Source organism: Actinomadura bangladeshensis, from assembly GCF_004348335.1.
Lineage (GTDB): Bacteria > Actinomycetota > Actinomycetes > Streptosporangiales > Streptosporangiaceae > Spirillospora > Spirillospora bangladeshensis.
The window spans coordinates 1-54,468 of record NZ_SMJW01000001.1 but is presented as its reverse complement, the minus strand read 5'-3'; the positions used below and the strand labels follow the sequence as shown (position 1 = coordinate 54,468).

The window sequence follows — 54,468 nt, the reverse complement described above, 5'->3', positions numbered from 1 at the left end:
CTCCGGGGGCGACCCGACGGCCGCCGAGCAGGTGGTCGAGGAGATCCGGGCGCTCGGGGGCGAAGCCGTGGTGAACGGCGACGACGTCGCCGACTGGGCGGGCGCCGAGCGGATGATCGCCCAGGCCGTCGAGGCGTTCGGGCGTGTCGACGTCCTGGTGAACAACGCCGGCATCCTGCGCGACAAGGTCCTCGCCCAGATGACGGAGGACGACTGGGACTCGGTCCTCCGGGTGCACCTCAAGGGACATTTCGCGCCGTTGCACTTCGCCGCCGGCCACTGGCGGGCGCGCAGCAAGGCCGGGGAGCAGGTGCGGGCCTCGGTGATCAACACCAGTTCGACGTCGGGCCTGCACTCCAACCCCGGCCAGGCGAACTACGGCGCCGCGAAGTCCGGCATCGCCACCCTCACCGAGATCGCCGCCAAGGAGCTGAGCCGGTACGGGGTACGGGTGAACGCCATCGCCCCCGCCGCCCGGACCCGGCTGATCGCCCAGACCCCCAAGGTCGACGCGCTGATGCCGGCGGCCGCGGAGGGCGAGTTCGACCCGTGGGATCCCGCGAACATCTCGCCGCTGGTCGTGGCGCTCGCTGCTCCGGAGTCGACCGTCACCGGCCGGGTGTTCTGGGTCGCCGGTGGGACGGTCAAGCTGTACAAGTCGTGGTCGGTCGAGTCGCGGGTCGAGTCGGACTCGCGGTGGGAGCCCTCCGCCCTGGCGAAGGAGATCGAGCGCCTGGCCGGCACCTCCGCCGGACAGCCGGGCTGACGGGGCGGCACATGGGAGTCAACCGCGACGCCGCCGGATTCACGTCGTCGACCGCCACGCGCACCTGGAGCAGTACCGACTCCGTCGTCTACGCGCTGGGCATCGGCTGCGGCGTCGATGAGCTGGCCTTCTCCACCGACGATATGCGGGGGGTCGAGCCCAGGGCCGTGCCGACGATGGGCGTCGTCCTCGCCGTGCCGGGCCCCGAGATCGCCGCGGCGATGGGGGACTACGACCGGCGCAAGCTCGTCCACGGCTCGCAGACCACCATCGTCCACTCGGCGATCCCGGCGGCGGGCACGATCGAGTACAGCTCCACGATCCTCGGGGTCTACGACAAGGGGTCCGGGGCGGCCGTCGAGACCGAGATCAGGGCGACCGACCCGGCCACGGGTGCGCCCGTCTTCACGAACCGGTCGGTGGCCTTCATCCGCGGCGACGGCGGCTGGGGAGGCGACCGGGGGCCGTCCCAGCCGCCGGCCACGCCGCCCGAGCGCAAGCCGGACCACGTCGTGACGCGGCACGTGGCCGACAACCAGGCGCTGATCTACCGCTTGTCGGGTGACCGCAACCCTCTGCACTCCAACCCGGAGTTCGCCCGGGCCGCCGGGTTCGAACGGCCGATCCTGCACGGCCTGTGCACCTACGGAATGGTCGGCCGGGCACTGCTGCAGCAGGTGTGCGGGGGAGACGCCGACGCCTTCGGCGAGCTGACCGCCCGCTTCGTCGCCCCGGTCTTCCCGGGCGACGACCTGGTGATCTCGATCTGGGCGACCGAGCCCGGGGTGGCGGTGTTCGAGGGCCGCCGCGACGAGGAGCAGCTGGTCATCGCGGGGAGGTTCCTGACGGCCGGACCGCGGTGAGGGGCCGGGAGCGGGCACGCGGGTGCTCCCTCCCGGGCGCCTGCCGGTCCTCGCCCGACCGCAGGTGCTCCTCCAGGAGCCCCCGATCGTCCGGAAATATGATAAGATTCACGATGCCATGTTCCGGCTGCTGAGCGGGGACGAGCGTTCAGCAGCGGCGGGGCGCGCGGCCAGGGTCGCTCGCACGCCGGCGCCCGGTACGTGACGGGGGAGACCATCGCCGTCACCCGGGGCAGAGCGCCCGCAAGGCCGGGGGATGCGGCGGGCCGGTCCCGCGGCACGGAGGTGATGATGAGGTTCTGGACATCAATGGTCTACGCGCCGGTCGAGCACTACCTCCCCGTCGCGGAGGCCCTCGATGAGCTGGGCTACGAGGGGCTGCTCCTGGCGGACCACCTCTTCTCCGTCCGGGAGACCGCCTCGCGCTACCCGTACTCCGAGGACGGCACCCCGCCATGGCCCGGTGCCGTCCCGTTCCCCGACATCTGGGTGACCGCCGCCGCCCTCGCCGCGCGCACCCGCAGGCTGCGTTTCGGGTCCTCGGTGTGCGTCGCGCCGGCCCGGGATGTGTTCTCCCTGGCCAAGCAGGTCGGCACGCTGGCCGCGCTGGCGCCCGACCGGGTCGCGCTGGGGGTGGGGGTCGGCTGGATGCGCGAGGAGTACGACCTGACCGGCCAGGCGTTCGGCAACCGAGGCCGGCGCCTCGACGAGATGATCGACGTGATGCGGGCGCTCTGGTCCGGCGACTGGACCGAGTACCACGGGCACCACTACGACTTCGCCGGCGTCCGGATGCTGCCCGCGCCGGCCTCGCCCGTGCCGCTGTGGTGCGGGGGGTACTCCGAACCGGCGCTGCGCCGCGCGGCCGCCCTGTGCGACGGCTGGATCGGGGTGTTCCCCGACGCCGACCGGGGGCGGCGCATCGCCGCCGCGCTGCGGGAGCGGCTCGAGGAGCACGGCCGCGACCCCGAAGGGTTCCGGATCGTGGCGAGCGTGCCCGCGCTCGGGTCGGTCGAGGACGTCGAGGAGTGGACGGAGCTCGGCGTCACCGACATCATCGTGCAGCCGTGGGCGGTCTCGGCACGGGGGGACTCGACCGAACGCCACGTCGGGGGCGGGGAGGCGCTCGACCTGTCGACGATGGTGTCCGCCGTCGAGTCGTTCGCGGCCCGGCTGGCCCCCGCTTTCCGGGACGCGTGACGAGCGCCGCACCGCCCGGTCCTGTCCGCGACGAAGAGAAGGCGAATGAGCACGTGGTGAAACAATCGGAGATGACGCCACCGCCGGTCGGGCTCCCCCCGGGGGCCGCCGAGCTGCGAGCCGAGGTCCGGACCTTCCTGGCCGAGGAGCAGGCCCACGGCCACTGGCGGCCCCGGGTCGACTCCTGGCTCTCGGGCTGGGACGAGCGCTTCAGCAAGGAGCTCGGCCGCCGCGGCTGGCTCGGGATGACGATCCCGACCGAGTACGGCGGCCACGGCCGGGGGGCCCTCGACCGGTACGTCGTGACCGAGGAGCTGCTGGCCGCCGGCGCGCCCGTCGCCGCCCACTGGATCGCGGACCGGCAGATCGCGCCGTCGCTGCTGCGGTTCGGCACGGAGGAGCAGCGGGAGCGCTATCTCCCCGGCATCGCGTCCGGCGAGATCTACTTCGGGATCGGGATGTCCGAGCCGGACTCCGGCTCCGACCTGGCCTCCGTCCGGTCGCGGGCGGTCCGGGTCGACGGCGGCTGGGAGCTGACGGGGACGAAGGTCTGGACCTCCGGCGCGCACCACGCGCACGCCTTCTTCGCCCTCGTCCGCACGGCTCCGGCCGAGGAGGGCAACCGGCACTCCGGGCTGTCGCAGCTGATAGTCGACCTGCATTCGCCCGGGGTCGCCGTACGCCCGATCCCGCTGCTCACCGGGGCGCACCATTTCAACGAGGTGGTGTTCGACGGCGTGTTCGTGCCGGACTCCATGGTGCTGGGCGAGCTGGGTCAGGGTTGGCACCAGGTCACCTCGGAGCTCGCCTTCGAGCGTTCCGGTCCGGAGCGTTACCTGTCGACCTTCCCCCTGTTCGCGGCGGTCGCCGGGGCACTCGCCGAGAGCGAACCGGACCGGGGCCGTCGTCGTGATCTCGGCCGGCTGGTGGCGCACTACTGGACCCTGCGCCGGATGTCGGTGGCCGTCGCGGGGGCGCTCGACGCCGGCGCCGCGCCGGAGACCGCGGCGGCCGTGGTGAAGGACCTCGGCACCCGCTTCGAGTCCGAGGTGATCGACGTCGCGCGGTCCCTCGTCCCGGTGCTCCCGGATCCCGCTGCGGAGGGCGGGCTGCCCCGGATGATGGCCGACGCCGTGCGGCACAGCCCGGGCTTCACCCTGCGCGGCGGCACGAACGAGATCCTGCGCGGGATCGTGGCACGAGGGCTGGGACTGCGATGAACGAGCTGCTCGAGATGGTGGAAACCGTGTTCGGCGACGCCTGGGACGCCGCCGGCGAGGGGCTGGACGCGGACCTGTGGCGGACCTGCGAGGAGACGGGGCTCGCACGGCTCACGCTGCCCGAGTCCGCGGGCGGGTCGGAGGGGTCCTTCGCCGACGCCGCCGCAGTGCTGCGCTCGGCAGGCCGCTTCGCCGCCCGGGTGCCGCTGGTCGAGACGGACCTGATGGCGGGCTGGCTGGCGCACGCGGCCGGGCTGAAGCTCCCCGGCGGACCGCTGTCGGCCGTCGGTCCGGCCGACGTGTCGCTGGTCGGCGGACGGGCGACCGGCGTGCTGAGCCGGGTTCCGTGGGGGCGGGCGGTGTCGGCGGTCGTGGCCCCGGTCGGCGACCAGGTGGTCCTGGTCACCACCGGTGCGGCCGGGATCCGCGTGGTGGAGGGGGTGAACCTCGCCGAGGAACCCCGGGACGATCTCGAGCTACGGGACGTGCCGGTCCTGGCCGCGCCGCTGCCCGCCGGCGCGCTGGAGGAGTTCCGCCTGCGCGCAGCGCTGGGCCGGTCCCTCCTCCTCGCCGGGGCGGGGTGGTGTGCGCTGGAGATGGCTGCCCGTTACGCCACCGAGCGGGTGCAGTTCGGCCGGCCCATCGCGAAGCTGCAGGCCGTCCAGCAGATGCTGGCGTTGGCCGCGGCCGAGGTCGCCGCGGCCGAGGCGAGCGCGTCGGCCGCCGCGCTGGCAGCCGACCGGGACGGCATCGGAGGGGCCTCGACGGCGATCGCCGCGGCCAAGGCCCGGACCGGTGAGGCCGCGGGGGAGATCGCCCGGATCGCGCACCAGGTCCACGGTGCGCTCGGGTTCACCCGGGAGCACGACCTCCGGCTGGCCACGACCCGGCTGTGGGCCTGGCGGGACGAGGACGGCGCGGAGTCGGTCTGGCACGAGCAGCTCGGTGACCTGGCGCTGGCCGCGGGCCCGGCGGGGATCTGGCCCCTGCTGGTCGGCGGCGAATGACCACCGCGTCCGGCCGGCCGTCAGCCGACGGCCGGCCGGACGCGGTGGTCGCGGCCGAGCTCGTGCCGCCACACCCCGATGAACCCGCCGTCGAGGCGGAGGTCGATCCCGTTGAGGAAGGACGCGTCCGCGGAGCAGAGGAAGTCGACCGCCGCGGCGATGTCGTCCGTGCGGCCCGGGAGGTCGGAACGGCGGCCCGCCGCGTCGCCGCGCAGGGGGGTTACCTCGAGCTGGGTCTTCTTCTGCTCGTTCTCCGCGAGCTCGAGGCGCCCCATCGGCGTGTCGATCAGCCCGGGGGACAGGGACACGATCCGCGCACCGCGCCGTCCCCACGATCCGGCCAGACGCTCGCAGAGCGTGACGACGGCCGACTTGGCCCAGATGTAGGCCGTGCCGGTGCTCGGCTCGGTGCCGGCTGCGGCGGCGATGCGCTCGACGACGGTCTCGTCGAGCGGCCCGGCGAGCTCGGCGGCGACCGGGCCGGGCACGGGCCGGCCCATGTGCGCTGCGATCGAGGCGAAACAGACGGCTACGGATCCGGGGCCGGTATGGGGGAACACGGTGTCCAGCAACCGGATCGTGCCCAGCAGGTCGACGGTCAGCAGCGTTTTCCAGTCCGCCATGGACGGAGACACGGCCGCGGTGTGGACCAGGGCCCGCAACCCTCCGTGCTCCCCGACGAACTCGCCGATCCGGGTGATCGCCGCGGGCTCGGCGAGGTCGCCGCCCACGACGTCGCACCGGGCGCCGAGCTCGCGCACCTGCTGCGCGGCAGTAGCCAGCCGCCCCTCGTCACGGTCGGTCAGCAGGAGGTGGGGGTACCGGGTCGCGAGGCGTCTGCAGCTGGCCTCACCCATGCCGCCCAGCGCGCCGGTGACGAGCACGGTCCCGGTACTCAACGGTCGCCCTCCCAGACGACGGGGAACGCCGGGTGGTCGAACGGAGCGCCCGGGTGGAGCCCGAGATCGTCGGTTGCCGGGTACGTCGCCCCGGTGTAGACCGAGTCGGCGGGGACGTACATGACGATGAACGACCAGCGTGGCCGGTCGGTCAGGTTGGCTCCCGCACCGTGCACGGTGAGCGGATGGTGGAAGGTGGCGTCCCCGGGCTGCAGGGCCAGTGGCGGCGAGACCGGGAACCGCTCGGACAGCCACGGGTACTGCTCGCGGAGGTCGAGGCCCCCGGTCCGGGCGCCGCTGCTGTAGGTCCGGCCCAGCGGGCCGGCCCGCTGGGAGCCGGAGAGGAAGCTCATCGAGCCCTGCTCGGGCACCACGTCATCGAGAGCGATCCAGACCGTCGCGCCGCCCACCCGGTCGATCGGGTGGTTGGGGAAGTCCTGGTGCCACCCGGTCGCCGAGCTGCCGTTCTTCGCGACCGACGGGCGCTTGCAGGTGATCATGTCGTTCCAGTAGCGGATGCCCCCGCCGTGCCCCTCCAGCCGCGAGACGGCGTGGCCGCTCCGCGGGGCGTAGGCGAGGGAGCGGAAGGGTTCAGCGGCGTCGTCGCGGGCCACGAAGCGCCACTCGCGCCACATCGCGAGGTCGCGGTGGGACGTGGTGACATCCCCGGCGGCGTATCGTCGGGCGACCTCGAGCATCCCCCCGGCCGTGTCCGGGTCGACAAAGCCGGGCACCTTGACCCACCCGTTCTCGCGGTAGGCGGCAGCGTGTTCCTCGGTGATCGGCCGGATGCCGGTTGCCGGGCTGTGCATGGTGCGGAACCTCCGTAGACGAGACGGGGGGCTGATCGTCCGAGCGGCCCGGATCTGAATATGATAAGAAACTCTAGTCGCGAATCCCGTGCCGTCAAGCACGTTTCCGGGCAGGGCGCCGCGAGAGAACGGAGCAACAACGTGGTTCTTCGGCATCATGTCAATCGCGTCCTGGAGATCACGGTCAACGTGTCCGATCTGGACAAGTCGACCGACTTCTACGAGTCGCTGACCCCGCTACGGGTGTACGCGCGCACCGACGCTCCGGCGCAGCCCTTCCGGGCGTTCGGTGTGGAGGAGGGCGGCTTCAAAGGCGCTCTGCTCGCGGATGCCTCGTCGACGCAGCCCGGGGTGAGCGTGCACCTCGTCCAGTGGACGTCGCCGGCGCCCTCGGGACAGGCCTATCCGTCGTTCTTCCACCAGGGCCTGTACCGGATGTGCGTGCTGACCAACGACGTCGATGGGCGGTACGAGCAGGCCGTCGAGGCCGGACACAGGTCCTTCCTGCCGCCCCGAGGTCACGGGATCTGCGTGCCCGGGGGCACCGAGGGCCGCAGCTTCGTCTGCCCGGATCCCGACGGGGCCGCGGTGCAGACGACGGCGCGGCCGTCGCCGCGCCGAACCGACCTCCCGGACCAGCTCTACCACGTCAACATCGTCAGCCGGGATGTCGACGGGTCGCGCCGGTTCCTGCAGGAGGTCGTCGGGCTCGACTACGTCAAGCGGCTGACGTCGGAGAGGACGGTCTCCCCGATCGGGTTCGGGCTCGGTGCCGACAGCGGCCGGTTCGACGCCGCCTTCCTCTGGCACCGCGGCGACCGGCGGTTCTCCATCGACATCGTCAACTGGTTCGAGCCGGGGGTGGTGGGGGAGCCGTACACGTCGCCCTTCAACGTCGGGATCCAGCGGCTCGCCTTCGAGGTCGACGACATCGAGGCGGCGGTGGCAGCCCTGCGCGAGCAGGTGCCCGACGACCTGCGGGCACAGGTCCACGACCCCGAGACGTGGGACCTCGGCGACGGGCGGACCCGGACCTGCGCGCAGTTCCGCGGCCCCGACGGCATCGCCTACGAACTGATCGAGCAGGCCCCGCACACCGGGGCCCGCGACACCCCGTGGCCGGACGAGGCGTTCTCCGAGGCCCGTGCCGTCCGGCAGGGCGGGGAAGCGCGGTCGTGAACGCGGCCGACCCGCCGGCGCCCGCGTCCTGACGGGACCTGCGCCGCCCGGCCCCGCCTCAGCCCCGGGGCGGGGCCGTTCCCCGGACGGTGCCCGTGTACCTGAACCGGCGCTCGAGGATGCGCCACTCGCCCTCCCGCCGTTGGTAGCGGTCGGTGTAGGTACCGATCACGACGCGGGGACCCCGGGCGGGCTCGGCGGCGACGAACTGGAACCCCCCGCCGTACAGCCGGCCGGTGGCCTCGTGCGGATCGTCACCGAAGCGGATCACGTGGTTGAGGACGAAGTGCGTGGTGGGACGCACGCTGTCGCGGAAGGCCACGAAGCGGTCCGCGAACTCCCATGCCGGGCCACTGAACATCGGCTCGTGGTCGTCGTGGGCGTCGGGCCAGAACACCGACTTCATCAATTCCGGGTCCTCGTCGTCGAGGGCGAAGCAGTAGGTGACGGCGAGGTCCCTGATCCGCTCGCGGTCGGCGAGCCGGGCGGACGCTCCGGTCGGGTCGGTCATCGTCGAAGGCCTCCGGTCGGCGGCGGGCGGTCAGGTGTAGCTGTTGTTGATCCCCGACTCGATGTCGTCCTGGGTGAGGCTCCACCGGGTCAGGCCGAGCCCACCGTCGACCCGCAGGCGCTGGCCCGTGACGTAGCCTCCGCCCCGGCTCAGGAAGAACACGATGGGCGCGACGATCTCGTGGAGTTCGCCGAAGCGGCCCAGCGCGATCGCCTCCTGCATGCGCGCGGCCACCACGGGGTCGCTCCAGGCCTCCCGGGACTTCTCGACCGGGAAGGCGCCGGGACCGACGGCGTTGATCCGGATGCCGTGGGGTCCCCACTCGCGGGCGAGCGACTGGGTGAGCGACTCGATCCCGGCCTTCCCCGCGGAGGAGTGGGAGACACCCGGCGTCCCGCGGGAGGCGGAGTTACTGGTGATCATGACTGCGGAGCCGTGCTGACCGCCGTCGAGCAGCGGCCGGGCCCAGCGGTGCACGACGTTGAACCCGCCGAACAGGGTGGAGCCCACGACCTGCTGGAACATGTGCGCCGTCATGCTCCGCGCCGGCGACTTCACCATCTGGGCCGCCGCGTTGACCAGTCCGGTCGCCACCCCGTCCTGCTCGACCCGCGCGAAGGCGGCGTCGACCTCGCCGGGCCGGGTCACGTCGCACGGCACCGCCGTGACCTTCCCGGGCGCGGTCGACGCCAGCGCCGCGGTCTCGTCGAGGGCCTCGGCCCGTCGGCCGAGGGCGTACACCGAGACCCCGGCCTCGGCGAGGACACGGGCGACCGCCCTCCCGATCCCGGATCCGGCGCCGGTCACGACGACGCGCTCGTGGGGGATGGAGAAGAGCTCGGCCGGTGTCATGGACGGTTCCGTTCTCGTCGGGGTGCCACCGCCACGAACCGTCGACGGCGATCGCGGTCGGACGAGTCCGGACAGGACGGTGTGCGCAGGGGGAAGGATCGTCTAAACAGTATAAGATATCGGACGCTCGATGCGTCAACGGAGCGACGCCCGTCGGACGACGGGGGAGGGGGTCCTGATGGACAGCAACGAGGCCGTCAGCCGGCTCGAGATCCGCGACGCGCTGCAACGCTACTGCCGTGGTCTGGACCGGCGGGACCGGCCGGTGGCGGTGTCGGCGTTCCACGAGGACTCCCACATCGTGCACGGCCACTTCGCCGGTACCGGTCCCGACTGGGTGGACTGGCTGTTCGCGGACCCGCCGACCGACCGGGTGGGCATCGGCGACGCCGACCCGGCGCTCGACGTGGTGGAGAGCCAGCAGCACCACCTGACCAACCAGTGGATAGACCTCGACGGCGACGTGGCGTACTCCGAGGCGTACTTCCTCGAGTACACATTGACCAGGCGAGGTGGCGATCGCTACCTGACCTCCGTCGGCGGCCGCTACGCCGAGCGCTACGAGCGGCGCGACGTGGGCTGGCGCATCGCGGAGCGGTTCGCGGTGCGCGACTGGGACTCCGTCCGTCTGGTCGAGGCGCGCTTCCCTGGCTGGGAGAGGTCGCCGCAGGGCGCGCGCGACCGGTCCGACCCGTCGTACCGGCCAGGGCTCCACCGGGAGGGCGGCCGGCCCTGACGGGCCGCCCCGCCACGACCGGCGCGGAGGCTACGCCCGCCCGAGCAGCGCGTCCGCCACGACCGCGGGGTGGCTTCGCTGCGGATGGTGCCCGGCTCCCTCGACGGTGAGCAGCCGGCTGTCCGGAAGCACCCGCTGGAGGTAGGCCGCACCCGCGGAGTACCGCCGGTCCTCCGAGCCGAGGATCTGCAGCACGGGGCAGGCGATCTCGCGCACATGGTCCATGACGAAGGAATCGGGCTGGTGGCCGAGCCCGGCCGTCGCGACCGGCATGGCGGCCTTCTCGGCGATCCGGTCCATGTAGCGGTTCCAGTCCGCCCGGGCCCCGGGGTCGCGGAACCCGGGGCCCGAGGACAGGAGCGAGAGCGAGCCGACCAGCTCCGGGTGGCGGATCGTGAGGGTCATGGCGAGATAGCCGCCGAGGGAGTGGCCGACGAGGTGGATCGGACCGCCGACCGCGCGCAGCCGTTCGGCGATCTCGGCCACCGCCTCGTCGCGGTCGAGGCCGTCGGGGTCCGCGGCGCGGGAGCCGTGGCCGGGGAGGTCCCACCGGTGGGCGGTCGCGTCGTTGCCCAGGGCCGTGACGAGCGGGTCCCAGGCGGCGACGGTGTCGGCGAACCCGTGGACGAGCACCAGAGTCGGGGTCGTGGCGCTCCCGGGGTCACTCCCGTCCGGGAGGTGGTTGTCTGACGTCATCCTGTATTCTTATCAGAATTATTCGGCAGTGTGCCATGGAGAGGACGACCATGACGAGCGATGCGGTGACGGTGCAGATCGACGAGGCCGTCGCGGTCGTCCGGATCGACGACGGCAAGGTCAACGCCCTGACCCTCGACATGATCGGCGCGATCCAGGGCGCGCTGGAGTCCGCGTCGGCCGGTGCCGACGCGGTCGTCCTCACGGGGCGCCCCGGCTGCCTCACCGCAGGCCTCGACCGCAGCGTGATGCTGGGCGCGGACCGGAGCGTGGTGTCCGGCAACCTGCGGCGGGTGACCGACCTGTACCGGCAGATGATGGACCTGCCCGTCCCGCTGGTCGTCGCATGTCCCGGGCACGCGGTGGCAGCGGGTGCCCTGTTCCTCCTGGTCGCCGACGCGCGCGTCGGCGCCCGGGTGCCCAGCCGCATCGGCTTCAACGAGGTCCAGATCGGCCTTCCCCTGTTCCCGCTCGCCGTCGCCGCCGCCCGGGCGAGGCTCGCACCGCGGGACTTCGTCCCGGCGACGATCGGGGCCACCCTGTACGACAGTGCGGGAGCGCTCGAGGCCGGCTACCTCGACGAGGTGGTGGAGCCCGACGCACTCCTCGACGTGGCGACCGAGCGTGCGGCCGCGCTGGGCGGCCTGGACCGGCGGTCCTATCTGCGGACCCGGCGGCTCGTCGTCGCCCCGATCCTCGATGAGGTGGAGCGGGCGACGAGCCGCCGGCGCGATCAGGCCCCGACGCCGGGGTAACCCCCGCCGCCGTAGAGATGGTCGAGTTCGTCGCGGTCGACCCTCCCGTCCTTGCGGGGGAGATCGGCCGCGAACACCACGTGGCGCGGCTTCTTGTAGGACGCGATGCGCTCGCGGCAGTGTGCGACGACCTCGTCCTCGGTCAGTGTCGCGCCAGCAGCGAGCACGACGACCGCCTTGACGGACTGCTCCCACACCGGGTCCGGAACACCGAGGACCGCGACATCGGCGATCGCGGGGTGCTCGCGCAGGCAGCGCTCGACCTCGGCGGGGTAGATGTTCTCCTTGCCGGACTTGACCATCCGGGTCTTCGGACCGATGAAGCTCAGCGAGCCGTCGGACTCCCGCCGGCCCAGGTCGCCGGTGTGCCACCATCCGCCGCGGCTGCGCCGGGTGTTGACCTCGTCCCGGTTCCAGTAGCCCGCACCGGCGGTGACGCCGCGGACTATGATCTCGCCCGGTTCGCCCTGCGGGACGTCCTCGTCGTCGGTGTCGACGACCCGGACCAGGGACCACGGCGACGGACGACCCGCGGCCCCCTCGGCCCCGACGGCCAGCGCGGTGTAGGTCACGATGCCGGTGAGCTCCGTCTGTCCGAAGGCGCCGGGATGGAGCGACCAGGGAGCCTGCGACGGGGTCCCCAGCGAGGCCCAGCGGGGGTCCGCGGCGACGTACGCCGCCGGGGTCCGGAAGGACGGGAGGCTGCTCCCGGCCATCTCGACCGCCTCGGCCACCTGTCCGACGATCGGGCCGGTGAGGTACGCCCAGGTGCACTGTTCGCTCGCCAGCAGCCGGCCGATGTCCTCGGCGGAGGCGCGGGGGAGGTAGACCACGGTCCCGCCGAGCAGCAGGGTCGACAGGCACCCCATGAAGGTAGCGATGTGGTAGAGCGGCAGGGCGGCGAGGAAGACGGGCCGGCCGCCGTCGAAGGCGCCGTGCATGACGGCGTGCACGACCCCGGCGGCGATCAGGCCCTGGTGGGTCATCAAGGCGCCGTTGGGCCGGCCCTCGTGCGCCGCGGTGTACATGATCAGTACGGGGGCGGACGGGTCGCGCTGCGCCGGGCCGAGGTCCGGCCCGGCGGCAGCGACCACGGACTCGTAACCCTCGGCGGACCCGTCGACGGCGTACCAGGTGGCAGCGGCGGCGGCCGTCCGTAGCCGGGGGCCTGGTTCCCCGGACCCGCCCTCGGGGAAGTGGACCACGACGGTCGGGGCGAGGTCGGCGAGGACGAACTCGAGCTCCTCGGTCGACTGGCGCCAGTTCAGCGGGCACACCATCGCCCTCAGACGCCCGGCGGCGACCATGAGTTCGACGACGCGGAACGAGTTCGGCCCCAGCCAGGCGATCCGGTCGCCCGGTCCCACGCCGGCGGCCCTCAGCACGGTGGTCAGCCGCAGCACCCGCTGGTGCGCGGTCCGGTGATCGAACCGGACGCCGTCCTCGACGACGGCACAGACGCCCGGGCTCGAGCGGGCCTGCTCCTCCTGGATGTCGTGCAGGCACAGGGTGGTGTCGGGACGGGTCGCCATGGAGCTCCTCGGTGGGTCTGCGTCGGGTTCCGGTCAGGCGCGGGACGCGTCCGCGGGCGCGTCCTCCGGCTCGGACAGCTCCGCCCCAAAGGTGTCGACCAGGGCGTTCTTGCGGATCTTGCCGGATGCGGTCCGGGGCATGTCGGAGGTGAACCGCCAGTACCGCGGGATCTTGAACGGGGCCAGGTGGCCGGCCGCGTGCGCACGGAGGACCTCGGCGTCGAGTGCGGCGCCCGGGCGAGCTCGGACGACCGCCAGCAGCTGCTCGCCCCACCGTGCGTCCGGCACGCCGACGACGGCGACCTCCTCGACCCCGTCGCACAGCGCCAGCGCGCCCTCGACCTCGACCGGGTAGACGTTCTCGCCGCCGCGGATCACGACCTCCCGCAGGCGTCCGCGGAAGGTGAGGAAGCCGCGCTCGTCCATGGAGCCCAGGTCGCCGGTGTGCAGCCAGCCGTTCTCGTCGATGGTGGCGGCGGTGGCCACCGGGTCCTCGAAGTACCCGTCCATGATCAGCGGTCCGCGGGTGCAGATCTCACCCGTCTCGTCGAGATCGGCGTATTCGCCGGTCCCGGGCCGCATGATGCAGAGCTCACGCTGGGGGAGCGGACGTCCGATGGTGTGGAGCCTGTCGTCCAGGCTGTCGTTCGACCGGGTGCCAGTGATGTGCGGGGTCTCGGACTGGCCGTAGCCGTTGACCACGGCGACGCCGACCGCGTCGATGATGCGCTGCACCACGTCCGGGGTCACGGTCGTGCCGCCCAGGGCGACACTGGTCAGGGCGGGGAAGCTGCGGCCCGCGCCCACCGCGTCGAGGAAGTCCAGCGCCAGTTTGCCGATCAGGCCGGCATGGGTGACCCGGGTGCGCTCCAGCAGGTCGACGACCACGGATCCCTTCGGCTCGGTGACGACCACGACGGCGCCCGACAGTGCGAGCGCGCCCAGGACCCGAGAGACTGATCCCCCGACGTGGTGGAAGCCCGCGGGCGAGCACCAGACCTCGGCGTCGCCGGGCTGCATCAGCCGTCCGCGCAGCTGGGCGTTGTTGTAGGCACACGAGTGGGACAGCACGGCACCCTTCGGCTTGCCCGTGGTGCCCGAGGTGTACTGGATGAGCAGGGGGTCGGCGGGGCCGACCTCCGGCAGCGGCTCGGACGACGTGGGGAGGTCGGCCCACCGGCGGAGGTCGTGCGCCCGGACACCCAGTTCCGGCGCGAGCTGCTTCGCCCGACCCAGCAGGTTCCGGTCCCGGAAGTCGGCCGCCGCGAGCACGACGGGAGCACCGCAGTGCTGCAGGGAGTGGACGAACTCGCCGTCGCTCAGCATGGGATTGAGCGGGACGAGGACACGGCCGCTCAGCGCGCACGCGTAGTACACGACGACCCACTCGACCGTGTTCGGTGTCCAGACCGCCACCCGGTCGCCCGCGGACTGCGTGACCGCCATGATGCGGGCGGCGCACTCCAGGGACTGCTCCAGCAGCCGGGCGTAGGTCATCGATCGCAGGTCGTCGCCCTGCAGCCAGAACACGGCCGTCGTGTCCGGCACCGTCGCGGCGCGGTCGCGCAGCACCGCACCGATCGTGGTCCGGTGCAGCTCCATGCTCTCGTCGGTCGGCCAGTACGCGGACGGACCGATGCGCCGGGCTCCGGTCCTGCTCGCCTCGCTCACAGCTTCGCTCCCTCGGAACTTGTCGGGCCCGGTGTCATCCCACGTTCAACGCGTCTGCCCGGCGGAGACGGACACCGTCTCCCCGGTGCCGGGCCTCGCGGCGTCACTCACGAGGAAGAGCATCGTGCGGCTGATGTCCTCGGCCTCGATGCGGCCGGATCCGCTCGGCCATGTTCCTCCCCTCGGTCCGCGCCGCGCCAGGGTGACCACTGAATGTTATACTATTCAGTACTCTCGTGGGCAGGTCCGGACCGGGAGTCGGGTCCCGGGCGAGCCCTGAGCTCCGAGGCGAGAGGCCGCCGATGTCCGACACGCTGTCCAGTCCGCTCGACTACTCCGTCCGCGACGGGGTCGCGTATGTGACGATGAACCGGCCGGAAGCGCTCAATGCCCTGAATCGTGAGCTGCAACGGGCGCTCGCCGAGGCGTTCGTGACCGCCGACCGCGACGACGATGTCCTCGCCGTCGTGCTGCAGGGGGCGGGGGGACGGGCGTTCTCGGTGGGAGGCGACCTGAAGGCGATGGCCTCGCGTCTGGAGTCGGGCGAGCCGCTCGTCGGGGATGCGCCGGGATCGGCCCGCATTCGGGCCCATCAGCCGGTCGCCAAGCCGGGTGCGCTGCCGGGTATGGACGAGATCTACGCCTGCTCCAAGCCGACCATCGCGGCCGTCGACGGCTACACCTTGGGGGGAGGTCTGGAGATCGCCCTGTACTGCGACTTCCGGTTCGCCACCCGGCAGTCCGTCTTCGCCCTCCCGGAGCCGAAGCGCAATCTGCTGGCCGGGCCGGCGCTGGTCCACCTGTCCCGGATGATCCCGCTGGGCGAGGCCCTGTTCATGGAGCTGACCGGGGCCCGGATGTCGGCCGAGCGGGCCTACGCGATCGGGCTGGTGCAGGGCCTGTTCCCCGATCGCGCGCAGATGGACGACGCGGTCGCGGCGGCGCTGTCCGAACTGCGGGAGAACTCTCCGGTCGCCGTGCAGTTCCTCAAACGGGTGGTGCGGGAGGGCCGGGACATGACGGTCGAGCAGCACTGGCGGTTCGCCGAGATGTTCCTCCACACGCTGACCACGATGGACGACGCGCTCGAGGGCCCGAGGGCGTTCGTGGAGAAGCGGCCCCCGGAGTGGAAGGGGCGCTGAGCCGGTGGCTCGGCCGCTCAGGGGCCGCCGAGCGGGAACCGTCGCGTGCCCGCCCGGTAGGCCGGCGTGATGCGCCGGGTCACGCCGCACTTCTTGATCAGGCTGGCCACGTGGAACGCCGCATAAATCTGATAAGATACAGGCGATAGTCCGCGCAGATGCGACGACGTGGAGGACGCTCGTGGACGTCGGTTGCCTGGTTCCCTACGGGGACAGCGCGGACCTCGCCCGGTTCGTCCCGCGCGTCGCCACCGGCGTGGAAGAGCGCGGCTTCGGGTCGCTCTGGCTCGGCGAGCACACCCACCTGCCGGTCGACACCCGGTACCCGGACGCGGGGGACAAGGCCCTCCCCGAGCGCTACCGGCGCTTTCCCGACCCGTGGGCCGTGCTGGCGGCGTCGGCGCCGCTCACCAGCCGAATCCGGCTCGGCACGCTCGTCGCGCTCGTCGCGGAGCACAAACCGCTCGTCCTGGCCAAGACGATCGCCACCGTGGACCGGCTGTCCGCCGGCCGGGTCGAGGTCGGGGTGGGGTACGGGTGGAACCCGCTGGAGATGATGAACAACGGCATCGAGCCGCGGCGCCGGCGGGCGCACTTGCGCGAGAACATCGCCGCAATGAGGAAGCTCTGGACCGGTGAGGCGGTGGCCCACGACGGCGACGTCGTCCGTTTCACGGAGAGCTGGTCCCTCCCCACGCCGGTGCAGCCGGGCGGCCCGAGGATCCACCTGGGATGCTCGGCGAGCGAACGCAACCTCGCGGACCTGGTCACAACGGCCGACGGGTTCTTCCCCCACCGCGGCCTCCTGTCCACGGACTGCGCGGCGGACATCGCCCGGGTGCGCGACGCGGTGGACCGATCGGGACGGGATCCGGCCACCGTCGAGATCGGCATCGCGTACCCGGGGACCTCGTGGGGGCGTGCCGACTTGGAGAAGTTCACCCGCCGACTGCCGTCGGTGGAGGAGCTGCAAACGCTGCGGGAGCTCGGGGTCGCGCGCGTCGTCTGCTCCATCCCGGCCGGTCCCGGGGACCTGTTCGAGCGGTCGCTCGACGCCTGGCGCGAGCGGGCCGACCGCGCCCGCGTCCTGGGCGGCTCCGACCAGGTGAGCGCATGAGCGCGCTCCCGCCGCTCTCCGACGTCGACGAGGTCCGCCGGGCCGTCTACCGCGCGGTCCGCGAGCGTGCGGTCACGGAGGACCCGGAAGGGCTCGAGCTGATCACGAACTCGGAGGTCGAGATCATCGGGGACTCCGCCAGGGTCACCAGCGTCCGCCTCGTCCTGGGGGGCGCCCCGCGGGAGCCGCACATCGTGGCGGGGGAGCGGGTCGTCGACGAGCTGACCCGCGGGGCGGACGGCTGCTGGACCGTCGTCGGACGGACTCGGCCGACGGTGTCGTGAACCGGTTCCCCACGGAGGCCGTCGAGGCCATGCTCGCCCGCTACAGCGCCTGCGCCGACCGGGTTCCGGGCGCCGAGGGATGGGAGAGCTGCTTCCTGCCCGACGTCGAGGTGCGGATCTTCGGGCCCGGGCGGAGCGTGCCGCTCGTGCTGGCCGGTCGGGACGCCGTCGGCGCGGCCTTCGACGGCGTGGCCGATCCCGTACCCCATCTGCACCTCGTCGCGAACACGGTGATCGAGTTCGACGGCGCCGGCGTGCGGCTGGACTCCTGCTTCGCGCGGGTCGACTTGGCGGGGGAGGGCCGGGTCGGCTCCTTCGGCCGGTACCTGGACCGTGCGGTGCCCTGCGCCGACGGGCGGTGGCGCATGAGCCACCGTGACATCCGGGTCTACGCCCGCCTGCCGGGCCGGTAGGGACACTCCGGGGATCAGCAGGCCCCGGTGAGGAGGGCGCCGATCGCCCGGTTCAGCGGTGCCTCCACGCCGAGCCGTTCGGCGCGTCGCGCGACCGCACCGTAGATGGCATCGTGCTCGGTGGGCCGGCCGGCGAGCCGGTCCTGGTACATCGATGTCGTCGCCTCGGCCGATCCCGGGGCCCGGAGCGCGGCGAGGGCCCGGTCGACGTCCTCGGCCGTCAGCTGTGCGCCGTCCGCCCGGGCGAGCGGCAGGATCTCGGTCATCACGGCCCTCGCGAGCTCGCCGACCTCCGCGACCCGCAGTACCCCCATGCGCTTGCGGGTCAGCGCGGTGAGCCCGTTGGCCGCGGCGTTGACCATGAGCTTGCGCCACGCCTCGGTGCGGAAGTCCGGGCTCCGCTCGACGACGACGGCGGCGGTTCCGACGAACAACTCCGCGAGTTCGGTCGCCAGGGCGACGTCCTCGGTGACGAGCCGCGCGCCGCCGCGTTGCCGGACGACCCCGGGCTCCAGAAGCTCGGCGCCGCAGTAGACCGCCGTCTCCAGGAGCCGGGCACCGCCGATCAGCGGGGTGAGGGTCTCCCGCTGCTCGATGCCGTTCTGCAGGCTGACCACCCGGGAGGCCGACGAGCACAGCCGGGCGAGCCAGGGTGCCGCCGACCGGGTGTGCTGCGCCTTGACCGCGACGAAGACCCAGTCGAGCCCCGTCCAGTCGGCGGGGACGGAGCCCGGGTCGGTGAGGCACTGCACCGGGGCGTCGAAGGGGCCGATCTCGGAGTCGACGCGTAGCCGCGTGAAGGGGCGCCGGGCGCAGTAGACGACCGTTCCCTGCGCGGCCGGGATCTGGGCGCCGAAGAAGGCTCCGATTCCGCCGGCGCCGACGACGGCGCAGCGCGGCCGGCCCGGGCGGGTCATCGCGTCCGGCCTCACGCCGACGCGCGGGAGCGGAAGGGCTCGGCGAGGACGCGGTGCACCATCGGCTCGAAGAACGACAACGGGCGGGTGTCGTAGCCGGGGTCGAACGCCGCCTGGTCCCAGTCGTCGCTGAAGCACAGTGCGATCCCGTACCAGGGCTCGTCCGCCCAGCGCAGGTAGGTGGTCCGGTCGAGACCCATGTGCTCGTAGTAGTAGCGCCCCTGGAAGTCGGAGTGGGTACGGACGACGTGGTAGACGTCGTCGCGCACGTAGGGACGCAGCAGCTCGGCGGCGACCTTGCCGTGGGCCGGGCCGGCGGTCAGCTCGGCCACGTCGTGGAAGAGGGCGGCGACGACGAGCTCGTCGTCCGCGCCGGCGCGGTAGGCCCGGGTCGCGGTCTGGAGCTGGTGGATCAGGTGGTCGGCCTCGAAGACGGTCAGGGTCGCGCTCGTGCGGAGGAGGTCCAGCAGCGGCCCCGCCACCTGTCGCGGGCCGGTGCTCGCGGCCCTGCGCTCGCGCCACTCGTCGGCGGAAACGGCATCGAGTCGTCGCACCACTGCGCTTCGCCTCCCCTGTCCTCGTAGACCGCGGACGGTGTCGTAGCGCGGGGTTCATGATCCCCAGAGCTGATCGACGGCCGTCGGCGAGACACTTCTGATCAAGAAATATTATCAGCTTTAGTGTGCCGCTGCACGTCTGTGACCACCGGTCCGGGACGACGGCCGTCGCTCCTCAGCCTCCGGTCACGGAACGACGACCGCCTTGCCGAGCACTCCACGGCCGTCCAGCAGGGCGACCGCCTCGGCCGCCTCGTCCAGCCGGTAGGTGCGGTGCACCGGAGGGTCGATCGCGCCGGTCGACGCGAGCCCCATCAGGTCGTCCCACAGCTTCCGCAGCGTCCCCGGATGCGAGTTGGCCCAGACCCCCCACGCCACCCCGCGCACGTCGACGTTCCGGAGCAGCAGCCGGTTGACCTTGACCGTGGGGATCTCTCCACCGGTGAACCCCAGCACGAGCAGCCTGCCGCCCGGGGCGAGCGAGCGCAGCGAGTCCGTGAAGCGGTCCCCCCCGACGGGGTCCACGACGACGTCGACGCCGCGCCCGTCGGTGAGCGCGTCGACGGCTTCCCGGAACCCGTCGACGAGCACGACCTCGTGCGAACCGACCCTCCGGACGAAGTCCGCCTTCTCCTCGCTCGAGACCACGGAGATCACTCGCGCGCCCAGGCTCCGGGCGATCTGGATGCTCGCGGTCCCGATCCCGCCGGCGGCGCCCTGGACGAGCACCGTCTGCCCCTCGCGCAGCCCGCCGCGGTCCCGGAGGGCGAAGAGCGCGGTCGGGTAGTTCAGGGGACAGCACGAGGCCTCGACGAGACCGACCCCGTCGGGCAGCGGCAGCACCCGGTCGACGGGCGCTGTCGCCAGCGGCGCGAAACCGCCGGTCACGGTGTACGCGGCCACCCGGTCCCCGACGGAGAACCCGGAACCGGCCGGGGCCGTGCGGACCGTGCCGGCGACCTCGCCGCCCAGGGTGAACGGGAGCTCGGGCTTGAACTGGTAGAGGTCGCGGCTCATCAGCAGGTCCGGGAAGGCGACCCCGGCCGCCGCCACCTCCACCAGTACCTCACCGGGACCGGGAACGGGTTCGGGGACGTCGAGTACCTCGACGGACTCCGGTCCGTCGGTCCGGGTCACTCTCACTGCGCGCACGGGCGCTCCTCAGGGTCGTCGTAGGGGCGGGTGGTCCGGGATCAGGCGATGAAGATGCCGCCGTTGGGCGACAGCCACTGCCCGGTCGAGTAGGCGCTCTCGTCGGAGGCGAAATGCAGCACGGCGTAGGCGATGTCGTCGGCGGCGCCGAGCCGGCCGAGCGGGATCGACGCGAGGCCCTTCTCCCGCCGTTCCAGGGGGTAGCGGGTGGCCATGCCGGCGTCGATGCTGCCCGGGGCGACCGCATTGATCCGCACGCCGTGCGGGCCGAAGCTGCGGGCGAGCGACCGGACCATGCCCATGATGCCGCCCTTGGCGGCGGAGTAGTGGGCGGCCCCGTGCCCGGTCAGCTGCGCGATGCTGGTGATGCACACGATGGACCCGGCGCCGCTCGGAACCATCATCTCCGCAGCGGCACGGGTGCAGTAGAACGTGCCGTCCAGGTGTACGCCGATCATGCGCCGCCAGTGCTCGTCGGTGATCTCGGTGATCGCTCGCCGGATCGGGTCGAGGACGGACTCCGTCGGCACCCCGGGGTCCGCCGTGGCGCTGACCCCCGCGTTGTTGACGAGGACGTCGAGCGTCCCCCACCGCGACCCCAGATCGGCGAACGCGGCGTTCACGGCGCCGGAGTCGGACACGTCGAACGGGACGGCGAGGGAGTCCGGGCTGGTGGCGCGGCACTCCTCGGCGACCTTCTCCGCCGCCTCCGCGTTGACGTCGTTCACCCCGACGGTCGCGCCCTCGCGGGCGAACAGCCGGGCGATGGCTCCGCCGAGCCCGCCTCCGGCCCCGGTGACCAGCGCGGTCCTGCCTTCGAGACGTCCAGTCATGGGTGTGTCCCTCCTGTGCTGTCGTCGTGCGCCGGCGAGTCGAGAGAGGGGTGCCCCCGATGTGCTCGGCCCGTCACGGGTTCCGGATCCGGCCTGCGGCGGATCCGGTCCTGTGGTCGTCGACCGCGACGTCTGTAAGAGGCGTCACAGGGGCGGCCGCCAGCCTAAAGCTGATAACATTTCGTGGCAAGAGGCTCCGAACGCGACGTTTCGGCGGGGCATGCCGACGTCGGTCCGCCACCCGGGGCCTCTCGCGGCGGCCCGCAGCGGCGCGGCCGGCCCTCACGCAGAGTCGCACGTGGGACGAACGGAGAATCGCATGACACAGCAGGTCCCACTCGTCGACTACCTGATACTCGGTGAGCACCCGCATCTGATCGCGCACGAGTGCACGCAGTGCCGGGCTCGCTACTTCGACCACCGCAATGCCTGCTCCCGCTGCTTCGGGACGGCGTTCGGGGACGTCGCCGTGGCGGGTGAGGGCGAGATCCGGGCGTTCACCATCGTGTCCTTCGCCGCGCCCGGCGTGCGGGTGCCCTACGTCGCCGCGGTGGTCGACTGCGACGGCACCTCGGTCAAGGGCAACATCATCAACACCCCCGCCGACCCGGACCACGTCCGGCTCGGCATGAAGGTCCGCCTGGCCACCTACGTGGTCGGCGAGGACTCCTCCGGTACCGAGGCCGTCGGCTTCGGCTTCGAACCTGCGCAGGTGTGACGTGACGGACGACGTGTGGATCCTCGGCATCACGATGACGAAGTTCGGGAAGTACCCGGACCGCGACGTCGTCGACCTCGCGGCGGAGGCCGCGCGGGGAGCGATCGCCGACGCCGGCGTCGGGATGTCCGACATCGGGGTGCTGGCGGCGGGCAACTACATGGGCGGCGACGGGCTGCTCGGCCCCGGCCGGCTCGGGCAGGCGCTGCAGAAGCAGATCGGGCAGACCGGGGTGCCCGTGTACAACGTGATGAACGCGTGCGCCACCGGGGCGACCGCCCTGCGGACCGTGCTGCTGGCCATCAAGGCCGGCGAGACGGACATGGGCCTGGCGGTGGGGGCGGAGAAGCTTTCCGGGGCCGGCCTGCTGGGCAGCGGCGGCGTGGGGAAGTCCGACGGCGCGGTGTTCGAACCCTCCGGCCGGCTCGGCCAGGTGGCTCCCCTCGACGGTCGGATCGGGACCGAGACCATGCCGGGCGTCTTCGCCCAGGTCGGCATGGAGTACATCCACCGGTACGGCCGGGGCGACTTCGAACTCTTCGCCCGCATCAGCGAGAAGAACCACGCCCACTCCACGCTCAACCCGCTGGCGGCCTACACGAAGCGGCTGACCCTCGAGCAGATCATGAACGACGTCATGGTCGCCTACCCCAACACCCGTCCCATGTGCTCGGCGAACTGCGACGGCGCCTCCGCCGCGGTGCTCGTGTCCGGTGAGCGGCTCAGGCGCATGGACCCCGACCAGCGCCGGCGGGCCGTGAAGATCAGTGCCTCGGTCCTGACCAGCGACCCGTGGACCGAGGCGTGCCAGGTCCTCCCGGACATCAACACGCTGACCCGGAACGCGGCCGAGCAGGCGTACACCGCGGCCGGGGTGGCGCCGGAAGACCTCGACCTCGTCGAGCTGCACGACTGCTTCGCGACCGCCGAGCTCGTCCACTATGACAACCTGATGCTGTGCGAGCCGGGCGGTGCGGTCGACCTGTTCGAGTCCGGGGCGACGTGGCGCGACGGCAGGCTCCCGGTGAACGTCTCCGGCGGGCTGCAGTCGAAGGGGCACCCGATCGCGGCGACCGGTATCGCCAACGTCTGGGAGGTGTGCCATCACCTCCGGGGTGAGGCCGGGGACCGGCAGATCGACGGGGCCAGGGTGGGGTTGGCCCACGTGATCGGGCTCGGCTCCGCCTGCGGTGTCCACATCCTGGAGCGCGGGGTCTGACCCGGGTGGCCCGGTTGACCCGTCCGGCCGGGTGGTACTAATTTCTGATCACATTAGCGCGATACGGGCGTCGCGCGGAACGGACGGAGTCGCGATGGCTATTCTCAAGCTCCGGTACGACATGCGCATGGACGGTGACGACCCGGCCGCGCGGGCGGACCTCTACGCCGCCGCCCTGGACCAGATCGAGTGGGCCGACCGGCTCGGCTTCGACTCGGTCATGCTCCACGAGCACCACGGCGCCCCGGACGGCTACCTCCCCTCGCCGATCGTCATGGCCGGGGCCGTCGCCGCGCGGACCTCGGCTATCAGCATCGTCGTCGGGGCGCTGCTGGTCCCCCTGCACGACCCGATCCGGCTGGCCGAGGACTTGGCGGTCGTGGACATCCTGAGCCGCGGGAGGCTCGTCGTCACGCCCGGGGTGGGGTATGTCCCCGAGGAGTTCGAGATGTTCGGGCGCGCGATGTCGCAGCGGGGCAAGGCCCTCGACCGCGGGCTCGAGGTGCTCGGACGCGCCTGGTCCGGCGAGTCGTTCGAGTACGAAGGCCGTCGGGTCCGGGTGACGCCGCGGCCCCACCAGCGGCCGCGGCCCCCGCTCGTCGTGGGCGGCGGATCCAGGCCGGCCGCGCGCCGGGCCGCGCGGGTGGGGGACGGCTTCGCGCCGCACCTGCCCGATGCGTGGACCGACTACCGGGAGGAGCTCACCGCTCTCGGCCTGCCCGACCCCGGCCCGATGCCGCCGTCGGGCCCCCGGTTCCTCCACGTCTCCGACGACCCGGACCGGTCCTGGTCCGAGCTGGCTCCGTACCTGTTGCACGAGATGAACTCCTACGCGCGGTTCGCCGCCGGCGCGGGGGAGTACACCGGGTACGTCCCGACGGCCGGTCTCGCCGAGCTGCAGGGCTCGCCGCACTACCGCGTCGTCACTCCGCAGGAGTGTGTCGCGCTCGTCGAGGAGCTCGGTCCGGGCGGCGTGCTCTGCTTCCGGCCCTTGGCAGGCGGCATGCCGCCCGCCCTGGGGTGGGCGAGCCTGCGGTTGTTCGCGGACGAGGTGCTCCCGCACATCACGGTGGAGCGGGAGCCTGCGGTGCCCGTCCGGGAGGCCGCGAACGGACCCCGAACGTCCCGAGAGGAAGTACGCCAGTGACGCAGTTGCGCTTCGACGACCGGGTGGCGGTGGTGACCGGCGCCGGGCACGGCCTGGGCCGCGCCTACGCCCTGCTCCTCGCCTCGCGGGGGGCGAAGGTCGTCGTGAACGACCTCGGGGGACCGCCGGACGGTTCGGCCGGCGCGTCGCTCACTCCCGCCGAGGAGGTGGTGCGGGAGATCGAGCAGGCCGGGGGAGAGGCCGTCGCCAGCGGCCACGACGTCTCCGATGAGCAGTCGGCCCGTGCGATCGTGCAGCTTGCGGTCGACCGGTTCGGTGGTGTCGACATCGTGATCAACAATGCCGGCACCAACCCCACCGCCCCGTTCGTCGACACCCCCCGTTCGGTCTTCGAGAAGGTCCTCGCCGTCCATCTGCTGGGGGCCTGGTCGGTCACCCAGGCCGCGTGGCCCCATCTCGTCGCGGGCGGTCGGGGCCGGGTGGTCAACACCTGTTCCGCGGCGATGTTCCAGGGCCACGGCCTGCGGGCGACGTACTCCGCGGCGAAGGGCGCTCTGTACGGCCTGACCAGGGACCTCGCCGTCGAGGGCGGCAACCATGGCATGAAGGTCAACGCGCTCTGCCCTGGGGCGCTCACCCGCATGCTGCAGAGCAGCTCGAAGGAGATCCGCGACCGGATGGCGCCGTGGAAGCCCGAGGCGGTGGCGAACCCGGTGGCGGTGCTGGCCCACGACAGCTGCCCGGTCAACGGCGAGACGATCGAGGCGCGGGGCGGCGAGGTGCGGCGGGTCTACGTCGCCCACACCCCCGGGATCGAGGTCGCCGCGGACGCCCTGACCCCGGAACTGGTGTCCGAGCGTTTCGCCGAGATCGTCGCGGCCGGGGAGAAGGACGTCATCGAGGAACTCGTCGACATGCGGAAGCACACATGACGGGTATGCGCTCCGGGCCGCTGACCGGGGTCCGGGTGGTCGAGATGTCCGCACTCGGGCCGGTCCCCTTCGCCGCCATGATGCTGGCGGACCTGGGGGCGGACGTCGTGCTGGTCGACCGGGCCCGGGACACCCGGGCGAGCGACGACCCGGTCCTCGACGTCACCAAGCGCGGACGCCGCTCGATCGGCCTGGACCTCAAGCACCCGCGCGGGCGGGAGGTGCTGCTCGCTCTCGTCCGGAGCGCGGACGTCCTGCTCGAGGGCAACCGACCCGGCGTGATGGAGCGGCTCGGGCTCGGTCCGGACGAGTGTCTCGCGGCCCGGCCGCAGCTGGTCTACGGCCGCGCGACCGGATGGGGCCAGGAGGGGCCCTGGGCGCAGGACGCCGCCCACGACATCAACTTCATGGCTCTCTCCGGTGTCCTGCACGGGATCGGGCGCCCCGGCGAGCGACCCGTCCCTCCGCTGAACATGCTCGGCGACTATGGAGGCGGCGGGATGCTGCTCGCCTTCGGGGTCGTGAGCGCGGTCCTGGAGGCGCGGACGAGCGGTCGCGGCCAGGTCGTGGACGCCGCGATCCTCGACGGACTCGCCGCGATGAGCGCCCTGGAGTTCGCGATGCAGGCCCGGGGCCTGCAGTCGGAGCGGGGTACCAACCTGTTGGACACGGGGGCGCCGTTCTACGACGTCTACGAGTGCGCCGACGGGGAGTTCATCTCGGTCGGGGCGATCGAGCCGAAGTTCTACGCGCGGCTCTGCGAGCTGACCGGCTTCGAGCGGGACCTGCCCGACGAGGAGGTCAGGCCGCAGCTGGACAAGACGAGCTGGCCGGGCCGCAAGCGCGCGCTGGAGAAGCTGTTCGCGACGAGGTCGCGCGCGGACTGGTGCGCACTGCTGGAGCACGAGGAGACGTGCTTCGCCCCGGTGCTGTCCTGGCGCGAGGCGCTCGAGCACCCGCACAACGTGGCGCGATCGACGTTCGTCTCCCCGGGCGGAGTCGCGCAGGGCGCACCGGCTCCGCGTTTCAGCAGGACCCCCGGCGCCATCAGCCGGCCCGCGTGCGCACCGGGGGAGCACACCGCCGAGATCCTCGAGGAACTCGGCGAGGATTCGGACGCCATCGCCGAACTGCAGCGGCTCGGCATCGTCGGAGGACGAGCGTGATCCGGTCGTTCAGCGAGTACAGCGAGGCGTACCAGCACGTCCGGATGGAGCGGACCGACGGGGTGCTGGAGGTGGCCCTGCACACCGACGGCGGTCCGTACATCCACAGTGGCCAGGGGCATCGCGAGCTCCCGGACGCCTTCTGGGAGATCGGCGGGGACCCGGACAACCGCGTCGTCATCCTGACCGGCAGCGGCGCCGACTTCTGCCCGCGGGGGGGACTGGCGGTCCTTCACACCGATGACCGACCCTGAGAGCGCCTACCGCACCATCTACGAGGGCACCCGGCTGCTGACCGCGCTGCTCGACATCGACGTGCCCGTGATCGGGGCGGTGAACGGTGCCGCGCACGTCCATTCCGAACTGGTGATCATGTCCGACATCGTCGTCGCCGACGACCGGGCGACCTTCCGGGACAACCACCTCGACCTCGGGGTCGTGCCCGGCGACGGCAACCACACCGCCTGGCTGAACGCCCTCGGCGAGAACCGCGGCCGGCACTTCCTGCTCACCTCCCGCACCCTCACCGCACAGGAGGCGGCCGAGTTCGGGGTCGTCGCCGAGGTCGTCGCGCCCGATCGGCTGCTGCCGCGGGCGCACGAGATCGCCGCCGGGCTCGTGACGCAGCCGCCGCTGACCCTGCGCTACTCCCGGATGGCCCTGACGCAGCGGCTCAAGCGACTGATCGCGGAGGGCGTCCCCTACGGCCTGGCCGTGGAGACGCTCAGCGCGAACGCCCGGACCCGGCCGGCGTCCGCGGGCTGACTCGCGTCCGCTGCCGGCCCGGTCAGCCCGCGTGGTCGGTGCCGGGCCCGGTCAGCGGCCGGAAACCGTGCCGCGCGATCGCGCCGTCGAGATACGCCTGGGGATCGGCGCCCCGGCGGGCGAACTCCTCGTACGCCTCGGGCACCGAACAGATCAGGAACGTGTCCCGGGCGAGTCCGGTGAGGATCGTGGCGGCCATCGCCTCCGGGGTGACGACCGGCAGGGCGGGGGTCCCCATCGTGCGCTCCGGGCCGAAGTGACGCATCCGGCTGGGCATCGATGTGCGCACCCCCGCGGGGCACACACAGTGCACCCGGATCCCCTGCGGACGCAGGTAGAGGGCCAGCCCCTCGGTCATCGCGATCACCGCCGCCTTCGTCGCGGCGTAGGGCAGCCGGTCGTAGGCGTAGGGGAACATGCCCGAGGTCGAGGCCGTGTTGACCAGCTGGCCGTGGCCCTGCCGGATCAGCACGGGCAGGAACGCCTCGTTGCTGCGCACGATGCCCAGCAGGTTCACGTCGATGATCCGCTGCCACTCGCCCATCGGGAGGTCGGGGGGAAGCCCGGTGGAGGCGAGGCCGGCGTTGTTCACGACCCGGTCGACCCGGCTCCAGGTGTCGAGGCAGAAGTCGCGCACGGCCGCGTAGTCCTCGGTCGAGGTCACGTCGACCCGGCGGGCCCAGGCGGTATACCCCTCCTCCTCGATCGACCGGGCGGTCTCCTCGGCGGCGGCGAGATCGACGTCGGACGCGACGACGAGTGCCCCGGCCCGGGCCAGCGCCCGCGCCGTGGCCTGGCCGATACCGTTCCCGGCACCGGTGACGACGGTGACGGACTCCTCGAAGAAGCCTCCGTACGGTGATGCTCCGACCATGTCGCTCTCAGTGCTCCGGTGCGGTGTCGAAACCTGCTTCACGAGTGTGACGCGCTCGACCGAGGGATCGGCGTCGCGGATCGCCGACTCCACGACCTGCTGGAGCACGTCGTCGGGCACCAGGCGGTCGTGGCAGGCGCCGGGGCGCGCCTCGAGGCAGACCGTGACGTGACCGGCATCGACGGACGCCACGAACAGGCCGAACCCGTCGGCCTCCAGCCCGGGGCGGATGTCGTCGAGTGCGGTCAGCAGGGCAGAGCTCATGGGGTGACACCTTCCGTCGATCCGGCTGACCCTGTCGGCCGCGGGTCATGAGGCGCGGGGACCCCGAGGGGTCGTCGGAGACCAGCAGGCCCGTGCCGAAGGCATGCGACGCGCTCGCGGCCATCACGACAGCCCGGTCGCGGTGGCCCTCGTCGAGGTAGCGGCGCAGGCCGACAAGGACGTCGGGACCTCCGAGGTGACCGGTGGCGTGGCCGGTGACGGTCGTCCGGTCCGACAGGCCGAGCTCCGACCCCGATGATGCCGACCACTCCCGGGCTGATCTGGCTGCACAGCAGATGAGTGGGCTCGGTGGGGAACCGGGCGCGGAGCGTCGCGTAGCCGGCGGCATACCCGTCGCGGTAGGCGGCGATGACGTCGTCCCAGGAGCGGCCGACGACGCGGCGCCGGTGCGGGTCCTCCCCCGCGGGGGCCAGAGGTGCGCGGGTGCCGCCGTACTCGATCCTGACGTATCCGTTGAACTCGCTCCGGCTGCGGAACTCCGCCGCGACGAACCGGAGGCGGCCCGGAGCGCCCGCCTCGAGGGCCACGACCGCCGCGGCGGCGCCGTCACCGTCGGACCATAGCGCGCTCGACGCCGGGTCGCCGTGGTCGATCGTGTGCGTCCAGCGTTCCACCGCGACGAGGGCGGCGTGTCCGCCGCCGTGCAGGGCGAGCCGGCCGTGCACGAGGTCGAGTCCGGTGAGCGTGGCCGCCGTCGTGTCGATCCCGAGGCAGGCCTCGGTCGCCTCGGTGAGCCGCATGATCTCAGTGGACACCGACCACGAGGGCTGGTAGTCGCGGGCCGCCCCGCAGTAGACGACGAGGCGGAGGTCGGCGGCCACGAGGCCGTACGCCAAGGCTCGGTCCAGTGCACGGGTGCCCATGGTGCTCGGATGGTCGTCCGGCCCGGCGTGGCAGGCCGACGTCCAGCCGCAGTACCCCTCCACCGGCGCATCCCGCCCGGCCGCGAGCTCGCGCACGTCCACCGGCTCGGGGAGGTCGACGCCGACCCCGACGATGTCCATCGGACGCATCGTCATTGTCGTACACCCCGATTCCCCGACGAGCCGACCCGACTGAAACTAATCAGATTCAGCGCATTGGTGCAAGGCTCGTCTCGTCCGCGAGACGGGACGACGGGCACGGCGGCGGTGGGTGCGGAGGGCGGCGAAAGAAGTTCGATGAGCTGCTGGTGAGTGTGATTCCGGTGCGGCGACACCGTCGGTGCCGGTCCTGCGCCCGGTGACCGGAGGGGTGGCGGTCTGTGAAGTTCGTGCTTGCGGCGAAGTTGAACATGCTCATAATATTGCGCCGCTGTGGCGACCGGATCGTGGATCCGGTCGATGCGTCGACGCCGACGTCCGTCCCGGGCCGACTGCTGCGACCTTTGGACTGCGAGCAACAACCGAAGGCCTCGTGAACCTGGAACGTCGCCAGTGGTCACCGTGTGAGGTAGCCGCGTGGCTGATGACCCACAGCGGGCAGGAACGCGCTGAGTTTTGAAGAAGGTCGCCGAACAACTCGTCGAGAACGGTGACCGGCTCGGTATCAGCCAAGAGTTGACGAAGAACTGGCCGCAAGCCTGGACTCTGACCAGTACCGAATTACTCAGCATGGCGATCAGTACTACATCGAGGTCGTTCCGCCACCTGTGGTCCAGGACGCGCAAGATACGCACGCGGCGTACCAGGAACTCGTGCAGACCGCACTGCGACTTCAGAACCGGTACTGGGACTCGGTCAAGCACGAAACCGACGACGTACCCCCTCTTCGGAGGAGATCGCTGCGGACCCGACCCATGGACGCCGTAGCTCACGTCGCAGCGGTCGCACGAGCCGCAACCGGTGACATGGACGCGCTGTGCGGCGAGGGGCCTTCGCGACCGAATTCGTTCTCGAACGAGGAGGAGAACCACACGTCATGTCCGTGATCGACCGTATCGACTCACCACCTCAACTACCGTAAGCGATACTCCGGCTACCATGGCGGAGGTGAGCGAGTCCGAGCACGACACCACGCCAGGACGCCGGGCGTCGTCCGATCCGGGAGCTGGTCGATGACCGGCTGCTGGACGAGCTGCTGGAGGCGCATGCTCGATCACGGCTCATGACCGTGCTCAGTTGTGGCCCCTCAGATCGACTTCTTGGTCCGCGTCACGGTATCCAGGGGACTGGTCGGAGGGTGTCTGGTTCAGTTCCAAGAACGCAGTGCGCCTTGGCGCCGGCCGTGCGGTCCCGGGCGCGGGTGGCGGTCATGGGTCAACGTGGCCGATGACTTGAGGACGGCCGCCTCTCCGACGAGCAGCGAGCTCACTGGACGTAGGCGTTGGGCTAGGCACTGGCGACATGGTCCGCTCGTTCGATGTCCTTGACGCACACCTCGGTGAGGGGGCAGGTGGCGCAGTCTGGGAGTCCGGGATGACACCAACCGCGCCCGATAAGCCAGCTGGGCAGGTCGAGCGCACCTGGGCGGGGAGGGTACAGCGTCCGGGCCCTGGTGATCATGTGGTCGCGGTCGTCCACGTCGGCGAGACGCGTACGGAGGAAGACACGGCGCAGGTGGATGTCGTAAGCGACGTCGCTCCCTTCCATGTTCCTGATTGGGACGGCGAGGTCGCGCTCCAAGATCTCAACCGCCATCGCCGATATCTTCTGGCCGATGCCGGCGAAGGCCTTAAAGCGATCTTGCAACTCCCTCGCGTCGGGATTGCCGGACCAGATGGCTCCGGCGTCGCCTTCGTACTCGGTCATCACGCGGCGAGCAGCGAGAGTCAGCCAGCGAGGCATCTTCTCGATGTATCGGTGCAGCTTGGGGGAAAGCGCGATGGCCTCTCGCACTCCCGCCTCGTCTTCGGCGATGCGGGCGGGGTCGAGGTGACCAAGGCGTTGACGGAGAAGAAACGGTGCGCGCCAGGCCCGCTCCGCTGGTACTCCCTGGTCGAAGAGCAGTCCGGTCAGGAAAGCGAAACCATTCGTCCGGAGAAACTCGTTCGCCTCTTGGTCTTGAGTGAAATCCACCACCGGTTCCTTCGGAGCGGACTTGATATGTTCGGCGTAGGCCAAGAGTGCGGTGACTACACCGTCACGGAGCTCGATGTCACTCTTTGTCGCCAGTGCGGCGGGAGCGGGGCCGACCTTGGAGGCTGGGGGAAGAGTCTTCCGGCCATCCGGTTGGGACGGAAAGTGCCTCCAGCTCACGGCCCGCAGTAGGGCGTGACGAGTCCAGCCATCAACGTCATCCTGCCGGAGCTTCACCGCCAGACTTCGTGGTGCACCCGGTGCGCTGATTTGGTCGGCCACCACCACGATGGGAAGCGTGCGATAGCCCAGCGGCGTCGCGTCATCCGGTTTCAGATGCCGTTTGGTCACCTTGATCAAGCTCAGCAAGCTCTCGGACTCGTCGAAGTCATCCGACTCGACACCCTCGACGAGAGGATTGCCCTCGACCCAGGTTACCGAATGGACACGCGTCCGCCCATAGGTGTCTCTGTGTCCGATTCCGTGGCGGACAAGAACTTCTCGACCGTTCACCGTCGCAACGGCGACCCAACCGCGCTCGAAGTACTCGACCCCTTCGGGCCAACGCCACGAGAACGGCCCCAAGGCCTTCATCTCGACGAGGCGGATCCTGGGATTGACCGTGTCGCCCATATGGCGAGCCTAACGCATGGCCACGAGTTGATCGACGATTGGGACCGATCATCGTGGCCCCAGTTCGGGTGGTTCGTCACATGGCTTTCACGCGGGCCTCCATGTCGTCGAGGAAGGATGGGTCATATGGATCATCGACGTGGTCGCTATTCCATAGCCCGGACGTACGGACGTGCTCGTTCTCGGCATGCAGGCCAAGCCAGCCGGAAGTGGTGCGGTGAACGCCACCGTTGCGTTGGGAGAGCAGGGAGATCGAGTTGGCCCGAATGGACTTCCTTTGTTCGCGGTCAGGCACGTCCAGCCAAAGGAGCGGCATAGCTGTTATATGCTCGCTCACGGCCTGTTCGAATGGTCCTTCAGCTTTGTGTTGGGCCGGGCTGACCTTCGTCTGTCGCCAAGACTGCACCACATCGGCCGGCCAGTCGTCGACCTGCTGCAGTGCTGTACCGATGTGGTGGCGGAATATGGAGCCGCGATGATTGCCTACGCCTGCATTGGCTCCGCTGACCGGACCTCGATGCTGGGCCAACCTGCCCCAGAAGGTCGCCTGGGACGTAGCCCGCAAGGCATGGCTGCCCACACGTACCACGCGGAGCCCGTCTCCTCCGGTTCGGAACTGGCCTTCTTCGAGGAAGAACTCCACACCGTACTTCGGCCAACCGGTGGCATGATCGCAGTTTCGGAGTAGCCGCGGTCCCCCGATGCGCTCCTCCAACCGGCCGAGCAGAAAATAGAACCGCTCGGTATCCTTTCGGCGGTCAGCATTCCCGTCGCTCATGCGAGACGCTCCACAGTTGTCCCCTCCGGGTATTGATCGGCGGGCTGCCCTTGCCAGAAGGCAGCGAACGCCTGGCCGAGTCGACGTGGCACCATGCCGGAGGCCCCCTTGCCTACGCCCATGATCGTAACCAGATACGCGGTCAGCCCGGCCTGGCCCCAGGGCGTCGCCCGTACCACCCGTGCGTAGTCGGAGCTCTTTGCCGCAAAGGCCACGACGGATGATACGTTTCTTTTTCGAGCCTCATGGAGCAGGAGACTTTCGAGAAGACCAGCCGGCCAGTCGGCCGAGCGCATGATCTTATTGTAGTCACCGATGTGCTCCCTGGCGTGCAGGACGCCGTACCCGCCACTGAGAATGATCAAGGGTATGTCCTGAACTACCGCTTCTCGCAGGCTGGACTGAGCGGCCGAGTAGAAACCCCCGCTATAGCGGCGCCATGCTGGGAGTACTTGCCGTTCGTCCACGTGGGCCGAGGTTCGGTTGCGCGCTCGGGCTGCGATTAGGTCGGACGGCCACTGCGCTTCCTCTCGGTTACCCGTTCTGCCGCCGGTTCGCTTGCCCTTCGAACATGGGATGACCAGAAGAGTTTCGCTTCTATTTAGCTCCTGCAGTGGCCCTGCGCTACCGGTGGGTAGCGCAGGAGACATCTGTCGGCCTGCGGTCGCGGAGACGACTTGGCGATCGGCTCCGATCCTGCGGAAGGTCACTGAGCTTCCTGGCCGGATCATAGTGACCGTGTAGCCGGCAGCCCGCCAAGCACGAACATGTGACCGATCGCCGTGCCACCACTGTGGGTAATGGCGGACCGCCGAGACAGGAAGATAGCCTACGATTCGGCGTAGCTCAGGCCATGACAGGGCCACTTCCTCTTCATCTGCCGGACGGGCGGACAGGAAGATGGTGAGGCGAGCCCAGTCGGCCCGTCCGTTCCCCGTAGCTGGCACGACACCCTCCATCCAGGTGTAATGGCATCCTCTGTAGGAAAGCACGCCAGTGGACGTCGTGCCAAGCCTGACCTGGTGGTTTGCGCGCTGCCCGCCCGCTTCACCATCGTCTTTTCCCGCAGGCTGGACACCGCACGCTATTGGGTGCCCAGGCGTTGGCGTTCTCGTACGATCCACCGCTTGCCTTCCGCGGCGATTCCTTCCATGACGGTCAGGGTGTGGCGGAGGTTGGCGGCGTCCTGCGTTACTTCTGACACGACGCCGCTCGGCTCATCCTGGAGTTTCTCCGCATCCGGGGCCATTGCCTCGACGCGGATCTCCTCACCGTTGACGAGGGTGAGTCTGAAGTCGTGTTCATCGTCGTCGGTCTGGCGTACCCGTACGGCGGCGACCGCCTCGTAGCGGTAGTTGGTCCGCTGCCGATCGTGGAAGGTGCCCTTCACGAAATCGAGTTCGGCGTTGAGTTGCCGTACCCCGTCCGTGGTGAGGAGGAAGAGGAGCAGCTTGTAGCGCTCGTAGCGCCAGGGCCCTTTGCGTACGCGTGCGCTTCTGCCGGGGAAGGCGCGCGTCTCGATGAACGCGTGGGAGAGCAGGCCGCTCATCGTCAACCGGTAGTGGCGTAGTGCCTCGTCCAGAAGCATTTTCCGGTCGCAGTCCAGCCAGGCTGCCATCTGGCGGTCGTCGGGTTTGTCGGCTAGCTTCGCCTTCCAGCGCTCGAAGGCCTCCTCGCAGTCCTTCATGGTTCGTTCCTTCTCGGCGAGGTCGGCCGCATGTCGCCTGCGTTCCAGGACGATGCGCAGCCAGGCGTGGGCGGCGATCACGCCGGCCGCCAGTGCGAAGGTGGCCGTGCGGACGGCGCTCAGCGGGTCGATCCGTACCGCGACCTCCAGTGTCCACGTGACCCCGGGGACGAGGAGGGCGAGACCGAGGACCGTCAGCAGCATGGAGGCCGGGGGAGTGGCGAGTTCCCGCCGGTAGTCCCACAGCCTGCCGTTCTCCCACCGTGCCCTGACGTCGCTGACCCGGTACCGGATCAGCCAGGAGATCCTTTCGACGCCGATCCGCTGCTCCCGGTAGACGTCCACGATTTCGTCGCGCAGGCACCTGCGGATCCCCGCCGTCTCGGCCAACCAGACGGACCTGCTGGTGTCACGTGGAACGTATCTGGCGAAGTAGTGGTCTAAACGCCGGCCCACCATGTCGGCGAAGCCGCCGGAGGGGGCACTTCGCGTACGCGTCCACGGCGCATATTGCGCGTCCTTCACGCGGCGCCGCTGGATGTGGAAGCGCCACTCCACGCCGCCCCTTGCGGCGCAATAGCCGCCACCGACGCTCAGCAGGTACGCAAGCAGAGCGACCGCCTGAAGCTCCCGCACCAGAAGGTAAGCGATGTGGATCGCCGCCGCGGTCAGAACGGCGGTCGACACCAAAGCTTGAACCCAGGTGCCGGTTGTGAGGTCCGGTGGTCGCGGCTCACGGACCCGCGGCCGGGCCGGTTTCGGCTCGAAGAACTTCCAGACACGGTCTGCTCTGCCATTCGCCATCTGTTTCTGCTGGGCGCTGTCCAGGGCGCGGTGCCACATCTGGTTCTCGAGTGGCCCGTCCAGGAACAACTGCAGGTGCCGAAGGATCATGGAGCGCTGCGCGTCGGCAAGCCCGTCGAGGTCCTTGAGCAGGGGACGTAGGTCTTCGTCGGGTTGCTGCGCGGACTCCAGCAGCCGGCATAAGGTCCGCACTCCGTCCGCCCATGCGTCGTCACCGGTGGCGTTGCAGGTTCCCGGTGCCCGATGCAGCATGGTGAGGTGCTCCTGCGGCATCTCGTGCCGTGTCCGGCCGCTGACGAGGGCGAGCTGCCAGTGGAAGCAGACCCGGTTGCCGGTGAGACCGCCGTCCATGACGGCTCGGCCGATGAGCTCACGTGCCTTTCCCGGTATGCCGCCGGCGAGCAGCCGGACGCCGATCTCGAACATCTCCGCAGGCGATGCGCCTGCGGGGGTCTCGTAGACATATACGTCGCCGTGCACGACTCCCGCCTGGACTCCGACGTAGGCGGAATCTCCGGCGTAGTTCGTCGTGGTGCCATTCGGTCCAGCAGTGGTGCCCTGCGCGGTCATGACAGGCTTTGAACCAGGGCGATGACGCTCGCCACTTCTGCGGAAAGGGCGGCCACGTCCCCGACCAGCCCGCGCACCTTCTTCAGGGCCAGCGTCACCGCCCCGACGTCATGCGGATCGGTCGTCTGCAGCGTCTCGCGGGCGGCGGCGAGTTCCGCCTCGGCCGTGCGGTAGGTGTCCTCGTCCAGGTGCCCCGCCGTCCGCGCCTGCCGAAGCCGGATGACGAGTTCGGCGATCGCCGCGGTGGGGTCGGTGGGGGCTCCGTGGTCACCGGACACCCGGATGCCTCCGTGCACGTGCCCAGCCTGCACGACCACCCGTGCGTTGTCCTTGGCGACGTTGCGAATGGTGTCGCTCATCATCGGTGTCCCTTTCGTATCGGCCGGTTCGCGCTGTTGCGGTTCCTCGGCGGACAGGGTTTCGGCCAGTGCGGTGCTGAACGCCGCAGCGTTCGCCACCGCCCGCGCCTGCCAGTGCTCGCGGTCGGTGGTCTCCTTGGTGCCGTCGGCGTGGTCGCTGACGCCCCGGATCACGACCACCGGCAGGGACCTGTTGAGGTGCGCGGCCTGTGCCACGCCGGCGCCCTCCATCTCTATGGCGCGTGCGTCGTTGTAGTTCTGCCGGATCCAGTGCGCGTGCGGCGAAGTCGTCGAGTTCAGTACGACCTCGCCTGCTGCGATCGGCCCGAAATGCACCGTGGGCTCCTGGCCGTCGAGACCGGCCGCCCATGCGCGGTTGCGAGCCACATGCCGGGCGATCTGGTCGGCGCCGTGCGATACCTCCCAGACCCGGGGGCGGCTCTTGAACCCGTCGTCCTCACTCGTCCCGCCGTGGAACGCGTAAATGTGGGTGGCCACCACCACGTCCCCGAGGGCGATGTCGGAGTGCAGGGCCCCGGCGACCCCTGCGAACAGCAGCGCCGCCGGGGAGAACTCGTTGATGGCGCGTTCGGCCAGCACCGCCGCGGACTGGTTGCCCTTCCCGACGAGGCCCAGTGCGATGCGTGCCCGGCCGCGCGCCAGCCGGCCCACCTCGAATCGGGTGCCCTGCGGGTGGCGATACAGCCGCGGCCTGTCCAGCTTCGCGCGGACGGACTCGTACTCCACGTCCAGCGCCGTGAGAACGACGATCGTATTGCCGCTCATTGTCCCGATCCCTTCATGATCGACGGTTCGACTGGCCGGACCATCGGCGGATTCAGAGCCTTCTGAGGACCCGCCCTGAACAGCCGGGCCGGTCGGCCGGTCGTGCCCTTGCGTTCCGGGCCGGCCGCGACGATGAAGCCGCTGGTCTTCTGAACCTTGCGATAGAAATTGCGGGGGTCGAGAGAGATCCCCCATACCGCTTCGTAGACCCGCTGGAGGTCGGTGATCGTGAACGTCGGGCCGCAGAACGCCGTGGCGAGCGCGGAGTGCTCGAGCTTGGCGCGGGCGTTCTCGACACCGTCCTCGACGATCCGCCGGTGGTCGAAGGCGAGCTCCAGGTCGCCGGAGAGCACCTGATCTGCTCGCTGCCACCGGGCCGCGGCCGCGTCCGTGCCGGCAGCCGGTTCCGGGAGCCGCGGGGCGATCGCCAGGAAGGCGACCGACACCACCCGTCCGCGCGGGTCCCGGCCGGGGGCACCGTAGACGCCCAGGTGTTCAAGGTGCAGCGTCTCGACGTCCATGTCTGCCTCCTCCGCCAGCTCGCGGTGGGCAGCGGCGGTGATGTCCTCCTCGGCGTGCTGCAGGAAGCCGCCCGGAAGCGCCAAAGTCCCCTTGTAGGGCTCGATGCCGCGTTCGATCAGCAGCACATGAAGGAGAGACCTTCGCAGCGTCAAGATCACCAGATCGACGGCGAGCATGACTTCGGGGGGAGTCCAGCGGTCATCGGCCATGCGCTGACCTTAGCTTTTTGTCAGTCTGACAAAAAGTAGTTTCAGGATGCCGTCCTGGCCATCGCCTTGTCACCGGTTGGCAAGACCGTTGCCGCAGACCGGCCTCACTTGCGCTCCAGTCGTGGCTGGTCTACTCCTAAGCCGTGCCTTCCACGAAGAAGGTCCTCCGGGTGGTGGATAGGACACGCTGGTGTATATGGAGGGGCACAGTGGAGCGCCGTTCAGTTACGCCGAGACCAGGCCGTACGAGGTGGCCAGGTCGCTGAGTGAGCTGCAAGGGCCGGAGCACGGCGTCGTGGTGCTTCCGCTGGAGCTGGCGTGGGGTGGGCGAACCGAGTTCGACCTCGATGACGACTACGATCGGTCGGCCCGCTTACAAGATCGTGTTGGAGGAGGGCGGTGTGGAGCACCAGCGGCAGTTGATCAACGGGCGGCTGCTGGTGGAGCACTGGGACGAGATCCTCCCCGGCACGTCCAGTCCGAGCCCTGTGGGAACGGCGCTTTCCCCAGCTTCGGCATGCCGCCTGATGGATCGGTTCCAGTTCCGGTTGGTCTGCATCGCGCTGGATGTCGTCGGTGACCGGGGTTTCGTGCTGGGCGGTGGGCACGCCGTCCAGATGCACGGCATGGGCGCTCGTCCTTCAGAGGACATCGACCTGTTCTCTTCTCAAAGAGGAAGCCCGGAGCGGCCGCCGACGGCGTCATCGCCGCCTATGCAAGCCAGGGGCTGCGACCCGAAGTGGCCCGGCGCACCCCGGACCTCGTCCAGATGACGGTCATGACTCTGATGGCAATGCCTGCAAAGTGGATCTTGGGGGTGTTCTGGCGGGCTCACGCTCCGGTGATTCTGGAAGTCGGCCCGGTACTGCACCCTGACGATGCCGTGGCCGGAAAGATGGAGACGCTTTGTTCAACCGGTGGGCACCGCGCGACTTCCTGGACATCGACGCGATCCTGGCCAGCGGACGTTATGACCACGACCACCTCTTGGCCGTGGCCGCGGAGCACAACCCGGGCTTCGACACTGCCTTGTTCGCCGAGTCGCTCTCCTATCTGCACCGCATCCCCGACCGGGACTTCATGGCCTACGGCGTGCCCGCTGCGCAGATCGCAGTAATGAGAGACCGGTTTGCCGCCTGGGAACGAATGCTTGCACCGTAGGCAACGACGCGAGCCGCTGCTTGCCGCGCCGACTTGGCGTTGGATGCGGGCATCCCATACTCCGTATGGGCGGAATGTGACTTCTGTGCCTCGAATGGTTGGAATGAGCATGTTGATGGGTCAATAGTCACCACGGTAATTGGTGGTGACGGGCGAGGAGTGTGAACCGTGGGAGATCAGAAGTGACTTGATCTTCCTTGAACTGGTGTCACCGGAGCGGAAGACAGGCTTCTGACCTGGGGTGATGTCTGAACGGCCGGTGCTGCCGGGCTGTCCGACCGTTTTCACGCCGAAGAGGTCGCTGGTTCGAACCCAGTATCGCCCACCCCGTTCTTGCAGGTCAGCGAAGGTCTCGGAATCATTCCGAGACCTTTTTCGGTGCTAGGGGTCTTCGGGAGCCAAACGGGGAGCCACCACCCCCGGACTTACGCGGACTGCACCGGACGGCTCTGGCCGAAGACTGTGTTCATGGTCGCGGCCCCTCGGATGATGATCGGCCGCAGCTGATGCCGGTACACCTTCTCGGTCACCGCCGTCCCGGCGTGCCCCACCAGGTCGGCGATCGTCTCCAGCGGGACGCCGCCGTCACTCATGATCGAGACGAAGGAGTGCCGGAGTTCGCGGGGCGTCCGCTGCTCGCCAATGCCCGCCTTGGCGGTGATCAGCCGGAAGCCGCGACGGACGTTGGCGGCGTCCAATGCGGTTCCGCTTCGGGTGCTGAAGACCAGGTTGTTGTCCTCCTGGGCCTCACCGGCGCTGAGCCGCTGGGCGACTTGGCGCGTGTGGTGCTTGCGCAGGGCCTCGGCTGCCTGGGCGGGCAGCCCAAGGGTCCGGCGGGACTTGCGGGTCTTGGTCCCCGTGCGTCCGCACGGACCGCCATTGACCGTGCTGCTGCATGGACGCGGAGGCTGTACCCGGCGGTTGCCGAGTACAGCCTCCGCCGGTGCCACGTTGGTCTCGCTACTCGGACGATCGTGATCACGCCGGGTCCCACTCGGAGAACGTCCGCCTTCGGGTGTGACTGCCTGTTCGGTCAAGGACGAGCTCAACCGGTAGTTCAGGGGCGTCGCGTCTGTCCTGGGCACCCGCGCTTCCGGCGGAGTCGGCGAGTTAGTGATCATCACACTGCCCACCAACAGTGATGACGCTCGCACAATAAGGCGCGCTGTTGGCCGCTCCCCGCGGACCACGTTGGCGCTGGCTGACCATCGCAACGCTCGCCGCAGTAGGTGTCCGAATGGACTGTTCCCGGCTGTATGTATCATCCAGGCATGATGTCAGTTCAGACTGATGTGTTGAAGTTGCTGGCCGACCCGCTGCGTGCGCAGATCGTGTCGCTGCTGGCTGTTGAGGCGTTGTGCAACTGCCACCTCGTTGAGGAGACCGGCGCCAGGCAGACCAACATCTCCAACCACCTGCGGGCGCTGCGCGAGGCCGGGCTGGTGGACACCGAGCCTTGCGGGCGGTTCACCTACTACCGGCTGCGTCCCGAGGCGTTGGAGCGCCTGGCTTCCGAACTCGGTGAGTTGGCGGCCGGTGCCCGCGAGGCCCAGACCCGCCGGCGGAAGAGGCCGTGCACGTGACCAGCACGCAGGGCTCCGGTGCCGCCACACGCCCGCAGGAAGCGGGAGTGGTGGCCGGGCTGTCGATGCTCGACCGGTTCCTGCCGGTGTGGATCATCGCGGCGATGGTGCTCGGTCTCGGGCTGGGACGTGCCGTCCCCGGACTGGACGACGCGTTGGCCGAGGTCGAGGCCGGCGGGATCTCGCTGCCGATCGCGCTGGGCCTGCTGGTGATGATGTACCCGGTGCTGGCCAAGGTCCGCTACCACCGGCTCGACACCGTCACCGGCGACCGCCGCCTGATGCTGACCTCGCTGCTGCTCAACTGGGTGATCGGCCCGGCGGTGATGTTCGCGCTGGCCTGGATCTTCCTGCCGGACCTGCCCGAGTACCGCACCGGCTTGATCATCGTCGGGCTGGCCCGCTGCATCGCGATGGTCATCATCTGGAACGACCTGGCCTGCGGCGACCGGGAGGCCGCCGCCGTCCTGGTCGCCCTCAACTCCGTCTTTCAAGTCGTCGCGTTCGGTGCGCTCGGCTGGTTCTACCTGCAGGTCCTGCCCGGGTGGCTGGGCCTGGCGACCGACGATGCGGACTTCTCGGTCGGCAAGATCGTGGTCAACGTGCTGGTGTTCCTGGGCGTCCCGCTGGCTGCCGGCTACCTGACCCGCCGCTTCGGTGAACGGGCCCGCGGCCGCGCCTGGTACGAGGAGCGGTTCCTGCCCCGGATCGGCCCGGTCGCGCTGTACGGGCTGCTGTTCACCATCGTCATCCTGTTCGCCCTGCAAGGCGACACCATCACCGGCCGGCCCGGCGACGTCGCCCGCATCGCGCTGCCGCTGCTGGCCTACTTCGCGCTCATGTGGGGCGGATCCTTCGCCCTCGGACACGCCGTCCGGCTGCCCTACCCGCGCACCGCGACGCTCGCCTTCACCGCAGCGGGGAACAACTTCGAGCTGGCGATCGCCGTCGCCATCGGCACCTTCGGCGTCACCTCCGGGCAGGCCCTGTCGGGCGTGGTCGGCCCGCTGATCGAGGTTCCGGTCCTGGTCGGGCTGGTGTACGTATCGCTGTGGCTGCGTCGCCGATTCCAACCCGCGGGGCGGTGACACGACGATGACCGTCACCGACCTGCTCGCCACCGAGGCGCTCACCACCCTCGACCGGCCCGGCCTCGAACAGCGAAGGAACGCCGATGCCTGATCAGGCTCGCTCTGCCAAGCCCAGCGTCCTGTTCGTGTGCGTGCACAACGCCGGACGCTCTCAAATGGCCGCCGCCTACCTCACCCACCTGGCAGGTGACCGGATCGACGTGCGCTCCGCCGGGTCCGCGCCGGCCGACCAGGTCAACTCGGCGGTGGTCGAGGCGATGGCGGAGGAGGGTATCGACATCTCCGCCGAGACCCCCAAGGTGCTCACCGTCGATGCCGTCCAAGATTCCGACGTGGTCATCACCATGGGATGCGGTGACACTTGCCCGGTGTTTCCCGGCAAGCGCTACCTGGACTGGACCCTCGATGACCCCGCCGGACAGGGCGTCGACGCCGTCCGCCCGATCCGCGACGAAATCCGCAAGCGCATCGAGAACCTGGTCAGCGGGCTCCTATCGGAGAAGTGAAGGAGAAAGAGCACAGCCGGGCGCCGGGGGCGTGACGTCCTCGGCAACGTGTGCTCTGCCCGGTCTGGCTGCTCCAGATCGGTCCGTTGGGGACGTACGGTGACAGCCGCGCCAGGGGGCCTCAGTTGCCGGGTGGGCAGCAGGTGTGCAGGTAGGTGCGGAGTTCGGCGAGTGACCGGTCGACCGCGGCGGAGTCGATGCGATAGAAGACCTGCTTGCCGTCCCTGCGCGAGGTGAGCAGGCCGCCTCGGCGCAGCAGCGCGAGCTGCTGCGAGGCGTTGGACTGGCCGACCCCGAGGCGCTCGGCGACCGTGCCGACGGTGAGTTCGACGCCGCCCGCGAAGAGTTCGAGCATCTGCTGCCGCTGCTCGCTGGCCAGCGCCTTGAGGAACTCGCGTGCTCCGGCGCCGAGCTGAGCGGCCGGCGCCGCCCCGCAACCGCCCGGTGCCGCAGTCGCCCTCTCGACCGGCTCGACCATCGCTGCTGGCTCCTCCCCGAGGTGTGCGCCCAGCATACGCCACATATCAATACTACATTATTTCATGAAATGTTGATATGTTCGCCCCATGCTCACCGCACCACTCGTCATCATCGGCGGCGGCCAGGCCGGTCTGGCCACCGCCCGCATCGCCCGGTCCCTCGGCTTGGAGCCCATCGTCCTGGAGGCGACAGGCCAGCCGGCCGGGTCCTGGCCCCACTACTACGACAGCCTCACTCTCTTCTCACCGGCCAGGCGCAGCGCCCTGCCCGGAGCGGAGTTCCCCGGCGATCCGGACGGCTACCCCACACGGGACGAGGTCGTGGCCTACCTGACCGACTACGCCGCCCACCTGGACGCCGACATCCGCACCGGTCACCGAGTCGAAACCGTCCTGGCCGGCAAGGACGGCACACCACCGGGGTTCGAGGTGATCACGACGAGCGGTGAGGTCTTCGCCACGCCGCTGCTGATCGCCGCGACGGGCGGATTCAGCCGCCCCCACCGCCCGGACCTGCCGGGACTGGACGGCTTCCCCGGCACGGTGCTGCACTCGTCCGACTACCGGCGTCCCGACCCGTTCACCGGCCGGCGCGTCGTGGTCGTGGGGGGCGGGAACTCGGCCGTGCAGATCGCGATCGAACTGGCCGCGGTCGCCGACGTCACGCTGGCGACCCGACACCCGCTCCGCTTCATGCCCCAGCGCGTGCTGGGCGTCGACATGCACATCTGGCTGCAGCGCACCGGACTGGACGCCGCCGGGTGGGCGCGCCCACTGCTGACGGGCGGCAAGGGCACCCCGGTGTTCGACACCGGCACCTACCGCGACGCCATCGCCACCGGCAACCCCGACCGCCGCCCGATGTTCACCCGCCTGGACGACGACCAGGTCCTCTGGAGCGACGGGACCCGCGAACACGTTGACGTGGTGCTGCTGGCCACCGGGTTCCGGCCGGGCGTGGAGTACCTCGCCCCACTGGGCGCACTCGACGATGACGGGCAGCCCCGCCACCGGGGCGGCGTCTCGGCCACGCATCCGGGACTGGGATTCGTCGGGCTGGAATGGCAGCGCTCCTTCGCCTCAGCCACCCTGCGCGGAGTTGCCGCCGACGCCCGGCACGTCCTCACCCGCCTGCGCAAGCAGACCCGCACCCCCGACGGCTCGCTGACACCGACCCCATGACCGCCTCCTGTGTCCTAGCAGCCAGAACAGTGCTGCTGTGAGCTGCACCGACACCTCACGGGCCACCGCCCACGCATTGGACTCATCACTCTGCGGGGCCGGGACCACGAGCCGGCATGGGCTGTCGGGAACCTTGTGACTTCCCCGCCGGTGGCCTCAGGTGAGCTGCGCGGAAGCCGAGCGCCGCACCGGAGGGTCAACTCTTCTCTCGTCGCTTCTTCCATTCGGCGGCGACGGCCTCGACGTGTTTGCGGATGTCATCGCTGCGATCCGCGCTGCCGTTGACGTCATGGCGCGCCTGACCGTAGTCGGCCCACAGGGCATCCCCGGCGAAGCGGAACGTTCGTTTCGGGCTGCCCGGTGTAGGCATGTCAGCCGCCCAGCTTCATGACCAGCGAGCGCAGGTGAGGTGTTGCGGCGTTCTCCTGGCCGCGCTTGCCCCACACTGCGATGTGTTCGCCGACCAGTTCGGCGAGGCTCGCACGCTCGTCGTCGCTGAGTTCAACCGTGGTCGTGGTGTCGGTCCGGCAGCCGTATGCCGTGAAGAGGATGTGTCCGACCGCCCGTTCGGCCGCGGGGGGCTTGCGGTTGCGCTGAGCATGCCAACTGGCACTGTTGTTGACGATGCCCCAACCGTGCAGGGCTTCGAGGTTGGTGAGTTCAAGCCTCATGGGGCCGGTGCCTCTCACTGCAAGGGTGTGGCCAAATTTTACGCGGCCGCCCTGCGCCTGTGGTCCACCCGTAGGGCGGGAAGCTCCTCGGACAACTCTCTCGGCTCATTCTCCGACTACGCCAGCCTCAACCCCGCGGCTTTCCGGAGGTGCGCCTCAACTGATGCGACACCCTGCCCGCCGGGCTGCTCACCGCGACCTACACCGACGGCCTCCGCCGCGACTCAACGTCCCACCAGCCACCGTCCGCTGACGATCGGCCCGATCAAGATTTCGCCGTGGTCGCACCGACGGGCAGGACCGTCTTCGCGGTCCTGCCCGTCGATGCTGTGCTCTTGGCGCGCGTTGTCAGATCGCGCGGAAGCCGTCACTGTCGATCACTGACTGATGGACGAAGATGTCGGCGGTGCCGTCATCGGGGGCGATGAACCCGATCCCTTGTCGGGGTTGAACCACTTCACGGTTCTCTGAGTCATGGGGTGTCTCCTTCGGACGGGTGCGGATCGACGCGGCTGCGTCGATCCGGGCTGCTGGCCGTCCGCCCGTCTGGAGTGGCAAATGACGAAACGCCCGCTGCTGAAGCTCCGATGTCGGAACTCCGCGGGCGTTTCCACGTCTGCGATGGCGGCCCTGGGCGGTGGCTTCCCTTCCGTGGAGACTGCCACCCTGACACCGCGCGCCAGCTACGCCGTGTACCCGCCGGTAGCCCAACCCGGGTTCTCCCGCACCAGACGAAGTACCAGCAGCCGCATCCGCCGCAGCGTCACGGAAGGCAATTGGTGCGGAAGCGCCACGGGCGGTGCACGGTCCGTGCCGGTGAACCGCACCCCGTCCCGGGCCTGCGGTTCGAGGTCGACCGGGCGGGCCGGGCGATGTTCCTCGATGTCGGCCCCGGGCCCGAGCCTGCTGGTTGCCCCGCGGGGAGACCATCCCGTACTACCACGTGCTGAAGATCCTGGTCCGCTGCGATGCCGATCTGTTCAAGCGGCGGCCCGCGCGTCCCGCCGGCGGGCGTCCGGGATGTCGGCCGAGGGAGCCGGACACTGGCTATCCGGGCCCGGTTCCTGGTCTCCGGCTGGGGCACGGTCTGGCTGCTGAGCCACCACGAATCCGAGACCGCGCTGACCAGTCTCCACCGGGCGCTGGCCGCAGCCGACGCCACTGACGCGGATGATGCAGAGGCAGATGGCGCCGATATGCAGGCCGGGATGGGCGAGTGAACCCTCCTGCCGGCACACGCCCCGCAGGAGGGAGGCATGACCACGCGAGCGGTGAGGTGGAGACCGCCAAGAGAAGCGCGCGCGGGTGAACAGGAGGCGGGTGAGGGGCTGCCCACCGCCGTGGGCGCGCCGCCGTAGTCCGCCACAACCGCTCGCGTGAACCGCGCCCGCCGATCACCGAAAACCTGTGGTGATCGAGGTAGATATTCGCGTCGGCGTGGGGTATGGTTCCTGTCATCGAAGAGGAACAAGTCCAGCAGGCGTGGCAGATGACGAACTGCCCGCACAGATGGATGACGCGGGCCGGGCGTGCCGGGGTCAACGCAGTGGAAGGGACTCCGGCAGCCGGCTCCGCGGCCGGTGGCCAACGGGCCGCCGGCAGCACGAAGGCAAGTCGCAGTACCGCAAGAAACACAAGTAACGCAGGTAGGAAGAACACGGAAGGAGGGCTTCGGCACCATCGGGATCGCCCGCAGCGCGCTCCAGTCACGCCGCGCGGGTACCGCAGCCCCACAGATTGGACGGTGGTTGACGGTCACGCATCCGCGATCCCCGCGCCTCCGCCCCAGGCGGCCGGTGCGGACGACAAACGGCCCAAGCGCCGGATAGATGGTGTTGTACCTCATGGCCCCGGCGCCGCCCTTTGGCGCCGGGGCCCCGTCGTTCCCGCATGCGTCCGGTCCGGCATGCGTTCGGCGCGGACGATTCACAACAGTACGGAAGGTTCTGTGAGAGCACCCCAGCCGGTTCAGACCGGCCCCCACTCAGCACGCCGTGACCCGCGCCCGGCCAAGCCCGGTCCGGTGCGGGGCGACTCCGGCGCCGAACCCGGCGCCGCGCTCGACGACAAGCTGGACGATGAGGATTACCCGGCCTACAGCATGGGCCGGGCCGCCGAACTCCTCGGCGTCACCCCGGGATTCCTGCGCGGACTGGACGCCGCCAAGCTGTTCGTCCCGCAACGCTCGGCCGGCGGCCACCGCCGCTACTCCCGCTACCAACTGCGCCTGGCCCAACGCGCCCGCGACCTGATCGACCAGGGCACCCCGCTGGACGCCGCCTGCCGCATCATCATTCTTCAAGACCAACTCGCCGAAGCCACACGCATCAACACACAACTCCAGCAACGCCTCGACCAAACCCCTGCCCCTGAACGGGACTGACACCGCCATACCCGCCCACACGCCCGCCGGCAACGGCGCCCTCCTGCGCCCCGGCCCGTCTCCAGATTCGGCTCGGCGTCGGGAACGCGGTGACTGCCGTGTCCGGCCCGCGCCAAGCCGACCCGCCGGTGGTGGGCGAGCTGACATGGCCACCGTTCCCGCACTGGACGATCACGTATCCCGCGCGTTGTCGGTGGATTGCCCGCCGCGGGTGGCCCTGGAGCTGTCCGGAGTGCAGTTCTGCGATTCCTCCGGCATGAACGCGTTCGTGTCGGCCGGAAACGAGCGAGGGTCCTGGGCGGGAACTGGTCCTGGTCGGCCCGACTCAGCGGGTCGCGGACTACCTGCGGACGACCGGGGTGGACCGGGCCATCACCATCGCCGCCGCTGTACCCGAGTGACAGCCCGACGCCCACAGGGCGGCGGTCCCGCAAGCGGTGAGGGCGGCCGTGATCACGGTCCACTGGCCTCATTCGCAGAAATGGTCGGTTCTGCAAGAGCGGTCGCGCCGCGCCGGGCGGCCGTGTGCGCGCAGGCCGCTTCTGGTGGGGCAGTTGTGCGTCGGTCTTCGGCGAGTTGGACCAGGCGGGCGGCGGTACCGGCGAACAGCAGTAGTCGGCGGGCGGTGGAGGGGCTGAACGGCTCGGCGTTCGGCTGTGCGAGGACGGCGAGGACTCCGTGGGCGGCCAGGGCCGTCGGGGCGGCGCTCAGCGCCACGAACGGTGTGGTGGCCAGCGAGAAGACGGTGAATGCGGTGAGCGCCACCGTGGTGATCGGCACGGGTCCGGCCGGGCTCGTCCGGGACGCTCGGATGCCGGTGCGACGCGGCCCGCCGGCGCGGTCGACCGCGGCTCGGTCGCCTTCACTTACGGGGGCACCCTGTGATGGACGGCTCGCGCGTGGCGTGTCCGGGGTGTGCCGGGGGAATGGGTCTGGAGTCCGATCGGGGGGATGAGCATGACCGGGCAGGTGGATGATCGGCCGGGCACCATTCATGATCGTTTGGTGAAGGCGATGAATTCCGGCGTTCTGGCCACCGACGAGCGTGGCCGGATCACGGCGTGGAACCCGCGGGCGCGGGAACTGCTCGGCTACACCCGCGACGAGGTGCTGGGCAGGCCGATGCACCGGCTTCTGCACCGCGACGTCGACGGGCACGTCCCTCCCGAAAAGGACTGCCGCCTCCTGGGCGGGCTGCGCACCGGCGTTCCCGATCACGGGGACGGCTACCTGTTCGCCCACCGGGACGGGCGGCTGATGATGTGCTCGTGGTCGTCCGCGCCGATCTACACCGGGGACCCGGGCCGGGCCAGACCCGCGGACCGGGCGGTGGTCGGGCTGGTCATCGTCTTCCAGGACGCCGCCGACCGGGTCGAGGCCGAGCGCGAGCGGCGCGAGCAGATGGCCCGAGTGCAGCGGGCCAATTCCCGGTTGCGGCTGGTCGCCGAGATCACGACGGTGCTGTCGTCCACACTGAACGAGCGGGAGGCACTGCGGCGGCTGGTCCGGCTCGTGGTTCCCCAGCTGGGGGACTGGGCCGAGGTCGATCTGCTGGTTCGCGACGGCCGCGTGGAGCGGGTGGCCGCGACGCACCACGAGCTGTCCGCCGCCGACATCGCCGGACTCGAGGGGCCGCTTCCGCCGCTCCCGCGCGTGCCGCGGGGACCGCTGGCCCAGGTGCTGCGCGGTGGCACGGCGGTCGTGGTCAGCGGCGAAGCCGACGTGCGCTCCGACGAACCGCTGGACGCCGCCCAGCGCGAACTCTTCCAGGTCATGGACGCCCAGAGCGCGATCATCGCCCCGCTGGCCGCCCGAGGTGAGACATACGGCGCGCTGACACTGGGCTACTCCCGCCCGGGGCACGGCTACGGGCCGGACGACCGGCTCGTCGTCGAGGACGTCGCCCGCCGCACCGGCCTTGTCCTGGCCAACGCCCGCCTGTACGCCGGGCAGCGAAACACCGCCGAGGCGATGCAGCGCAACCTCCTCACCCCTCTGCCGCAGCCTGGCGAGCTGCGGCTGGAGGCCAGGTACGTGCCCGCGGCCCGAGTCAGCTGGATCGGCGGCGACTGGTACGACGCGTTCACGCTGCCCGATGGCGCCATCGGAGTGGTCATCGGGGACATCGTGGGCCACGACCTGCAGGCGGCGGCCCGCATGGCTCAGGTCCGCAACATGCTCCGGGCCCTGGCCTGGGACACGACCGCGCCGCCCAGCACCGTGTTGGCCCGCTTGGACGGCGTCATGGCCGCCGTCAGCGACGCCGACCTGGCCACCGGCGTGTTCGGCCGCATCGAAGAGGCCTCCGGCGGGCGGTGGCGGCTGCGCTGGTGCAACGCCGGCCATCCACCGCCGCTCCTGATCACCGGTGACGGCGGCACGCATTTCCTGGACGAGCACGGAATGCTCCTCGGCGAGCCCGACCTCACCGGGACCCGTCCCGACGGCGCCCGTACCCTGCCGGCCCTGTCCACACTGCTCCTCTACACCGACGGCCTCATCGAGACCCACGACAGCGACCTGTCCGACCGTCTCACCAGCCTCCGCCGCCACGGTTCCCACCTGGCCCAGCTTCCGCTGCCCGACCTGTGCGACCAGCTCCTGGAGCGCATAGGGCCCAGTGGCGAGGACGACGTCGCGCTCCTCGCCCTCCGCATCCCCGGCTGACGGCCGCGTGGCACGCACACCCCGCTACCGGGCCGCATGCGCGCACCCCGCTACCGGGCCGCATGCGCGCACCCCGCTACCGGGCCGCAGGGTCGAAAACCGGGCCGCGGAACGGTCGGGCGATGCGCCGTCGTGAGAGCGGCGGTTCAGGGACGGGCGGTGGAAATGTCGCAGGAGGCCAGGATCTCCTCCGGCAGTGCGAAGCCGGCCCCGGCGGACGCCCTGGCCAGAGCCGCCTGCGCCGAGGCCGGATGCGTCTCGGGCGGCACGACCAGGAGCAAGAGCGGCTCCGCACGGCCGCAGGCGACCGCGACCATGTGGTCGAGGCGGGGGAGCCGGCCCACTCCGATCTCCCGGCCCAGGACGGCGATGCGAAGCGGCACGCGGTCCCAGTCGCCCACGTCGATGATCAAGCGGCCGGCGGTCATGCCCGGCCGCCCGGCCAGGGCCGTCACCAACGCGGTGAGTTCGGCCACGGCGTCGCGGGACCGGGGCCACCAGCCGCCGTCCATGACTCCGCGTCCGGCGCCGCCCGGCGTCAGCCGCAACCGCGACGCCGGCGGTGGAAGCAGAGGTGCTGGGGTCGCGGCGGTGGGGTCCGCGAGCGGGAAACTGTGGGCCATATCGGAGGCCCCAATCTCGGCCTGTCGATGGCCGGGCAGTACATCACCGAGGACGGCGCCGGCAATGCGGCCTGCGCGCGAGATGCCTTCGGCAGGACCACACTACGTCACCGGTGCCTTCGGCGGTGTCGAAGGCGTTCGGTCATCACCGGAGGGGAGTCACTGCGACGCGCGTAGACTGCGGTCATCCGGCCAAGGACGCCGTCCCGCCCGGGTCGACTCGCCATACCGGCTTTGGCAGGGAACGCCGTGCCCCTTCCGGAACGCGCCCACTGCGACCGCACAGGGGCGCCGCGGTTGTCGCCACTCGGCGATGGTCAAGAGAAGTGCAGCGAACGGCAATTGAAATCCGCAGCCCTCTGTCCGGAAGAGGCGGGAAATCGTGAGTATGATGTAGATATCCGATAAAGGCATTGTCCCTATATGGAGATGGCTTGATTGCCGGTCGGCCTGAGAAATCTCCTGCCGCATCTGCCGAGGTAGCGAGGCATCGGGTCGGTCTCGTCCCGCGCCGACAACGCACCGGGGGGCGCTGTCCGCGCCTCTCGGGAGAGGGGCGCGGCTCTGTGCGAACCACTGCCGAACGAGCACCGAGAGCCGGGCTCGACACCGGCCGGGCTCGTGTCAGGCGGTCGCCTGGACTGCGGAGTCCGGCCGGCGGAGCGGCTCGGGCGGCGCGGCACATCTCGACGGTGAACCGGTTGAACTCCGGAGCCTTCATCTCCTCGGCCAGCAGCAGCGGCTCACGGGCGAGGGCCTCGACCGGCACCGCGTCCAAGTCGGCGCCTCCACGTGACATGCCCCTAGAGGGGTTCGCTGGACCAGCTCCAGACGCCTCCCTCGTGTCGTGGGCGCACGAGTTGTGCGCCGCTGGAGTCGGCGAGCTCGGCGACGGTCTGGATCAGCCGGCGGTGGAAGTCGTCGGGCGGGTGGGCGCCGGACGAGCCTTCCAGCAGGGTCACACTGACCTTGGCGTCGTCGCGCAGTTGCGCGGTCAGCCTTCCGGCCCCGTCCAGCCGGAGCATCACGATCGCATCGGCGCGGACCAGGTCATGGCCCCCGCCGGCCTCGATCCAGACCTGGTGCATGTTCCCGCTCACCGGCCCCATCTCCTCGGCTCCAGGCTGTCCGTCAGGCCCTACCACCCAACATAAAGGGCCCGGCATCACCTCGTCGCGGGCGCGGTGACGATCGTCACCGCATGCTGAGGCAGGCCGCGGCCGCACTCGGCGGCGTCCAGACCGGCCCCGCACCCGCCGGCGGGCCCGCTGGCGTGCCCATCAGTCCGAACGGACCGGTGCCCGCTGCGGGCACCGGCGAGATCATCAGCGGCTACACGGCGTCACTCACCTTGGGCGCAGGCCAGGTCTGCACCGACCCGGGTCGCTAAGGCGAACGCCGGCCGGCCCGCCGCCGTCTCGGCGACCGGGGGGTCAGCTCGGGCGCACGAGCATGAGGGCGGTGGCCTCGACGATGTGGTCGCCCGCGGCGTCCACCGCCACCCAGCGGTAGTGCTGGATGATCTTGCCGCTTCCCGTTTCACGGGACTCGCCGGGTGTGAGTTCGACGTGCAGCGTCGTCCCCGCCTCGAGCATCTTCAGGAAGCGCACCTCGCGCAGCTCGATCAGGGCGATGGCGTGGTCGAGCAGCCCCGACTGCTCTACCAGCCCGCCCATCAGCAGCAGGACGCCCTGCCCCGGCATCGGCGCGCGGGCGCCCTCGGCCCGTTCCCGGAGGCCGGGGTTGAACAGCGGGTGCGTGTAGCCGCCGAGGCCGACGAGCCCGTCGATGAGGGGCTGGGTCACGTGCACCGGCGGCGTGCTGGACGTCTCGCCGGACGATGCGGCCGTCATCGCGTGTTCCAGACGGGGCGGCGCTTCTCCACGTAGGCCCGGTAGCCCTCGTCGGCGTCCGCGACCTCCTCGTGGAAGCGGGTGAACAGCTCGCGCTCGAGGCGCAGCCCCTCGTCCAGCGTCGCGTCCGGGGCGGCGTTCAGGAGCCGCTTGATGATCGCGGTCACCGCGCGGGAGCGGTCGCCGAGCGCGTCGGTGAGGCGGGTGACCTCGTCCATCAGCTCCGCAGGCGGGACGCTGGAGAGCGCGAGGCCCCAGTCGACCATCTCGGGTCCGGTCAGCCAGCGGCCGGCGAGGAGCAGCGCGCGGGCGCGCTGGTCCCCGAGCTTGCGCGGGGCGCGCTGGGACGCGCCCGCGCCGGGCACGATCCCGAAGTCGCTGTGCGTGTCGCCGACCTTGGCGTCGTCGGCGGCGATGACGAAGTCGCAGGCCAGCAGCAGCTCGAAGCCGCCCGCGCGAGCCAGGCCGTTGATCGCGGCGACGCTCGGCAGCGGACACGCCTCCAGCCGGTCGAGGAACGCGTGGAGGCGGCGGATGAACGGCAGGAAGACCCCGGGCGGGTCGGCGAAGCACTCGCCGAGGAAGCCGATGTCCATCCCGACGCAGAAGGCCCGGCCGGTCCCGGTGATCACCAACGAGGAGAGCGAGTCGTCCCGCTCGGCGGCGTCGAGGGCGGCGTTCAGGCCGTCGAGCGTCTCCGGGGACAGGCTGTTCATCCGCTCGGGGCTGTTGAGCGTGATGGTCATGACCGAACCGGTCACCTTCGTATCGACCCGGGTCATGAGCGTGCGGCTCCTTCTGTGTCGGTGAGGTCGCGGACGAACTCCAGCAGCGCCGAGGCGTAGCGGTCCGGGGCGCGCAGGTGCGGTTGCCCGGCCAGGCCGGGCAGGACGACGAGCCGGGCATCGCGTGCCAGCTCCAGCGCGAGCGGGTCCTTGGGGGCGAGCATGTCGGACTCGGCGCCGAGCAGGAGGACCGGCACGTCCACCGCCGCGAGTGCGTCGGACGGGTCGTACCGGAACGCCGCACGGTAGCCCCATTCGTAGTGCTCGGCGACGCGCATCAACTCCGTCACGGCCAGGTGCAGCATGTCCTGCGGGACGTCCGCCCCCCAGATGCGGAGGTAGCGTTCGACGGCCCAGCCGAACTGGGAGCCCGTGCCGTCGATCGGCGCGCCGGGCGTCCAGTCCGCGAGGAAGCCGGCCCGTTCGGCCGGGTCGAACAGCGGGACGCCGCTCAGCACCAGTCCCGATGCGGGCAGGTGCGCGGAGGCCGCGATCGCGAGGGACGCGCCGGTGTGGACACCGCCGAGAACGGGACGCTCCAGTCCGATCCCGGCGGCCGCCTGTGCGAGCATCCGCGCGTAGTCGGGGATCTCGAAGCCGGGTCCCGGCGGTGGATCGGACGCGCCGTAGCCGGGGGTGTCGAAGGCCACGGCCCGGGCGGACAGACCGAGCACGGGCAGTACCTCCTCGTAGACCCGGGAGGACAGAGGCGACTCGTGGAACAGCCCGATCCACGGGCCGGAGTCACCGTTGATCCTGTAATGGACCTGTCCCCAGTCCGTGTCGGCGTAGCCGCCCTTCGTCGCCGTTGAGACGGTCCTCATAGGGCGCTCGCCTTGACCAGGAGCCGTGCGCCGTCGTCGGCCGCGATCGAGGGGCCGCCGAGCCCCGCCGGGATGTTGATCAGCGAGCAGGGCTCCAGGGGCGCGCCGTCGGCGGTGACCGTGCCCTCGGTCACAACCAGGAACCGCTCGTGGGCGGCGGCCGGGACGGGCCGCGCCCATCCGGCGGGCAGGTCGACGAGCACCGAGACACCGGCGGCGGCCGCGTTGCTGCTCAGCACCTTGGACCGCAGGCCGGGGACGCCGGGCTCGGCGAGCCGGGTCAGTGTGTCGTCGTGGTCGCGCCACACCATGAAGCGGCTCTCCTTCCGGCGCACGTAGCCGCGCGGGCCGATCGGGTCCGACGTGCCGGGGCGGACGTGGCGTCCCGCCTCCTCGTCGGGGCGCACCACCCGGGAGACGCGGTCGCTCCCTTCGGGCGACGACTCGCCCTCCATCATCAGGAGGCACTCGAAACCCTCGTCGGACGAGGCCGAATGCACCCAGCCGGGGGGACGCCAGAAGTAGTCGCCTGCCTGGAGTTCTCCTTCGGCGGTGAGCCTCACCCGCCCGCCGAGGAACAGGGCCTCCTCCACACTGTCGTGGTACGCCTCGGACAGGTCGCGGTAGCCGGGGTCGGTCCGGACGTGGTCGATGCGGCGGGACGTCGCCGGGTCGTTCCAGAGGGACCGCATCCAGTACTTCGAGAGCAGTTCGCCGATGCGGTCCGGGTCCCCGAGGTTCTCCCGGAACGCCGGCTCCATCGAGTCGTACGCCTCCCGCCCGTTCACCCACGGCATGGCGGGACCGTCGACGATCGTGACCTCACCCGACATGCGGAACTCCTTCGGCGGAAATACATCAGACATAAAGGTAGCCTGTCGTTGTGAGCTAGTGTCAAGGGCTACTGCCCTGGTCGTAGGTGCTTGACATGGCGATCGCGATACATCAGATTTATAGCTAGCTGGGAAGGGGGGAGCGTGCTCGGTACGAGGCCGTTCGAGGAGAGCCCGGAACGCGGCGATCTGCGGGACATGGTCGGTTCGCTGCTCGCCAGGGAGCTGCCCCCAGACCGGGCGCTCGCCCTCGACCGCGAGGGGCTGTTCGCCGCCGGCGCCTGGACGGCGCTCGGCAGGGC

58 protein-coding genes and 1 pseudogene (1 of these 59 only partly in view) are annotated in these 54,468 nt (G+C 70.6%); 27 read left to right on the top strand and 32 right to left on the bottom strand.

All coding sequences use genetic code 11. The features are described from left to right. The 5 genes from E1284_RS00275 to E1284_RS00255 form a co-directional block, all read left to right on the top strand. Window positions 1-766, top strand: the 3' portion of a protein-coding gene (locus tag E1284_RS00275) for an SDR family oxidoreductase (RefSeq protein ID WP_131935843.1). It extends 131 nt beyond the left edge of the window; 766 of the gene's 897 nt are visible here — the last part of the coding sequence; its start codon lies beyond the left edge, outside the window; the stop codon is at window positions 764-766. Between the two features lie 11 nt (window positions 767-777). Continuing rightward, window positions 778-1,629, top strand: a complete 852-nt coding sequence (locus E1284_RS00270; RefSeq protein WP_131935842.1) for a MaoC family dehydratase — start codon at window positions 778-780, stop codon at window positions 1,627-1,629. A 288-nt stretch (window positions 1,630-1,917) separates the two neighbouring features. Further along, the gene (locus E1284_RS00265) at window positions 1,918-2,829 is read left to right on the top strand and encodes a TIGR03619 family F420-dependent LLM class oxidoreductase (RefSeq protein WP_131935841.1); all 912 of its coding nucleotides are present in this window, start codon (window positions 1,918-1,920) and stop codon (window positions 2,827-2,829) included. A 56-nt stretch (window positions 2,830-2,885) separates the two neighbouring features. After that, entirely contained in the window at window positions 2,886-4,049 is a 1,164-nt protein-coding gene (locus E1284_RS00260; RefSeq protein ID WP_243714165.1) for an acyl-CoA dehydrogenase family protein, read from the top strand. Beyond that, window positions 4,046-5,056 carry an acyl-CoA dehydrogenase family protein gene (locus E1284_RS00255; protein WP_131935840.1) on the top strand — a complete coding sequence of 337 codons (1,011 nt, stop codon included), beginning with the start codon at window positions 4,046-4,048 and terminating at the stop codon, window positions 5,054-5,056. Before E1284_RS00260 ends, E1284_RS00255 begins: the two co-directional genes overlap by 4 nt. A gap of 20 nt (window positions 5,057-5,076) precedes the next feature. Here the strand turns inward: E1284_RS00255 and E1284_RS00250 are convergent, their stop codons facing one another. Beyond that, a complete protein-coding gene (locus E1284_RS00250) occupies window positions 5,077-5,955 on the bottom strand; it encodes an SDR family oxidoreductase (protein WP_131935839.1) in 879 nt (292 codons plus the stop codon). Further along, window positions 5,952-6,767 carry a phytanoyl-CoA dioxygenase family protein gene (locus E1284_RS00245; protein WP_165965061.1) on the bottom strand — a complete coding sequence of 272 codons (816 nt, stop codon included), beginning with the start codon at window positions 6,765-6,767 and terminating at the stop codon, window positions 5,952-5,954. Before E1284_RS00245 ends, E1284_RS00250 begins: the two co-directional genes overlap by 4 nt. Window positions 6,768-6,908: 141 nt before the next feature. On the opposite strand from E1284_RS00245, the gene E1284_RS00240 reads away from it, so the two are divergent. After that, window positions 6,909-7,946, top strand: a complete 1,038-nt coding sequence (locus E1284_RS00240) for a VOC family protein (RefSeq protein WP_131935837.1) — start codon at window positions 6,909-6,911, stop codon at window positions 7,944-7,946. A 58-nt stretch (window positions 7,947-8,004) separates the two neighbouring features. On the opposite strand, the gene E1284_RS00235 is transcribed toward E1284_RS00240, so the two are convergent. Both E1284_RS00235 and E1284_RS00230 read right to left on the bottom strand, forming a co-directional pair. Further along, on the bottom strand, window positions 8,005-8,457 hold the full coding sequence (locus E1284_RS00235; RefSeq protein WP_131935836.1) for a nuclear transport factor 2 family protein: 453 nt from the start codon (window positions 8,455-8,457) through the stop codon (window positions 8,005-8,007). A 30-nt stretch (window positions 8,458-8,487) separates the two neighbouring features. Continuing rightward, window positions 8,488-9,309 carry an SDR family NAD(P)-dependent oxidoreductase gene (locus tag E1284_RS00230; RefSeq protein ID WP_131935835.1) on the bottom strand — a complete coding sequence of 274 codons (822 nt, stop codon included), beginning with the start codon at window positions 9,307-9,309 and terminating at the stop codon, window positions 8,488-8,490. Window positions 9,310-9,487: 178 nt separating this feature from the next. Here E1284_RS00230 and E1284_RS00225 point away from each other — a divergent pair, with 178 nt between their 5' ends. Then, window positions 9,488-10,045 (top strand): nuclear transport factor 2 family protein, encoded by a 558-nt coding sequence (locus tag E1284_RS00225; protein WP_165965060.1) that lies wholly within the window; start codon window positions 9,488-9,490, stop codon window positions 10,043-10,045. 30 nt (window positions 10,046-10,075) lie between these two features. On the opposite strand, the gene E1284_RS00220 is transcribed toward E1284_RS00225, so the two are convergent. Further along, window positions 10,076-10,741: an alpha/beta fold hydrolase gene (locus E1284_RS00220; RefSeq protein WP_131935833.1), complete on the bottom strand. Its 666-nt coding sequence runs from the start codon at window positions 10,739-10,741 to the stop codon at window positions 10,076-10,078. A gap of 50 nt (window positions 10,742-10,791) precedes the next feature. On the opposite strand from E1284_RS00220, the gene E1284_RS00215 reads away from it, so the two are divergent. Next, entirely contained in the window at window positions 10,792-11,496 is a 705-nt protein-coding gene (locus E1284_RS00215; protein WP_165965059.1) for a crotonase/enoyl-CoA hydratase family protein, read from the top strand. On the opposite strand, the gene E1284_RS00210 is transcribed toward E1284_RS00215, so the two are convergent. Together E1284_RS00210 and E1284_RS00205 are read right to left on the bottom strand one after the other, a co-directional pair. Further along, a complete protein-coding gene (locus tag E1284_RS00210; protein WP_131935831.1) occupies window positions 11,475-13,028 on the bottom strand; it encodes an AMP-binding protein in 1,554 nt (517 codons plus the stop codon). The genes E1284_RS00215 and E1284_RS00210 overlap by 22 nt on opposite strands. Window positions 13,029-13,061: 33 nt before the next feature. Next, complete coding sequence (locus E1284_RS00205) at window positions 13,062-14,699, bottom strand: class I adenylate-forming enzyme family protein (protein WP_131935830.1); 1,638 nt, start codon at window positions 14,697-14,699, stop codon at window positions 13,062-13,064. A 302-nt stretch (window positions 14,700-15,001) separates the two neighbouring features. Between E1284_RS00205 and E1284_RS00200 the strand changes: the two genes are divergently transcribed. From E1284_RS00200 to E1284_RS00185, 4 genes are all read left to right on the top strand, one after another. Then, window positions 15,002-15,841 carry an enoyl-CoA hydratase/isomerase family protein gene (locus tag E1284_RS00200; protein WP_131935829.1) on the top strand — a complete coding sequence of 280 codons (840 nt, stop codon included), beginning with the start codon at window positions 15,002-15,004 and terminating at the stop codon, window positions 15,839-15,841. A 181-nt stretch (window positions 15,842-16,022) separates the two neighbouring features. Beyond that, complete coding sequence (locus E1284_RS00195; protein ID WP_165965058.1) at window positions 16,023-16,958, top strand: TIGR03619 family F420-dependent LLM class oxidoreductase; 936 nt, start codon at window positions 16,023-16,025, stop codon at window positions 16,956-16,958. Then, window positions 16,955-17,242, top strand: coding sequence for a nuclear transport factor 2 family protein (locus E1284_RS00190; RefSeq protein WP_131935827.1), 288 nt, complete (start codon window positions 16,955-16,957; stop codon window positions 17,240-17,242). Before E1284_RS00195 ends, E1284_RS00190 begins: the two co-directional genes overlap by 4 nt. After that, a complete protein-coding gene (locus E1284_RS00185; RefSeq protein ID WP_131935826.1) occupies window positions 17,239-17,655 on the top strand; it encodes a nuclear transport factor 2 family protein in 417 nt (138 codons plus the stop codon). Before E1284_RS00190 ends, E1284_RS00185 begins: the two co-directional genes overlap by 4 nt. Window positions 17,656-17,669: 14 nt before the next feature. On the opposite strand, the gene E1284_RS00180 is transcribed toward E1284_RS00185, so the two are convergent. The 4 genes from E1284_RS00180 to E1284_RS00165 all read right to left on the bottom strand — a co-directional run bounded on the left by E1284_RS00180 (window position 17,670) and on the right by E1284_RS00165 (window position 21,114). Further along, window positions 17,670-18,572, bottom strand: a complete 903-nt coding sequence (locus E1284_RS00180) for a 2-dehydropantoate 2-reductase (RefSeq protein ID WP_131935825.1) — start codon at window positions 18,570-18,572, stop codon at window positions 17,670-17,672. An 11-nt stretch (window positions 18,573-18,583) separates the two neighbouring features. After that, window positions 18,584-19,126, bottom strand: coding sequence for an HD domain-containing protein (locus E1284_RS00175; protein WP_165965057.1), 543 nt, complete (start codon window positions 19,124-19,126; stop codon window positions 18,584-18,586). Window positions 19,127-19,315: 189 nt separating this feature from the next. Continuing rightward, the gene (locus E1284_RS00170; RefSeq protein WP_131935823.1) at window positions 19,316-20,281 is read right to left on the bottom strand and encodes an NADPH:quinone oxidoreductase family protein; all 966 of its coding nucleotides are present in this window, start codon (window positions 20,279-20,281) and stop codon (window positions 19,316-19,318) included. A 41-nt stretch (window positions 20,282-20,322) separates the two neighbouring features. Next, window positions 20,323-21,114: an SDR family NAD(P)-dependent oxidoreductase gene (locus E1284_RS00165; protein ID WP_131935822.1), complete on the bottom strand. Its 792-nt coding sequence runs from the start codon at window positions 21,112-21,114 to the stop codon at window positions 20,323-20,325. Between the two features lie 319 nt (window positions 21,115-21,433). Here E1284_RS00165 and E1284_RS00160 point away from each other — a divergent pair, with 319 nt between their 5' ends. The 7 genes from E1284_RS00160 to E1284_RS00135 all read left to right on the top strand — a co-directional run bounded on the left by E1284_RS00160 (window position 21,434) and on the right by E1284_RS00135 (window position 27,022). Continuing rightward, window positions 21,434-21,832, top strand: coding sequence for a Zn-ribbon domain-containing OB-fold protein (locus E1284_RS00160; protein ID WP_131935821.1), 399 nt, complete (start codon window positions 21,434-21,436; stop codon window positions 21,830-21,832). Between the two features lies 1 nt (window position 21,833). Beyond that, window positions 21,834-23,051, top strand: coding sequence for a thiolase family protein (locus tag E1284_RS00155; protein ID WP_131935820.1), 1,218 nt, complete (start codon window positions 21,834-21,836; stop codon window positions 23,049-23,051). A gap of 94 nt (window positions 23,052-23,145) precedes the next feature. After that, a complete protein-coding gene (locus E1284_RS00150) occupies window positions 23,146-24,198 on the top strand; it encodes an LLM class flavin-dependent oxidoreductase (RefSeq protein WP_131935819.1) in 1,053 nt (350 codons plus the stop codon). Further along, window positions 24,195-25,091: an SDR family NAD(P)-dependent oxidoreductase gene (locus tag E1284_RS00145; RefSeq protein WP_131935818.1), complete on the top strand. Its 897-nt coding sequence runs from the start codon at window positions 24,195-24,197 to the stop codon at window positions 25,089-25,091. The genes E1284_RS00150 and E1284_RS00145 overlap by 4 nt, the downstream gene beginning before the upstream one ends. Further along, complete coding sequence (locus E1284_RS00140) at window positions 25,088-26,257, top strand: CaiB/BaiF CoA transferase family protein (protein WP_131935817.1); 1,170 nt, start codon at window positions 25,088-25,090, stop codon at window positions 26,255-26,257. Before E1284_RS00145 ends, E1284_RS00140 begins: the two co-directional genes overlap by 4 nt. Beyond that, window positions 26,254-26,511 (top strand): Clp protease/crotonase-like domain-containing protein, encoded by a 258-nt coding sequence (locus E1284_RS42325; RefSeq protein ID WP_207923455.1) that lies wholly within the window; start codon window positions 26,254-26,256, stop codon window positions 26,509-26,511. The genes E1284_RS00140 and E1284_RS42325 overlap by 4 nt, the downstream gene beginning before the upstream one ends. Beyond that, window positions 26,498-27,022 (top strand): enoyl-CoA hydratase/isomerase family protein, encoded by a 525-nt coding sequence (locus tag E1284_RS00135; RefSeq protein ID WP_207923454.1) that lies wholly within the window; start codon window positions 26,498-26,500, stop codon window positions 27,020-27,022. The genes E1284_RS42325 and E1284_RS00135 overlap by 14 nt, the downstream gene beginning before the upstream one ends. Before the next feature lie 22 nt (window positions 27,023-27,044). Here E1284_RS00135 and E1284_RS00130 read toward each other — a convergent pair whose 3' ends face one another. From E1284_RS00130 to E1284_RS00095, 9 genes and pseudogenes are all read right to left on the bottom strand, one after another. After that, window positions 27,045-28,160, bottom strand: coding sequence for an SDR family NAD(P)-dependent oxidoreductase (locus E1284_RS00130; RefSeq protein ID WP_131935816.1), 1,116 nt, complete (start codon window positions 28,158-28,160; stop codon window positions 27,045-27,047). Further along, the gene (locus E1284_RS00125; RefSeq protein ID WP_131935815.1) at window positions 28,157-29,200 is read right to left on the bottom strand and encodes a hypothetical protein; all 1,044 of its coding nucleotides are present in this window, start codon (window positions 29,198-29,200) and stop codon (window positions 28,157-28,159) included. Before E1284_RS00125 ends, E1284_RS00130 begins: the two co-directional genes overlap by 4 nt. A 1,290-nt stretch (window positions 29,201-30,490) precedes the next feature. Beyond that, entirely contained in the window at window positions 30,491-31,810 is a 1,320-nt protein-coding gene (locus E1284_RS00120; RefSeq protein ID WP_131935814.1) for an HhH-GDP family DNA glycosylase, read from the bottom strand. A gap of 76 nt (window positions 31,811-31,886) precedes the next feature. Then, window positions 31,887-32,588 carry a GIY-YIG domain-containing protein gene (locus E1284_RS00115; RefSeq protein WP_131935813.1) on the bottom strand — a complete coding sequence of 234 codons (702 nt, stop codon included), beginning with the start codon at window positions 32,586-32,588 and terminating at the stop codon, window positions 31,887-31,889. After that, on the bottom strand, window positions 32,585-32,953 hold the full coding sequence (locus tag E1284_RS00110) for a hypothetical protein (RefSeq protein WP_131935812.1): 369 nt from the start codon (window positions 32,951-32,953) through the stop codon (window positions 32,585-32,587). The genes E1284_RS00115 and E1284_RS00110 overlap by 4 nt, the downstream gene beginning before the upstream one ends. Before the next feature lie 339 nt (window positions 32,954-33,292). Next, window positions 33,293-33,547: pseudogene (locus E1284_RS43885) on the bottom strand (DUF7662 domain-containing protein); the annotation flags it as partial. Window positions 33,548-33,672: 125 nt separating this feature from the next. Then, window positions 33,673-35,505, bottom strand: coding sequence for a hypothetical protein (locus tag E1284_RS00105; RefSeq protein ID WP_131935811.1), 1,833 nt, complete (start codon window positions 35,503-35,505; stop codon window positions 33,673-33,675). Window positions 35,506-35,645: 140 nt separating this feature from the next. Beyond that, the gene (locus E1284_RS00100) at window positions 35,646-36,794 is read right to left on the bottom strand and encodes a 5'-methylthioadenosine/S-adenosylhomocysteine nucleosidase (protein WP_207923453.1); all 1,149 of its coding nucleotides are present in this window, start codon (window positions 36,792-36,794) and stop codon (window positions 35,646-35,648) included. After that, entirely contained in the window at window positions 36,791-37,525 is a 735-nt protein-coding gene (locus tag E1284_RS00095; RefSeq protein ID WP_131935810.1) for an NUDIX hydrolase, read from the bottom strand. Before E1284_RS00095 ends, E1284_RS00100 begins: the two co-directional genes overlap by 4 nt. A 347-nt stretch (window positions 37,526-37,872) precedes the next feature. Here E1284_RS00095 and E1284_RS00090 point away from each other — a divergent pair, with 347 nt between their 5' ends. Further along, window positions 37,873-38,298: a nucleotidyl transferase AbiEii/AbiGii toxin family protein gene (locus E1284_RS00090; protein WP_131935809.1), complete on the top strand. Its 426-nt coding sequence runs from the start codon at window positions 37,873-37,875 to the stop codon at window positions 38,296-38,298. Between the two features lie 133 nt (window positions 38,299-38,431). Beyond that, window positions 38,432-38,686 (top strand): hypothetical protein, encoded by a 255-nt coding sequence (locus E1284_RS00085; RefSeq protein WP_131935808.1) that lies wholly within the window; start codon window positions 38,432-38,434, stop codon window positions 38,684-38,686. A gap of 425 nt (window positions 38,687-39,111) precedes the next feature. Here the strand turns inward: E1284_RS00085 and E1284_RS00080 are convergent, their stop codons facing one another. After that, window positions 39,112-39,636, bottom strand: coding sequence for a tyrosine-type recombinase/integrase (locus tag E1284_RS00080; RefSeq protein WP_243714164.1), 525 nt, complete (start codon window positions 39,634-39,636; stop codon window positions 39,112-39,114). Window positions 39,637-39,981: 345 nt separating this feature from the next. Here E1284_RS00080 and E1284_RS00075 point away from each other — a divergent pair, with 345 nt between their 5' ends. The 3 genes from E1284_RS00075 (at window position 39,982) to E1284_RS00065 (ending at window position 41,866) form a co-directional block, all read left to right on the top strand. Further along, a complete protein-coding gene (locus E1284_RS00075) occupies window positions 39,982-40,269 on the top strand; it encodes an ArsR/SmtB family transcription factor (protein WP_207923452.1) in 288 nt (95 codons plus the stop codon). 65 nt (window positions 40,270-40,334) lie between these two features. After that, complete coding sequence (gene arsB / locus E1284_RS00070) at window positions 40,335-41,357, top strand: ACR3 family arsenite efflux transporter (protein WP_131935919.1); 1,023 nt, start codon at window positions 40,335-40,337, stop codon at window positions 41,355-41,357. Between the two features lie 86 nt (window positions 41,358-41,443). Continuing rightward, a complete protein-coding gene (locus tag E1284_RS00065) occupies window positions 41,444-41,866 on the top strand; it encodes an arsenate reductase ArsC (protein ID WP_131935805.1) in 423 nt (140 codons plus the stop codon). A gap of 121 nt (window positions 41,867-41,987) precedes the next feature. On the opposite strand, the gene E1284_RS00060 is transcribed toward E1284_RS00065, so the two are convergent. After that, window positions 41,988-42,344: an ArsR/SmtB family transcription factor gene (locus tag E1284_RS00060; RefSeq protein ID WP_131935804.1), complete on the bottom strand. Its 357-nt coding sequence runs from the start codon at window positions 42,342-42,344 to the stop codon at window positions 41,988-41,990. Between the two features lie 88 nt (window positions 42,345-42,432). On the opposite strand from E1284_RS00060, the gene E1284_RS00055 reads away from it, so the two are divergent. Beyond that, window positions 42,433-43,527, top strand: a complete 1,095-nt coding sequence (locus E1284_RS00055; RefSeq protein ID WP_131935803.1) for a flavin-containing monooxygenase — start codon at window positions 42,433-42,435, stop codon at window positions 43,525-43,527. Between the two features lie 196 nt (window positions 43,528-43,723). On the opposite strand, the gene E1284_RS41115 is transcribed toward E1284_RS00055, so the two are convergent. The 3 genes from E1284_RS41115 to E1284_RS44240 form a co-directional block, all read right to left on the bottom strand. Continuing rightward, window positions 43,724-43,897, bottom strand: a complete 174-nt coding sequence (locus tag E1284_RS41115; protein WP_165965056.1) for a hypothetical protein — start codon at window positions 43,895-43,897, stop codon at window positions 43,724-43,726. 1 nt (window position 43,898) lies between these two features. After that, complete coding sequence (locus E1284_RS00050; RefSeq protein ID WP_131935802.1) at window positions 43,899-44,198, bottom strand: hypothetical protein; 300 nt, start codon at window positions 44,196-44,198, stop codon at window positions 43,899-43,901. A gap of 348 nt (window positions 44,199-44,546) precedes the next feature. Next, window positions 44,547-45,128, bottom strand: coding sequence for a cold shock domain-containing protein (locus E1284_RS44240; RefSeq protein WP_243714163.1), 582 nt, complete (start codon window positions 45,126-45,128; stop codon window positions 44,547-44,549). A gap of 1,171 nt (window positions 45,129-46,299) precedes the next feature. On the opposite strand from E1284_RS44240, the gene E1284_RS42320 reads away from it, so the two are divergent. Further along, window positions 46,300-46,581, top strand: coding sequence for a MerR family transcriptional regulator (locus tag E1284_RS42320; RefSeq protein ID WP_207923466.1), 282 nt, complete (start codon window positions 46,300-46,302; stop codon window positions 46,579-46,581). Between the two features lie 453 nt (window positions 46,582-47,034). Here the strand turns inward: E1284_RS42320 and E1284_RS00035 are convergent, their stop codons facing one another. After that, a complete protein-coding gene (locus E1284_RS00035; protein WP_131935800.1) occupies window positions 47,035-47,361 on the bottom strand; it encodes a hypothetical protein in 327 nt (108 codons plus the stop codon). A 225-nt stretch (window positions 47,362-47,586) separates the two neighbouring features. On the opposite strand from E1284_RS00035, the gene E1284_RS00030 reads away from it, so the two are divergent. Further along, window positions 47,587-49,248, top strand: a complete 1,662-nt coding sequence (locus E1284_RS00030; protein WP_165965055.1) for a SpoIIE family protein phosphatase — start codon at window positions 47,587-47,589, stop codon at window positions 49,246-49,248. Between the two features lie 146 nt (window positions 49,249-49,394). On the opposite strand, the gene E1284_RS00025 is transcribed toward E1284_RS00030, so the two are convergent. The 6 genes from E1284_RS00025 to E1284_RS41110 all read right to left on the bottom strand — a co-directional run bounded on the left by E1284_RS00025 (window position 49,395) and on the right by E1284_RS41110 (window position 54,166). Further along, a complete protein-coding gene (locus E1284_RS00025) occupies window positions 49,395-49,871 on the bottom strand; it encodes a DUF5994 family protein (protein ID WP_279433004.1) in 477 nt (158 codons plus the stop codon). Window positions 49,872-50,674: 803 nt separating this feature from the next. Further along, on the bottom strand, window positions 50,675-50,971 hold the full coding sequence (locus E1284_RS00020; protein ID WP_131935797.1) for a hypothetical protein: 297 nt from the start codon (window positions 50,969-50,971) through the stop codon (window positions 50,675-50,677). A gap of 333 nt (window positions 50,972-51,304) precedes the next feature. Beyond that, entirely contained in the window at window positions 51,305-51,724 is a 420-nt protein-coding gene (locus tag E1284_RS00015; RefSeq protein ID WP_131935796.1) for a MaoC family dehydratase, read from the bottom strand. After that, window positions 51,721-52,506 carry an enoyl-CoA hydratase/isomerase family protein gene (locus E1284_RS00010; protein ID WP_131935795.1) on the bottom strand — a complete coding sequence of 262 codons (786 nt, stop codon included), beginning with the start codon at window positions 52,504-52,506 and terminating at the stop codon, window positions 51,721-51,723. The genes E1284_RS00015 and E1284_RS00010 overlap by 4 nt, the downstream gene beginning before the upstream one ends. Next, window positions 52,503-53,333, bottom strand: a complete 831-nt coding sequence (locus tag E1284_RS00005; protein WP_165965053.1) for an alpha/beta fold hydrolase — start codon at window positions 53,331-53,333, stop codon at window positions 52,503-52,505. The genes E1284_RS00010 and E1284_RS00005 overlap by 4 nt, the downstream gene beginning before the upstream one ends. After that, window positions 53,330-54,166, bottom strand: coding sequence for a hypothetical protein (locus E1284_RS41110; RefSeq protein ID WP_165965052.1), 837 nt, complete (start codon window positions 54,164-54,166; stop codon window positions 53,330-53,332). Before E1284_RS41110 ends, E1284_RS00005 begins: the two co-directional genes overlap by 4 nt. Between the last annotated feature and the right edge of the window lie 302 nt (window positions 54,167-54,468).

Excerpts from the sequence above, each read along its gene's own strand:
- E1284_RS00270 (WP_131935842.1), top strand. The coding sequence starts at position 778 with ATGGGAGTCAACCGCGACGCCGCCGGATTCACGTCGTCGACCGCCACG.
- E1284_RS00265 (WP_131935841.1), top strand. The coding sequence starts at position 1,918 with ATGATGAGGTTCTGGACATCAATGGTCTACGCGCCGGTCGAGCACTAC.
- E1284_RS00255 (WP_131935840.1), top strand. The coding sequence starts at position 4,046 with ATGAACGAGCTGCTCGAGATGGTGGAAACCGTGTTCGGCGACGCCTGG.
- E1284_RS00245 (WP_165965061.1), bottom strand. The coding sequence starts at position 6,767 with ATGCACAGCCCGGCAACCGGCATCCGGCCGATCACCGAGGAACACGCT.
- E1284_RS00235 (WP_131935836.1), bottom strand. The coding sequence starts at position 8,457 with ATGACCGACCCGACCGGAGCGTCCGCCCGGCTCGCCGACCGCGAGCGG.
- E1284_RS00230 (WP_131935835.1), bottom strand. The coding sequence starts at position 9,309 with ATGACACCGGCCGAGCTCTTCTCCATCCCCCACGAGCGCGTCGTCGTG.
- E1284_RS00225 (WP_165965060.1), top strand. The coding sequence starts at position 9,488 with ATGGACAGCAACGAGGCCGTCAGCCGGCTCGAGATCCGCGACGCGCTG.
- E1284_RS00220 (WP_131935833.1), bottom strand. The coding sequence starts at position 10,741 with ATGACGTCAGACAACCACCTCCCGGACGGGAGTGACCCCGGGAGCGCC.
- E1284_RS00215 (WP_165965059.1), top strand. The coding sequence starts at position 10,792 with ATGACGAGCGATGCGGTGACGGTGCAGATCGACGAGGCCGTCGCGGTC.
- E1284_RS00210 (WP_131935831.1), bottom strand. The coding sequence starts at position 13,028 with ATGGCGACCCGTCCCGACACCACCCTGTGCCTGCACGACATCCAGGAG.
- E1284_RS00200 (WP_131935829.1), top strand. The coding sequence starts at position 15,002 with ATGTCCGACACGCTGTCCAGTCCGCTCGACTACTCCGTCCGCGACGGG.
- E1284_RS00190 (WP_131935827.1), top strand. The coding sequence starts at position 16,955 with ATGAGCGCGCTCCCGCCGCTCTCCGACGTCGACGAGGTCCGCCGGGCC.
- E1284_RS00180 (WP_131935825.1), bottom strand. The coding sequence starts at position 18,572 with ATGACCCGCCCGGGCCGGCCGCGCTGCGCCGTCGTCGGCGCCGGCGGA.
- E1284_RS00165 (WP_131935822.1), bottom strand. The coding sequence starts at position 21,114 with ATGACTGGACGTCTCGAAGGCAGGACCGCGCTGGTCACCGGGGCCGGA.
- E1284_RS00160 (WP_131935821.1), top strand. The coding sequence starts at position 21,434 with ATGACACAGCAGGTCCCACTCGTCGACTACCTGATACTCGGTGAGCAC.
- E1284_RS00150 (WP_131935819.1), top strand. The coding sequence starts at position 23,146 with ATGGCTATTCTCAAGCTCCGGTACGACATGCGCATGGACGGTGACGAC.
- E1284_RS00140 (WP_131935817.1), top strand. The coding sequence starts at position 25,088 with ATGACGGGTATGCGCTCCGGGCCGCTGACCGGGGTCCGGGTGGTCGAG.
- E1284_RS00135 (WP_207923454.1), top strand. The coding sequence starts at position 26,498 with ATGACCGACCCTGAGAGCGCCTACCGCACCATCTACGAGGGCACCCGG.
- E1284_RS00130 (WP_131935816.1), bottom strand. The coding sequence starts at position 28,160 with ATGAGCTCTGCCCTGCTGACCGCACTCGACGACATCCGCCCCGGGCTG.
- E1284_RS00125 (WP_131935815.1), bottom strand. The coding sequence starts at position 29,200 with ATGACGATGCGTCCGATGGACATCGTCGGGGTCGGCGTCGACCTCCCC.
- E1284_RS00120 (WP_131935814.1), bottom strand. The coding sequence starts at position 31,810 with ATGGGCGACACGGTCAATCCCAGGATCCGCCTCGTCGAGATGAAGGCC.
- E1284_RS00115 (WP_131935813.1), bottom strand. The coding sequence starts at position 32,588 with ATGAGCGACGGGAATGCTGACCGCCGAAAGGATACCGAGCGGTTCTAT.
- E1284_RS00105 (WP_131935811.1), bottom strand. The coding sequence starts at position 35,505 with ATGTTCGAGATCGGCGTCCGGCTGCTCGCCGGCGGCATACCGGGAAAG.
- E1284_RS00100 (WP_207923453.1), bottom strand. The coding sequence starts at position 36,794 with ATGAGCGGCAATACGATCGTCGTTCTCACGGCGCTGGACGTGGAGTAC.
- E1284_RS00095 (WP_131935810.1), bottom strand. The coding sequence starts at position 37,525 with ATGGCCGATGACCGCTGGACTCCCCCCGAAGTCATGCTCGCCGTCGAT.
- E1284_RS00090 (WP_131935809.1), top strand. The coding sequence starts at position 37,873 with ATGACGACTACGATCGGTCGGCCCGCTTACAAGATCGTGTTGGAGGAG.
- arsB (WP_131935919.1), top strand. The coding sequence starts at position 40,335 with ATGCTCGACCGGTTCCTGCCGGTGTGGATCATCGCGGCGATGGTGCTC.
- E1284_RS00065 (WP_131935805.1), top strand. The coding sequence starts at position 41,444 with ATGCCTGATCAGGCTCGCTCTGCCAAGCCCAGCGTCCTGTTCGTGTGC.
- E1284_RS00060 (WP_131935804.1), bottom strand. The coding sequence starts at position 42,344 with ATGGTCGAGCCGGTCGAGAGGGCGACTGCGGCACCGGGCGGTTGCGGG.
- E1284_RS00055 (WP_131935803.1), top strand. The coding sequence starts at position 42,433 with ATGCTCACCGCACCACTCGTCATCATCGGCGGCGGCCAGGCCGGTCTG.
- E1284_RS41115 (WP_165965056.1), bottom strand. The coding sequence starts at position 43,897 with ATGCCTACACCGGGCAGCCCGAAACGAACGTTCCGCTTCGCCGGGGAT.
- E1284_RS00050 (WP_131935802.1), bottom strand. The coding sequence starts at position 44,198 with ATGAGGCTTGAACTCACCAACCTCGAAGCCCTGCACGGTTGGGGCATC.
- E1284_RS44240 (WP_243714163.1), bottom strand. The coding sequence starts at position 45,128 with ATGGTCTCCCCGCGGGGCAACCAGCAGGCTCGGGCCCGGGGCCGACAT.
- E1284_RS42320 (WP_207923466.1), top strand. The coding sequence starts at position 46,300 with ATGGGCCGGGCCGCCGAACTCCTCGGCGTCACCCCGGGATTCCTGCGC.
- E1284_RS00025 (WP_279433004.1), bottom strand. The coding sequence starts at position 49,871 with ATGGCCCACAGTTTCCCGCTCGCGGACCCCACCGCCGCGACCCCAGCA.
- E1284_RS00015 (WP_131935796.1), bottom strand. The coding sequence starts at position 51,724 with ATGACGGCCGCATCGTCCGGCGAGACGTCCAGCACGCCGCCGGTGCAC.
- E1284_RS00010 (WP_131935795.1), bottom strand. The coding sequence starts at position 52,506 with ATGACCCGGGTCGATACGAAGGTGACCGGTTCGGTCATGACCATCACG.
- E1284_RS00005 (WP_165965053.1), bottom strand. The coding sequence starts at position 53,333 with ATGAGGACCGTCTCAACGGCGACGAAGGGCGGCTACGCCGACACGGAC.
- E1284_RS41110 (WP_165965052.1), bottom strand. The coding sequence starts at position 54,166 with ATGTCGGGTGAGGTCACGATCGTCGACGGTCCCGCCATGCCGTGGGTG.